Origin of the sequence: Paraburkholderia sp. RL17-380-BIE-A (assembly GCF_046028085.1) — a bacterium.
Taxonomy (GTDB): domain Bacteria; phylum Pseudomonadota; class Gammaproteobacteria; order Burkholderiales; family Burkholderiaceae; genus Paraburkholderia.
In genome coordinates this window covers 115,344-173,014 of sequence record NZ_JARESQ010000017.1, presented here as the reverse complement: position 1 = coordinate 173,014, position 57,671 = coordinate 115,344, and the positions used below count along the sequence as shown (strand labels likewise).

General features: G+C 63.6%; 49 protein-coding genes and 1 tRNA gene (1 of these 50 only partly in view). 17 read left to right on the top strand and 33 right to left on the bottom strand.

Annotated features, from left to right (window positions below; genetic code table 11):
* Positions 1-149: 149 nt before the first annotated feature.
* The 5 genes from P0D68_RS26585 to ubiA all read left to right on the top strand — a co-directional run bounded on the left by P0D68_RS26585 (position 150) and on the right by ubiA (position 3,814).
* Positions 150-287, top strand: a complete 138-nt coding sequence (locus P0D68_RS26585; RefSeq protein ID WP_408301076.1) for a hypothetical protein — start codon at positions 150-152, stop codon at positions 285-287.
* 92 nt (positions 288-379) lie between these two features.
* Positions 380-1,834: a catalase gene (locus P0D68_RS26580; protein WP_408301074.1), complete on the top strand. Its 1,455-nt coding sequence runs from the start codon at positions 380-382 to the stop codon at positions 1,832-1,834.
* Between the two features lie 86 nt (positions 1,835-1,920).
* Positions 1,921-2,082, top strand: coding sequence for a hypothetical protein (locus P0D68_RS26575; RefSeq protein WP_408301072.1), 162 nt, complete (start codon positions 1,921-1,923; stop codon positions 2,080-2,082).
* A 152-nt stretch (positions 2,083-2,234) separates the two neighbouring features.
* Positions 2,235-2,732, top strand: coding sequence for a Dps family protein (locus P0D68_RS26570; protein ID WP_012431774.1), 498 nt, complete (start codon positions 2,235-2,237; stop codon positions 2,730-2,732).
* 218 nt (positions 2,733-2,950) lie between these two features.
* Positions 2,951-3,814: a 4-hydroxybenzoate octaprenyltransferase gene (gene ubiA / locus P0D68_RS26565; protein ID WP_091796688.1), complete on the top strand. Its 864-nt coding sequence runs from the start codon at positions 2,951-2,953 to the stop codon at positions 3,812-3,814.
* Between the two features lie 95 nt (positions 3,815-3,909).
* On the opposite strand, the gene proC is transcribed toward ubiA, so the two are convergent.
* The 6 genes from proC to P0D68_RS26535 form a co-directional block, all read right to left on the bottom strand.
* The gene (proC, locus tag P0D68_RS26560; RefSeq protein WP_408301070.1) at positions 3,910-4,725 is read right to left on the bottom strand and encodes a pyrroline-5-carboxylate reductase; all 816 of its coding nucleotides are present in this window, start codon (positions 4,723-4,725) and stop codon (positions 3,910-3,912) included.
* A 78-nt stretch (positions 4,726-4,803) separates the two neighbouring features.
* A complete protein-coding gene (locus P0D68_RS26555) occupies positions 4,804-5,502 on the bottom strand; it encodes a YggS family pyridoxal phosphate-dependent enzyme (protein ID WP_091796686.1) in 699 nt (232 codons plus the stop codon).
* A gap of 37 nt (positions 5,503-5,539) precedes the next feature.
* Positions 5,540-6,766 carry a glycolate oxidase subunit GlcF gene (gene glcF / locus P0D68_RS26550; protein WP_091796685.1) on the bottom strand — a complete coding sequence of 409 codons (1,227 nt, stop codon included), beginning with the start codon at positions 6,764-6,766 and terminating at the stop codon, positions 5,540-5,542.
* An 8-nt stretch (positions 6,767-6,774) separates the two neighbouring features.
* Positions 6,775-7,863 carry a glycolate oxidase subunit GlcE gene (gene glcE, locus P0D68_RS26545; RefSeq protein WP_091796684.1) on the bottom strand — a complete coding sequence of 363 codons (1,089 nt, stop codon included), beginning with the start codon at positions 7,861-7,863 and terminating at the stop codon, positions 6,775-6,777.
* A 150-nt stretch (positions 7,864-8,013) separates the two neighbouring features.
* Positions 8,014-9,507 carry an FAD-linked oxidase C-terminal domain-containing protein gene (locus P0D68_RS26540; RefSeq protein ID WP_091796683.1) on the bottom strand — a complete coding sequence of 498 codons (1,494 nt, stop codon included), beginning with the start codon at positions 9,505-9,507 and terminating at the stop codon, positions 8,014-8,016.
* Positions 9,508-9,578: 71 nt separating this feature from the next.
* Positions 9,579-10,994, bottom strand: a complete 1,416-nt coding sequence (locus tag P0D68_RS26535) for an FAD-linked oxidase C-terminal domain-containing protein (protein ID WP_408186807.1) — start codon at positions 10,992-10,994, stop codon at positions 9,579-9,581.
* 207 nt (positions 10,995-11,201) lie between these two features.
* On the opposite strand from P0D68_RS26535, the gene P0D68_RS26530 reads away from it, so the two are divergent.
* Entirely contained in the window at positions 11,202-11,756 is a 555-nt protein-coding gene (locus P0D68_RS26530; protein WP_408301108.1) for a cob(I)yrinic acid a,c-diamide adenosyltransferase, read from the top strand.
* Between the two features lie 75 nt (positions 11,757-11,831).
* Here P0D68_RS26530 and P0D68_RS26525 read toward each other — a convergent pair whose 3' ends face one another.
* The 6 genes from P0D68_RS26525 to P0D68_RS26500 all read right to left on the bottom strand — a co-directional run bounded on the left by P0D68_RS26525 (position 11,832) and on the right by P0D68_RS26500 (position 20,931).
* Positions 11,832-12,164, bottom strand: a complete 333-nt coding sequence (locus P0D68_RS26525; RefSeq protein ID WP_408186806.1) for a helix-turn-helix domain-containing protein — start codon at positions 12,162-12,164, stop codon at positions 11,832-11,834.
* A 17-nt stretch (positions 12,165-12,181) separates the two neighbouring features.
* Positions 12,182-12,532, bottom strand: a complete 351-nt coding sequence (locus tag P0D68_RS26520; protein ID WP_408186805.1) for a type II toxin-antitoxin system RelE/ParE family toxin — start codon at positions 12,530-12,532, stop codon at positions 12,182-12,184.
* A gap of 188 nt (positions 12,533-12,720) precedes the next feature.
* On the bottom strand, positions 12,721-13,794 hold the full coding sequence (gene aroG, locus P0D68_RS26515) for a 3-deoxy-7-phosphoheptulonate synthase AroG (protein WP_408186804.1): 1,074 nt from the start codon (positions 13,792-13,794) through the stop codon (positions 12,721-12,723).
* Positions 13,795-14,172: 378 nt separating this feature from the next.
* The gene (gene tldD / locus P0D68_RS26510; protein WP_091796678.1) at positions 14,173-15,639 is read right to left on the bottom strand and encodes a metalloprotease TldD; all 1,467 of its coding nucleotides are present in this window, start codon (positions 15,637-15,639) and stop codon (positions 14,173-14,175) included.
* A gap of 120 nt (positions 15,640-15,759) precedes the next feature.
* A complete protein-coding gene (locus tag P0D68_RS26505; protein ID WP_091800802.1) occupies positions 15,760-16,611 on the bottom strand; it encodes a carbon-nitrogen hydrolase family protein in 852 nt (283 codons plus the stop codon).
* Positions 16,612-16,740: 129 nt separating this feature from the next.
* Positions 16,741-20,931, bottom strand: coding sequence for a YhdP family protein (locus P0D68_RS26500; protein ID WP_408301065.1), 4,191 nt, complete (start codon positions 20,929-20,931; stop codon positions 16,741-16,743).
* Between the two features lie 185 nt (positions 20,932-21,116).
* Between P0D68_RS26500 and glnE the strand changes: the two genes are divergently transcribed.
* Positions 21,117-23,909, top strand: coding sequence for a bifunctional [glutamate--ammonia ligase]-adenylyl-L-tyrosine phosphorylase/[glutamate--ammonia-ligase] adenylyltransferase (glnE, locus tag P0D68_RS26495; protein WP_408301063.1), 2,793 nt, complete (start codon positions 21,117-21,119; stop codon positions 23,907-23,909).
* A 58-nt stretch (positions 23,910-23,967) separates the two neighbouring features.
* Here glnE and recN read toward each other — a convergent pair whose 3' ends face one another.
* On the bottom strand, positions 23,968-25,638 hold the full coding sequence (gene recN, locus P0D68_RS26490; RefSeq protein ID WP_408186801.1) for a DNA repair protein RecN: 1,671 nt from the start codon (positions 25,636-25,638) through the stop codon (positions 23,968-23,970).
* Between the two features lie 72 nt (positions 25,639-25,710).
* Positions 25,711-26,613 carry an NAD kinase gene (locus tag P0D68_RS26485; RefSeq protein ID WP_091796675.1) on the bottom strand — a complete coding sequence of 301 codons (903 nt, stop codon included), beginning with the start codon at positions 26,611-26,613 and terminating at the stop codon, positions 25,711-25,713.
* A gap of 333 nt (positions 26,614-26,946) precedes the next feature.
* Here P0D68_RS26485 and hrcA point away from each other — a divergent pair, with 333 nt between their 5' ends.
* The 8 genes from hrcA to pabB all read left to right on the top strand — a co-directional run bounded on the left by hrcA (position 26,947) and on the right by pabB (position 36,713).
* Positions 26,947-27,966: a heat-inducible transcriptional repressor HrcA gene (hrcA, locus tag P0D68_RS26480; RefSeq protein WP_091796674.1), complete on the top strand. Its 1,020-nt coding sequence runs from the start codon at positions 26,947-26,949 to the stop codon at positions 27,964-27,966.
* 179 nt (positions 27,967-28,145) lie between these two features.
* Positions 28,146-29,216: a ferrochelatase gene (hemH, locus tag P0D68_RS26475; protein WP_408186800.1), complete on the top strand. Its 1,071-nt coding sequence runs from the start codon at positions 28,146-28,148 to the stop codon at positions 29,214-29,216.
* 8 nt (positions 29,217-29,224) lie between these two features.
* Positions 29,225-29,632 carry an RNA-binding S4 domain-containing protein gene (locus tag P0D68_RS26470; RefSeq protein WP_408186799.1) on the top strand — a complete coding sequence of 136 codons (408 nt, stop codon included), beginning with the start codon at positions 29,225-29,227 and terminating at the stop codon, positions 29,630-29,632.
* 521 nt (positions 29,633-30,153) lie between these two features.
* The gene (gene grpE / locus P0D68_RS26465) at positions 30,154-30,738 is read left to right on the top strand and encodes a nucleotide exchange factor GrpE (protein ID WP_091796671.1); all 585 of its coding nucleotides are present in this window, start codon (positions 30,154-30,156) and stop codon (positions 30,736-30,738) included.
* Positions 30,739-30,783: 45 nt separating this feature from the next.
* Complete coding sequence (locus P0D68_RS26460; protein WP_408301059.1) at positions 30,784-31,230, top strand: thioredoxin family protein; 447 nt, start codon at positions 30,784-30,786, stop codon at positions 31,228-31,230.
* A 153-nt stretch (positions 31,231-31,383) separates the two neighbouring features.
* Positions 31,384-33,345, top strand: coding sequence for a molecular chaperone DnaK (dnaK, locus tag P0D68_RS26455; RefSeq protein WP_091796669.1), 1,962 nt, complete (start codon positions 31,384-31,386; stop codon positions 33,343-33,345).
* A gap of 271 nt (positions 33,346-33,616) precedes the next feature.
* A complete protein-coding gene (dnaJ, locus tag P0D68_RS26450) occupies positions 33,617-34,759 on the top strand; it encodes a molecular chaperone DnaJ (protein ID WP_091796668.1) in 1,143 nt (380 codons plus the stop codon).
* A gap of 25 nt (positions 34,760-34,784) precedes the next feature.
* Positions 34,785-36,713 (top strand): aminodeoxychorismate synthase component I, encoded by a 1,929-nt coding sequence (gene pabB / locus P0D68_RS26445; protein ID WP_408301057.1) that lies wholly within the window; start codon positions 34,785-34,787, stop codon positions 36,711-36,713.
* Positions 36,714-36,869: 156 nt separating this feature from the next.
* Here the strand turns inward: pabB and panB are convergent, their stop codons facing one another.
* The 7 genes from panB to P0D68_RS26410 all read right to left on the bottom strand — a co-directional run bounded on the left by panB (position 36,870) and on the right by P0D68_RS26410 (position 43,182).
* Positions 36,870-37,685 (bottom strand): 3-methyl-2-oxobutanoate hydroxymethyltransferase, encoded by an 816-nt coding sequence (panB, locus tag P0D68_RS26440; protein ID WP_408186796.1) that lies wholly within the window; start codon positions 37,683-37,685, stop codon positions 36,870-36,872.
* A 38-nt stretch (positions 37,686-37,723) separates the two neighbouring features.
* Positions 37,724-38,404 carry a deoxynucleoside kinase gene (locus P0D68_RS26435; RefSeq protein WP_408301054.1) on the bottom strand — a complete coding sequence of 227 codons (681 nt, stop codon included), beginning with the start codon at positions 38,402-38,404 and terminating at the stop codon, positions 37,724-37,726.
* Positions 38,401-38,949 (bottom strand): 2-amino-4-hydroxy-6-hydroxymethyldihydropteridine diphosphokinase, encoded by a 549-nt coding sequence (gene folK / locus P0D68_RS26430; protein WP_091796664.1) that lies wholly within the window; start codon positions 38,947-38,949, stop codon positions 38,401-38,403. Before folK ends, P0D68_RS26435 begins: the two co-directional genes overlap by 4 nt.
* A gap of 48 nt (positions 38,950-38,997) precedes the next feature.
* Positions 38,998-40,587, bottom strand: a complete 1,590-nt coding sequence (gene pcnB, locus P0D68_RS26425) for a polynucleotide adenylyltransferase PcnB (protein WP_408301052.1) — start codon at positions 40,585-40,587, stop codon at positions 38,998-39,000.
* Positions 40,584-41,270, bottom strand: coding sequence for a histidinol-phosphatase (locus P0D68_RS26420; protein ID WP_091796662.1), 687 nt, complete (start codon positions 41,268-41,270; stop codon positions 40,584-40,586). The genes pcnB and P0D68_RS26420 overlap by 4 nt, the downstream gene beginning before the upstream one ends.
* On the bottom strand, positions 41,263-42,033 hold the full coding sequence (gene hda / locus P0D68_RS26415) for a DnaA regulatory inactivator Hda (protein WP_408301050.1): 771 nt from the start codon (positions 42,031-42,033) through the stop codon (positions 41,263-41,265). Before hda ends, P0D68_RS26420 begins: the two co-directional genes overlap by 8 nt.
* Positions 42,034-42,105: 72 nt before the next feature.
* Positions 42,106-43,182 (bottom strand): AI-2E family transporter, encoded by a 1,077-nt coding sequence (locus P0D68_RS26410; protein ID WP_408301048.1) that lies wholly within the window; start codon positions 43,180-43,182, stop codon positions 42,106-42,108.
* 101 nt (positions 43,183-43,283) lie between these two features.
* Between P0D68_RS26410 and purM the strand changes: the two genes are divergently transcribed.
* A complete protein-coding gene (purM, locus tag P0D68_RS26405) occupies positions 43,284-44,351 on the top strand; it encodes a phosphoribosylformylglycinamidine cyclo-ligase (RefSeq protein ID WP_408301046.1) in 1,068 nt (355 codons plus the stop codon).
* 175 nt (positions 44,352-44,526) lie between these two features.
* On the opposite strand, the gene miaA is transcribed toward purM, so the two are convergent.
* On the bottom strand, positions 44,527-45,474 hold the full coding sequence (gene miaA, locus P0D68_RS26400) for a tRNA (adenosine(37)-N6)-dimethylallyltransferase MiaA (protein WP_408301044.1): 948 nt from the start codon (positions 45,472-45,474) through the stop codon (positions 44,527-44,529).
* Positions 45,475-45,508: 34 nt separating this feature from the next.
* The gene (gene mutL / locus P0D68_RS26395) at positions 45,509-47,569 is read right to left on the bottom strand and encodes a DNA mismatch repair endonuclease MutL (RefSeq protein WP_408186706.1); all 2,061 of its coding nucleotides are present in this window, start codon (positions 47,567-47,569) and stop codon (positions 45,509-45,511) included.
* 206 nt (positions 47,570-47,775) lie between these two features.
* On the opposite strand from mutL, the gene P0D68_RS26390 reads away from it, so the two are divergent.
* Positions 47,776-48,447, top strand: coding sequence for a DedA family protein (locus P0D68_RS26390; protein ID WP_091796657.1), 672 nt, complete (start codon positions 47,776-47,778; stop codon positions 48,445-48,447).
* Positions 48,448-48,608: 161 nt separating this feature from the next.
* Here the strand turns inward: P0D68_RS26390 and P0D68_RS26385 are convergent, their stop codons facing one another.
* The 10 genes from P0D68_RS26385 to tolA all read right to left on the bottom strand — a co-directional run.
* Entirely contained in the window at positions 48,609-49,421 is an 813-nt protein-coding gene (locus P0D68_RS26385) for a mechanosensitive ion channel family protein (protein ID WP_408301042.1), read from the bottom strand.
* Between the two features lie 234 nt (positions 49,422-49,655).
* Positions 49,656-50,030, bottom strand: a complete 375-nt coding sequence (locus P0D68_RS26380; RefSeq protein WP_408301040.1) for a hypothetical protein — start codon at positions 50,028-50,030, stop codon at positions 49,656-49,658.
* Positions 50,031-50,344: 314 nt separating this feature from the next.
* A complete protein-coding gene (locus P0D68_RS26375; protein ID WP_408468770.1) occupies positions 50,345-52,135 on the bottom strand; it encodes a chloride channel protein in 1,791 nt (596 codons plus the stop codon).
* Between the two features lie 48 nt (positions 52,136-52,183).
* Positions 52,184-52,597, bottom strand: a complete 414-nt coding sequence (locus P0D68_RS26370; protein ID WP_091796653.1) for a MarR family winged helix-turn-helix transcriptional regulator — start codon at positions 52,595-52,597, stop codon at positions 52,184-52,186.
* An 85-nt stretch (positions 52,598-52,682) separates the two neighbouring features.
* Positions 52,683-53,846 (bottom strand): HPP family protein, encoded by a 1,164-nt coding sequence (locus P0D68_RS26365; protein ID WP_408301036.1) that lies wholly within the window; start codon positions 53,844-53,846, stop codon positions 52,683-52,685.
* A 357-nt stretch (positions 53,847-54,203) separates the two neighbouring features.
* Positions 54,204-54,279 (bottom strand) — tRNA-Lys (locus P0D68_RS26360).
* A 164-nt stretch (positions 54,280-54,443) separates the two neighbouring features.
* Complete coding sequence (ybgF, locus tag P0D68_RS26355; RefSeq protein ID WP_408186731.1) at positions 54,444-55,193, bottom strand: tol-pal system protein YbgF; 750 nt, start codon at positions 55,191-55,193, stop codon at positions 54,444-54,446.
* A 19-nt stretch (positions 55,194-55,212) separates the two neighbouring features.
* A complete protein-coding gene (pal, locus tag P0D68_RS26350; protein ID WP_012431817.1) occupies positions 55,213-55,722 on the bottom strand; it encodes a peptidoglycan-associated lipoprotein Pal in 510 nt (169 codons plus the stop codon).
* A gap of 32 nt (positions 55,723-55,754) precedes the next feature.
* Positions 55,755-57,047, bottom strand: a complete 1,293-nt coding sequence (gene tolB, locus P0D68_RS26345) for a Tol-Pal system beta propeller repeat protein TolB (RefSeq protein ID WP_091796650.1) — start codon at positions 57,045-57,047, stop codon at positions 55,755-55,757.
* 139 nt (positions 57,048-57,186) lie between these two features.
* A protein-coding gene (gene tolA, locus P0D68_RS26340; protein WP_408301033.1) for a cell envelope integrity protein TolA crosses the window boundary here: on the bottom strand, positions 57,187-57,671 show its 3' portion. Its footprint extends 550 nt past the window's final position; the window shows 485 of its 1,035 coding nt (coding positions 551-1,035); the start codon falls outside the window, past its right edge; it ends in the stop codon at positions 57,187-57,189.

Below are 57,671 nucleotides of genomic sequence, written 5' to 3'. Positions count from 1 at the left end.
CATCTGCGGCAGCCGGCCCGGCGCCCGTCATGGGTGTCGATAGCTGCAGCGCCTATCGAATAGATAAAATTAATCAAACACGATGATTCGATAGTATTGATATAGTTTCCTCCATGGGTCGCCCGATCCCACAAGACCTGGAGGAAATCATGACGCAACTGAACCCGCAGCCCGCTCAAGCCCTCGCCGCACAACCGGTCGCCGCGTCCGGCGGCTTTGTCGCGTCGATGCTCAGCATGCGCACCGTCGCGTTGTCCCTGCTGGTCGATCGGGCCTTGTCCGCATGACGCATCACGCACAACGCATGAGCCTCTGACATCAGTGCGCCGCGCGCCTCTCCCCCCATTCTGTTTCGATAAAAGCCATTCAGGAGTCACGCATGTCCGAACGTAAGCTCACCAATGCCGCCGGGGCACCCGTCGCCGACAACCAGAATTCGATGACCGCCGGCGCGCGCGGCCCGGTTGTCCTGCAAGACGTCTGGCTGCTGGAAAAACTCGCCCACTTCGATCGCGAAGTGATTCCGGAGCGCCGTGTCCACGCCAAAGGTTCGGGCGCTTTCGGCACACTGAAGGTCACGCACGATATCTCGCGTTTCACGAAGGCGAAGGTGTTCGCGCAGGTCGGCAAGGAAACGCCGCTTTTCATGCGCTTTTCGACGGTTGCGGGCGAGCGTGGCGCGGCCGACGCCGAACGCGACGTGCGCGGTTTCTCGATCAAGTTCTACACGGAAGAAGGCAATTGGGACGTGGTCGGTAACAACACCCCGGTGTTCTTTATCCGCGATCCGTTGAAGTTTCCTGACTTCATCCACACGCAAAAGCGCGACCCTTACACGAACATGCGCAGCAATGTGGCCGCGTGGGATTTCTGGTCGCGTCATCCGGAGTCGCTGCATCAGGTGACGATCCTCATGAGCGATCGCGGCATTCCACAAAACTACCGTCAGATGCACGGCTTCGGCTCGCACACGTACTCGTTCATCAACGCGGCCAACGAGCGTTTCTGGGTGAAGTTCCATTTCAAGTCGATGCAAGGCATCGAGAACTTTACCGACGCCGAGGCCGCACAAGTGGTCGCGCAAGACCGCGAAAGCGCGCAACGCGATCTGCTGACGAACATCGAGCAGGGCAATTTCCCGAAATGGCGCTTCGCCATTCAGGTGATGCCGGAAGCCGAAGCCGCAAAGTACCGCTTCAATCCGTTCGACATCACGAAAGTGTGGTCGCAGAAGGACTATCCGTTGATCGACGTCGGCACGATCGAGTTGAATCGCAACGCGGCCAACTATTTCGCGGACGTAGAGCAGGCGGCGTTCACGCCGGCCAACGTGGTGCCTGGGATCGGCTTCTCGCCGGATCGTCTGTTGCAGGGTCGTCTGTTCTCGTATGGCGACACGCAGCGCTATCGGCTCGGTGTGAACCACCATCAGATTCCGGTGAACGCATCGCGCGTGCCGAGCCCGCATTCGTTCCATCGCGACGGCGCGATGCGCGCGGACGGCAATCTCGGCGGCAATGTGAATTACGAGCCGAACCGGTTCGGCGACTTCGCGCAGGACGCCAACGCGTCCGAACCGCCGCTCGCGGCGGGCGCCGTGGATCGTTACGATCATCGCCTCGACGACGACTACTACACGCAACCCGCCATGCTGTTCGCGCTCTTCGATACGGCTCAGCGCGAGCGTCTGTTCGGCAACATCGCACGCCATATCAACGGTGTGCCGCAGGAGATCGTCGCGCGGCAGATCGAGCATTTCCGCCGCATCGACCCCGCTTACGCACAAGGCGTGATCGCGGCGCTGGCCGACCTCGCGGAAGGCAACAACAAGTAAGCAGCCACGCAGCAGTTCGAGTGATGCAGCAAAGCGGGACGCATCTGCGTCCCGCCGGTATCGATACGAACCGAAGGAGCACAATCATGATGCAGATGATGATGGCCACATTGGGCGGCACGCGAGCCGCGCGCGGCGCGCAACAGCAGTACGCGTTGATGGCGCGTAAGGCCGTGGGTTTTGCGATCGTCACGAGCGGGTTCGCGGTGATCGCCGCGCAGGCGCTGCAACACGCGCTGGGCGGCTGATAGAAGGCGTGCCGTGGTTGCGGCAAGTGGCCACGCGTCATACGGGCGCAGCAGCTTTCTAAGCTAAACTGTCGGGCGTTCGTTATGTCGAGTTTGCTATCCGCAAACCGTCACTTGCCGACCGGTTCGTATCACTCTTTGAAGGAGTCATCATGGCCAAAAAAGAAGCCGCAGCAGCCGTACAGCACGTCAATATCGGGATCAGCGACAAGGATCGCAAGAAGATTGCAGAAGGGCTGTCGCGCCTGCTCGCCGACACCTATACGCTGTATCTGAAGACCCACAACTTCCACTGGAATGTGACGGGTCCGATGTTCAATACGCTGCACCTGATGTTCGAAACGCAATACAACGAGCTGGCGCTGGCGGTCGATTCGATCGCTGAACGGATTCGCGCGCTGGGCGTGCATGCGCCGGGCAGCTACAAGGAATTCGCCAAGCTGTCGTCCATTCCGGAAGCGGATGGCGTACCGGCTGCGGAAGAAATGATCCGCCAACTGGTGGAAGGTCAGGAAGCCGTGGTGCGCACCGCACGCGCGATTTTCCCGTCGACGGAAGCCGCCAACGACGAGCCGACCGCCGACCTGCTGACGCAACGCATGCAAACTCACGAAAAGACCGCGTGGATGCTGCGCTCGATGCTGGCGTAAGCGGTGCGCGTAGCGGGCGTTTCGCCCGGGTTTCAGCGCGGTGCTTCGGTTCGGCGCCGGCGTTGAAACGTGATGCAAAGCAAGGCAAACAAAGCCTCCCCGCGCGGGAGGCTTTGTTTTTTGCGCCGCCGGCTTGTCGGACTTGCTCGCGCGGCGGCGACCCGCCGTCCGCATCCCGTAAAATAGCCGCACTGTCTCGCACTTCACCGATTCCGCCCATGTTCGCCCGACTTCCCCTGTATCTGCGCCTCGTGCGCATGGACAAGCCGATCGGCAGCCTGCTGCTGCTGTGGCCGACGCTCAACGCGCTGTGGATCGCGTCGGACGGTCGTCCGTCGTTGCCGCTGCTGGTGATCTTCACGGTGGGCACGGTGCTGATGCGCTCGGCGGGTTGCGCAATCAACGACTACGCCGACCGCGATTTCGACCGTTACGTGAAGCGCACCGAGAATCGTCCGATCACGTCGGGCAAGATCAAGGCGTGGGAAGCGGTGGCGCTGGCCGCCGCTTTGTCGTTGCTGGCATTTCTGCTGATCCTGCCGCTGAATACGCTGACCAAGGAACTCTCGGTGGCGGCGCTTTTCGTCGCCGGTTCGTATCCGTTCACCAAGCGCTTCTTCGCGATTCCGCAGGCTTATCTGGGCATCGCGTTCGGCTTCGGCATTCCCATGGCGTTCGCCGCGATTCAGAACCACGTGCCGATGCTCGCGTGGGTGATGCTGCTGGCCAATGTATTCTGGTCAGTGGCGTACGACACCGAATACGCGATGGTCGACCGCGACGACGACATCAAGATCGGCATCCGCACGTCGGCGCTGACGTTCGGCCGCTTCGACGTGGCCGCGATCATGCTCTGCTACGCGGTGACGCTGGGGATCTACGTGGGTATCGGCCTGATGCTCGGTTTCGGCGTGCTGTACTGGCTGGGTTGGGCGGCGGCCGCGGGCTGCGCGATCTATCACTACACGCTGATTCGCCATCGCGAACGGATGGCGTGCTTCGCGGCGTTCCGGCATAACAACTGGCTTGGCGGCGCGCTGTTCGCCGGTATCGCCGCGCATTACGCGGCGGCGTGGGTTTGATTTTCCCCAAGCGCTTTGGGTTTCTTCGTCGCTAGCGCCGCGGCGGCTTGAATCGAACCGCTGCGGCGTTCAGTTCCAATGCGCTGCTTACGCGCTTATTCCCGGCCGAGTTCGTCGCCCATTTCTCTCGCGCGGGCGTCGGCGGCGAGTGCGCCGCGCACGATCGCATCCTTGATGCCGCTCGCCTCGAACGACGCCAGCGCCGCCGCCGTGGTCCCGCCTTTGGATGTCACGCGTTCGCGCAGCAGGCTCGGCGGCTCGTCGGAATTCGCCGCCAGTTGCGCCGCGCCGGTGAAGGTCGCCACGGCCAGCGCGCGGCCTTGCGCTTCGTCCATGCCGAGTTGGCGCGCGGCTTCCTGCAACGCCTCGATGAAATAGAACACGTAGGCCGGCCCGCTGCCCGAGATTGCGGTGACGGCGTCGATCTTCGCTTCGTCGTCGAACCAGACTGTTTCGCCGACCGCGCCGAGCACTTGCGACGCGAGCGCGCGGCCCGCTTCGTCCACGCCGGCGGTCGCCACGAGACCCGTCACGCCCATGCCGATCAGCGCCGGCGTATTCGGCATGACGCGCACGATACGGTTGTGACCGTTCAGCCAGCGGGACATGTCGCCCATGCGAATGCCCGCGACGATGCTCACAGCCAGTTGCGACGCGTTCAGATGCGGCGCCAAAGACTCCGCGACGCTCTTCAGGATTTGCGGCTTCACGGCCAGCACGACGGCGTCGTAGGCGGCGAGCGTGGCATCCGCCGCGGCGCCGGTCTTGATGCCGAATTGCTGCTCATTGCGCTTGCGTGCGTCTTCGTTGGGATCGATTGCGTAGAGGTCAGCGGGCGCGACGCCACGCTTGATGAGGCCGCCGATCAACGCGGCAGCCATGTTGCCCCCGCCGATAAAAGCAATTTTCATGATGTTCCGAAGGAAGTGCAGTGAAGAGCCCAGCAGCCGGAAAAGGCTCGTGAGGCTCAGTTAGAGCGCAGTTAGAGCTCAGTTAGAGTAATCTCGCGCGCCGAAGATCGCGGTACCCACGCGCACGATCGTCGCGCCTTCCAGCACGGCGGCCTCGAGATCGCTCGACATGCCCATGGACAGTGTGTCGAGTTCGAGTCCGTCGTCGCGCAGACGCTCGAACAACTCACGCAACTGCCGATGCGGCACGCGTTGCTCGTCGATGCCGCCGGCCGGTTCGGGAATCGCCATCAGGCCGCGCAAATTCAGCTTCGGCAGGGCGGCGATCGCGTGCGCGACTTCCACCGCCTCGGGAATGCTCACGCCGCTCTTCGACGCCTCGCCGCTGATGTTGACCTGCAGACACACGTTCAGCGGCGGCAGGTTGTCCGGGCGTTGCTCGGAGAGCCGCTGCGCGATCTTCAGCCGATCGACCGAGTGTACCCAGTCGAAGTGCTCGGCGACGGGCCGTGTCTTGTTCGATTGCAAGGGTCCGATGAAATGCCATTCGATCGTGGCGCGCAGATCGGCGAGCGCCTCGATCTTGGTGATGGCTTCCTGCACGTAGTTCTCGCCGAACGCGCGTTGGCCGGCTGCGTAGGCGGCGCGCACGTCTTCGGCGGGGAAAGTCTTCGAGACCGCGAGCAGATGGATCGAGCGCGTATCGCGTCCGGCCACGTGCGCGGCCATGGCGATGCGCTGCCGCACCGCTTCGAGGTTGTGAATCAGATCGGGCATGACGGATCCGGAAGTCCAGCGAAAGTCGATTACCCGATTATACGGACAGCATGTGCTCGACCAGTTCGATCCAGTGCGCGACCGGCGTGGAGGTGCCGCTTTGCAGATGCGCAATGCAGCCCACATTCGCCGACACGATCACCTGCGGCTCCTGTGCTTGCAGCCGCTCGAGCTTCTGATCCCGCAACGCATACGAGAGCTTGGGCTGGGTCAGCGAATAGGTGCCGGCCGAGCCGCAGCACAGATGGCTGTCAGCGGGCAGGCGCACTTCGACACCCAGCGCGGTTAGCAGATGCTCGACCTTGCCGCGTATCTGCTGACCATGCTGCAACGTGCAGGGCGGATGAAACGCGACCGTATGAACCGAGCGGCGCCGCGTGACCGAGACCAGCGGTTCTTCGAACTCAGGCAGGATCTCCGCGATGTCGCGCGTCAATTCCACCACGCGGCGCGCTTTTTCCGCATACGCCGGATCGTGGCGCAACAGGTGCGCGTATTCCTTGACCGTCGCGCCGCACCCGGACGCATTCATCACGATCGCCTCCACGCCCTGTTCGACGTACGGCCACCATGCGTCGATGTTCGCGCGCAGGTCGTCGAGCGCGTCGTCGTTGTAGCCCAGATGCAGACGGATCGCGCCGCAGCAGCCGGCGTCCGGCGCGATCAGCGTTTCGACGCCGAGTGCGTCGAGCACGCGCGCGGTGGCGATGTTGACGTTCGGCATCATCGACGGTTGCACGCAGCCCGCCAGCAGCAGCATCTTGCGTGGATGTTTCGCGGTCGGCCATTCGAGCGGACGCTGGCGCGCCGGCACCTTGTCGCGCAGCTTCTTGGGCAGCAGCGCCCGAAAATGCTGACCGATGCGCATGGTCGGCGTGAACAGCGCGCTGTTCGGCACGAAGCTCGCGAGCAGCCGGCGCGTCAGGCGCTGACCGAGCGGCCGCGTGACTTTTTCTTCGGTGAGCTTGCGGCCGATTTCCACCAGCCGGCCATATTTCACGCCGGATGGGCAGGTCGTTTCGCAGTTGCGGCAGGTCAGGCAACGGTCCAGGTGAACCTGGGTGCTGCGCGTGACCGGCGCGCCTTCCACCATTTGCTTGATCAGGTAGATCCGTCCACGTGGACCGTCGAGTTCGTCGCCCAATATCTGATACGTCGGACAGGTGGCCGTGCAGAAACCGCAGTGCACGCAATTGCGCAGAATGCCTTCGGCTTCGTCGCCGTCCGGCGTGTTGCGAATGAAGTCCGCGAGGTTGGTTTGCATCGCGTCGCTCAGAAGTCGGGGTAGAGACGGCCGCGATTGAAGATGCGGGCCGGGTCGAAAGCGGTTTTCAGGCCGCGATGGATTTTCATCATCGGCGCGGGAAGAGGAGTGAATACGCCCGCGCCGCGGTCGTAGCCGTGGCCGGTGCGGAAGATCGTGGCGTGGCCGCCGGCCTGCTTGGCGCTGATGCGCACGGTTTGCGCGTCCGTATCCGTAATCCACCAGCGCTGGGCGCCGCCCCATTCCATGAGCTGCGCGCCGGGCAGTTGCAGCGGCTCCGTAATGGACGGCAACGCGAGGCGCCAGAGCGCGGCTTTCGGCGGAATGGCGGCGAAGAACGAGTCGGTCTGTTCGCGCAGTCCTGCCCAGAAGCGTTCGGCTTCGACCGCGTCGACGACTTCGCCGCCGAGCGATGTGCGCGCCGACTTGACCGCCGCCTCGGCGCCCGCGAGGCGCACGGCCAGCGTGCCATGACGCCAGGCACTCGCGGTAATCGGCAGCGGCCGGCCGCCCCATTCGTTGAGCTTGCGGACCGCGTCGGTGCCGTTCATGTCGAATTTGAGCGTGGCTTCGGCCTGCGGCAACGGCAGCACCTTGATCGACAGTTCGAGGATCAGCCCGAGGGTGCCGAGCGAGCCTGCCATCAGGCGCGAGACGTCGTAGCCGGCGACATTCTTCACCACCTGGCCGCCAAAATGCAGCTTTTGACCCTGGCCGTTCATGATCACGGCGCCGAGCACGAAGTCGCGCGCGGCGCCGGCCGCGGGTCGACGCGGACCCGCGATTCCTGCCGCGATGCAGCCGCCGAAGGTGGCCTGTGACCCGAAGTGCGGCGGTTCGAAAGCGAGCATCTGATGGTGCTCGGCGAGCGTGGCCTCGATCTCCAGCAGGGGCGTGCCCGCGCGCGCGGTAATGACCAGCTCCGCCGGGTCGTACGCGATGATGCCGCGATAAGCGCGCGTGTCGAGGATGTCACCTTCCAGCGTCTGACCGTACCAGTCTTTGGTGCCGCCGCCACGGATGCGCAACGCGTGCCCTTCGGCGCTGGCCGAACGCACACGTTCCGACCACCCGGCGACGATGTCGTCCTCTTCCATGGTGTCCTGCTTCGTTGTGTTTCGGTTGATTGTACCGGGCGGGGGCGCTCTGGCAACCAGGAGCGGACCCGCATCGGGTAATCAGGGTGAAAGCAGGCAAAGCGGCGCGCGCGCGGGCTATGCGCGATGCGTCGGCGGGCGGGGGTAATGCTAGAAACGCGGCAAGTCCGGATGCGGCAGCAAGCCACCGCGCACGTGCATCTTGCCGTACTCAGCGCAGCGCGCTCGGGTGGGAATGCCTTTGTCGGGGTTGAGGAGGCCGGGTGCGTCGAAAGCGCGTTTTACCGCGTGGAACGCGTCGCGCTCCTCGGGCGAGAACTGCACGCACATGGAATTGATCTTCTCGATGCCCACGCCGTGCTCGCCGGTCACCGTGCCGCCCAGTTCCACGCACGCTTCGAGGATGTCGCAACCGAATGCTTCGGCCCGGTGCCACTCGTCCTGATCGTTGCCGTTGAACAGGATCAGCGGATGCATGTTGCCGTCGCCCGCATGGAAGACGTTGATGCAGCGCAGGTTGTAAGTCTTCTCCATGGCCTCGATGCGCGTCAGCAACGGACCGATACTGCGGCGCGGCACGGTGCCGTCCATGCAGTAGTAGTCGGGCGAAATTCGCCCGGCTGCCGGGAACGCGTTTTTGCGCCCCGACCAGAAGCGCAGACGTTCGTTCTCCGAGCGGGAAATCTGAATGCGCGTAGCGCCGTGTTCGCGCAGGACCGCGGTCATGCGCACGATTTCGTCGGCGACTTCTTCGGGTGTGCCGTCCGATTCGCACAGCAGGATCGCCGCCGCGTCGAGATCGTAGCCCGCGTTGACGAATTCCTCGACGGCGCGGGTGGCCGGCTTGTCCATCATTTCCAGACCCGCCGGGATGATGCCCGCCGCGATGATGCCGGCCACCGCGTCGCCGCCTTTCACCACGTCGTCGAAACTCGCCATGATGACCTGTGCGGTTTGCGGCTTCGGGATCAGCTTGACGGTGACTTCTGTGACGATCGCAAACATGCCTTCGCTGCCGATCAGCACGGCCAGCAAATCCAGGCCGGGCGCATCTGGCGCGAGCGAGCCGAATTCGACGATTTCGCCCTCCATGGTGACGGCGCGCACGCGCAGCACGTTGTGCACCGTCAGACCGTATTTGAGGCAGTGAACGCCGCCGGAATTCTCCGAGACGTTGCCACCGATCGTGCAGGCAATCTGCGACGACGGGTCCGGCGCGTAATACAAGCCGTAAGGCGCGGCGGCCTCGGAGATGGACAGATTGCGCACGCCGGGCTGGACCGTGGCGGTTCGCGCGTACGAATCGACTTCCACGATCTTACGGAAGCGCGCGAGTGAGACCACCACGCCGTGACGGATCGGCATGGCGCCGCCGGACAGGCCGGTGCCGGCACCGCGCGGCACGATCGGCACGTCGAGACGGTGGCAGATCTGCACGATGCGCTGCACCTGCGATTCCGTTTCCGGCAACGCGACCGCGAGTGGTAGACGCCTGTAGGCCGCGAGACCGTCGCACTCGTAGGCGACGGTGTCTTCTTCCCGATACAGCAAACAATGGGTCGGCAATACGGCCATCAGCGCCTGCACGACTTCGCGCTGGCGCTGGGCGAGTACTTCGGCCGTCAGTTCAGCGGGTGCGTTCATGTGACTTGTCTCCTCGTGCCTTTCAAGTCCCACGCGGCTGCTTGTCTTATGCAGCCGCGCCTGCAGACGCCTCAAGCTGCCCAGGTGAAGATCTTTCCCGGGTTCATCAGATTGTGCGGATCGAGCGCATGCTTGATGGAGCGCATGGTGTCGACCGCGACTTCACCGTGTTCTTCGAGCAGGAAGCCCATCTTGTGCAAGCCGACGCCATGCTCGCCCGTGCAGGTGCCGTCCATGCGCAGCGCGCGTTGCACGATGCGATGGTTCAGGCGCTCGGCTTCGACCAGTTCTTCCGGCTTGTTCGGATCGATCAGGATCGCGACGTGGAAGTTGCCGTCGCCGACATGGCCGACGATCGGGCAGGGCAGCGGCGAGTCCTTCAGGTCCTGTTCCGTTTCCTCCACGCATTCCGCGAGGCGCGAGATCGGCACGCAGACGTCGGTCGTGACCGCACGGCAACCGGGCTTCAGTTGCAGCATGGCGAAATAGGCGTTGTGGCGCGCGTTCCACAGACGGCTGCGGTCTTCCGGCCGCGTGGCCCATTCGAAACCTTCGCCGGCATTTTGCGCGGCGATGTCCTGGACCAGTTCGGCCTGCTCTTTTACGCCGGCCTCGGTGCCATGGAATTCGAAGAATAATGTGGGCGCTTCACGCAGCGTGAGATTCGAGTGGCGGTTGATCGAGCGGATAGCGAGCGAGTCGACGAATTCGACGCGCGCGATCGGCACGCCGATCTGGATCGTTTCGATGACCGCGCGGACCGCGTCGCCCATTGACGGGAACGCGCACACCGCGGCGGACACCGCTTCCGGTTGCGGATACAGGCGGACTGTAATTTCCGTAATCACGCCGAGCGTGCCTTCCGAGCCGACGAACAGGCGCGTGAGGTCGTAACCCGCGGACGACTTGCGGGCGCGGGTGCCGGTTTTGATCACGCGGCCATCGGCCAGAACCACGGTCAGCCCGAGCACGTTCTCGCGCATGGTGCCGTACCGTACGGCGTTAGTGCCCGAAGCGCGCGTGGCCGACATACCGCCAATGCTCGCGTCCGCGCCCGGGTCGATCGGGAAGAACAGGCCCGTATCGCGCAATGCCTCGTTCAACTGCTTGCGCGAGATGCCGGGCTCGACGGTGACCGTCAGGTCTTCGGCGTTGATTGACAACACCCGGTTCATTTCAGACAGATCGATCGATACGCCGCCCTGTACCGCGAGCAAATGCCCTTCCAGCGAAGAGCCGTTACCGTAAGGGATGATCGGGACGTTGTACTGGCCGCACAGTTTGACGACGTTTTGCACGTCTTCGGTGGTGCGGGCGAACACGACGGCGTCAGGCAGTTGGGGATCGAACGGCGACTCGTCGCGGCCGTGATGCGCGCGCACGGCTTCGGATACGGACACGCGGTCGGCGAACGCGGCTTTGAGCGCGCTCAGCAGCTCGGCGGGAAACGGCCGGCGCAGCGGGGCCGGCGGCACGGGATGATTCACGCATGTCTCCTGATAGGTGGGGCAATGCTGGTTTGCAGCATCTGTTTCATTTTACGCCGATCGCCCACGGGCCGGCGTTGGAGCAGGCGGGCGCTTCTATAATGGCGGCGACTTCACGATGCGCGCAATATGGATAAACGCGGTGCCCGATGAGCCGCGTTGGGATACATGGGGCCGCGCGTCGTCACTGAATGCATGGGAGATATGATGGGCAACCGCTTGAGCAAGATCGCTACCCGAACGGGCGACGACGGCACCACGGGTCTCGGCGACGGCACCCGTGTGCGCAAAGACAGCGCGCGGATCGCCGCGATCGGCGACGTGGACGAACTCAACTCCAACCTCGGCGTACTGCTGTGTGAAACCTTACCGGACAAGGTTCGTGCGGCGCTGGTCGCGATTCAGCATGACCTGTTCGACCTTGGCGGCGAGCTGTGCATTCCCGGCTATACGATGATTACCGACCGGCACCTCGCCCAACTCGACGACTGGCTTGCGGACTACAACGCCGACTTGCCGCCGCTGAAGGAGTTCATTCTGCCCGGCGGCTCGCGCGCGGCTTCGCTCGCGCATGTGTGCCGCACCGTATGCCGGCGTGCCGAGCGCGCGATTGTTGCGTTGGGGGAATACGAGACCATCAACGCCGCGCCGCGCCAATATGTGAACCGGCTGTCGGATCTATTGTTCGTGCTTGCGCGCGTGCTCAACCGTGCGGACGGCGGCACTGACGTGCTGTGGCAACATGAGCGCGGCGCGAGCTAGAGTCGAGCCGCAGCGATACGTGCATGACAGCGCGATGTTGCATGCAACACCATACGCGTTGGCGATCCATACACGTTAGCCGACCGCCAGCGTGACCGGCTTGCCGATCCGGCTCATCATTTCCACCAGCGTATCGATAGTGAACTTGGTGGTCTTCTTGTTGACCACGTCGGACACGCGCGGGCGCGACACCATCAGTATCTCGGCCGCCTCGGCCTGTTTCAGATGATGCTGTTCGATCCACGTGGACAGTTCTGTCATGAGTTGCTCCTTGAGCAGCCGCGTGTCGTTGATCTGTTTCTGCGACGCCGCGTGCAGCCGCTTCGCCTCTTCAGCGGAAAAGCCGAGCTCGAGGAACAGATTGGCGCCGGGCCTGCTTACGTGACGAATTTTGGTGTCGATCGTCATTGTTAGTTTTCCTATTGTTAATGGTGATGTGACCAGAGGTGGTGTGACCTGATTGCGCGATACCGCGTTTCGGCAATCTTCCTGTCGCGCGGACCCAGCTTCTGGCTTTTCTTCTGGAAGCAATGCAGCACGTACAGTGCTTCCACGAACTTGGTCACGTACATGACGCGATAAATGCCGTCTGCTTCCCTGATGCGAATCTCGCGCGTTCCGGGGCCGATCGAGTCAAACGGCTTCCAGTCGTCAGGGTCGAGGCCTGCCTGAATTTTGCCGAGTTGAAACCCCGCTCGACGACGCATTTCCTCGGGAAAAGCGAGTAAATCGCTATAGCTGGAGCCTAGCCAGCGAATTTCTTTTTCCTGCTCCATAGCCGCCTTTCATGTACAAAATCTTATACGCAACCTTCATCCCGGTCAAGTCGCATTCGACCCGGCCATAGGTTGTTAAGGTACAGAGGCGGTTAAGGGAGCACCATTCGTCCGTTCGGCTAACAAAAAACCCGGCTCACCATCGAGCCGGGTTTTTCCGTGCATCCGCTGCTCCAATCAGTTTGGGTTCAGTTGCCGCTGCCACGCGCCACACGACGTTGCTTCACTGCGTCGGCGAGGCCTTCCAGCACGGCGACGCTTTCGTCCCAACCGATGCACGCGTCGGTAATGCTCTGGCCGTACGTCAGCGCGCAGCCTTCCTGCAGATCCTGGCGGCCCGCCACCAGGTGCGATTCCACCATCACGCCGACAATCCGTTCGTCACCCGAAGCAATCTGGCGGCCGATATCCGCGCACACCGGAATCTGGTTCTCGTGTTTCTTCGAGCTGTTCGCGTGGCTCGCGTCGATCATCAGACGCGCGGCGAGACCGGCCTTGCCGATGTCCGCGCACGCGGCGTTCACGCTGTCCGCGTCGTAGTTCGGCGTCTTGCCGCCACGCAGGATGATGTGGCAGTCCTCATTGCCCGCGGTCGAGACGATCGCCGAGTGGCCGCCCTTGGTGACCGACAGGAAATGGTGCGGCTGGGAGGCGGCCTTGATCGCGTCGACGGCGATTTTGACGTTGCCGTCCGTGCCGTTCTTGAAGCCGACCGGGCACGACAAGCCCGATGCCAGTTCGCGGTGCACTTGCGATTCCGTCGTGCGCGCGCCGATCGCACCCCACGAGATCAGGTCGGCGATGTACTGCGGGCTGATCATGTCGAGGTATTCGGTGCCGGCCGGCAGGCCGAGTTCGTTGATGCGCAACAGCAACTCGCGCGCGGTGCGCAGGCCGTCGTTGATCTTGAAGCTGTTGTCCATGTGCGGGTCGTTGATGAGACCCTTCCAGCCCACCGTCGTGCGCGGCTTCTCGAAGTACACGCGCATCACGATTTCAAGTTCCCCGGCAAAGCGCTTGCGCTGCTCGACCAGCCGCCCCGCGTACTCCATCGCGGCCTTCGTATCGTGGATCGAACACGGTCCGATGATGACGATCAGACGATCTTCCATGCCGTGCAGAATGCGATGCATCGCGGTGCGCGAGTTGTAGATCACGTCGGACACCGTTTCGTCGCAGGCGAATTCGCGGATCAGGTGAGCGGGCGGCGTGAGTTCTTTCAACTCGCGGATGCGGACATCGTCGGTATTGTGCGGGGGCATGGTGTTCTCCAATCGGTTCGTAGCGTGTTCGCGCGGGCAGTCAGGATTGCGATGAAGCAGCGATGCCAGAGCGGACAATCGTCAAAAATAAAGTTTCAAAGACATGAGGCGAAAAAAAACCGCCAGGCTGGCTGGCGGTTTTTCGGGAATTCTCGGTGTTCTGCGTGCACTAACACCCCTCTCGATCCGCCAGCGGTCTGAGATGCCAAAAAAAGTAAAAATAAAACTTGGCGGACATGACGAATGAGGTCGCAGGTCAAAAAGGGTGAGTGACTTTATAACCCGGGCAGGCTGCGCTTGCAAGCCGCGGGGCGTAAAAATGCGGGAAATCCGCATACTTCGCGCAATGCATGCACGAAGTATGCGTTTGCTGCGAAATCAGGCAGTACCGCCGACCGTCATCTTCTCGATGCGCAGCGTGGGCTGGCCTACGCCCACCGGAACGCTTTGGCCTTCCTTGCCGCACACGCCGACGCCCGAATCGAGTTTCATGTCGTTGCCGATCATGGTCACGTATTTGAGCGATTCCGGGCCGCTGCCGATCAGCGTCGCGCCCTTCACCGGGTACGTGACCTTGCCGTTTTCGATCATGTACGCCTCGGACGCCGAGAACACGAACTTGCCGTTCGTGATGTCGACCTGGCCGCCGCCGAAGTTCACCGCATACAGCCCGTTCTTCACGGAAGCGAGGATTTCCTGCGGGTCCTTGTCGCCGTTGAGCATGTACGTGTTGGTCATGCGCGGCATGGGCAGCGCCGCGTACGACTCACGGCGCGCGTTGCCCGTAACCGGCATTTTCATCAGACGCGCGTTCAGCGTGTCCTGGATGTAGCCCTTCAGAATGCCGTCTTCGATCAGCGTGGTGCACTGGGTCGGATTGCCTTCGTCGTCGATATTGAGCGAGCCGCGGCGGTTCGGCAGCGTGCCGTCGTCCACCACGGTCACGCCCTTGGCGGCGACCTGTTCGCCGATGCGCCCCGCGAATGCCGACGAACCCTTGCGGTTGAAGTCGCCTTCGAGACCGTGGCCGATCGCTTCGTGCAGCAGCACGCCGGGCCAGCCCGGTCCGAGCACGACAGTCATCGCGCCGGCCGGCGCCGGACGCGCGTCGAGGTTGACCAGCGCCGCATGCACGGCGTCGTCGACGTAGCCCGACAGCACGTCGTCGGTGAAATAGCCGTAGTCGAAGCGGCCACCGCCGCCGCCGCTGCCGATTTCGCGGCGGCCGTTCTGCTCGGCGATCACGGTGACCGACACACGCACGAGCGGCCGGATGTCGGCCGCGAAGCCGCCGTCGCTGCGCGCGACCAGCACCACGTCGTATTCACCGGCGAGGCCGGCCATGACCTGCTGGATGCGCGGATCGCGGCCGCGCGCCATCTTTTCGATGCGCTCGAGCAGCTTGACCTTGGCGGTGGCGTCGAGCGAATGCAGCGGATCGGCCGGCAGATACAGATCGCGCCCGGCAATGCCGGTCAGCGACGAGGCCACCTTGATCTTCTGCTTGCCGCCGCCTGCCTTGGCGATCGAGCGGGTGGCGAGCGCCGCCTGGCGGATCGCTTCGGGCGACAGGTCGTCCGAATAGGCGAAAGCCGTGCGGTCGCCCGACACGGCGCGCACGCCGACGCCCTGGTCGATGCTGAAGCTGCCGGACTTCACGATGCCTTCTTCGAGACTCCACGCTTCGCTGCGCGTGTACTGGAAATACAGGTCGGCGTAGTCGATCTTGTGCGTGAAGATTTCGGCGAGCGTGCGGGTGAGCAGGGCTTCGTCGAGACCGTAGGGCGTCAGGAGAATGTCCTTGGCGGTGGCGAGATTACGGATACCGGGTTCGATGATGTTCATGCGAAGTATGTTCTGCTCGATACGAAGGATTCGGTTAGCGCGTCTGTCACTCACCAGATGAGTCCAGGGCGCCGCACTTTCAATGTCACACGAGTGGGTTGATCAATGTGGTCAGGGGAGTCAACTGAGTACGCGATGACGCCAGGCGGGCAGACTCTGTCGCACTTCGTCGATGCGCGCACGCTCGAGATTGCCGGCGACCACGCCTGCGCCTTCGTCGCGCACCGCGACGATTTCGCCCCACGGGTCGATCAGCATGCTGTGGCCCCAGGTACGGCGGCCATTTTCATGCTTGCCGCCTTGCGCCGCGGCCAGCACATAACACTGGTTTTCGACCGCCCGGGCGCGCAGCAGCATTTCCCAATGCGCGCGGCCGGTCGTGTATGTGAACGCCGACGGCACCACGATCAGCGCGCAGTCGCCCATGCGCCGGTACAGCTCCGGAAAGCGCAAATCGTAGCAGACCGACAGGCCGACACGGCCGAACGGCGCTTCGAAGCTGCGGACTTCGCCGCCGGGGCAGATGGTGCGCGCTTCGTCGAACGATTCCTCGCCCTTTTCGAAGTTGAACAGGTGGATCTTGTCGTAGCGCGCGGCCTCGTTGCCTTGTGGGTCGAACACCAGCGTGGTGTTCAGCACGCGCGACGCTTCTGGCGACATCAACGGCAGCGTGCCGCCGATCACCCAGACCTGGTGGCGGCGCGCGGCGTCGGCGAGAAAGCGCTGGATCGGGCCGTCCTGATAGGGTTCGCGCACGGCGAGCTTGTCCGTGTCCTTGAAGCCCATGAAGCAGAAGTACTCAGGCAGCAGGACGAGTTGCGCGCCGCCGGCGGCGGCCTCGGCGATCAGGCGCCCGGCTTCGGCGAGATTACGATCGCGATCCGGGGTGCTCACCATTTGCAGCGCGGCGACCCGGAAGACGCTTTCCAGGGAACCGCTGGAGACGGTTGAAGAGACGTGTGTTTCGCTCATGAGCGTTTCGGAAAACTCCCGGCAAGGCGGCGGCGCGAACCGCTTGCGCCGCATACGTCGTTCAAGGCTGGCTGGGACCGATCGTGCCGTACGGCGCCTGTCTGACCGGGCAAAGGGTCGGAGACAGGCTCAGTGCGCTTCCACGGTCGAAGCCGGAGCGTCCATCTTACCGCGATCGCTCTTCACCCGCTCGACGTGCGGTTTCGACCACGAACCGGTGATCGCATACTCGCGGGCGAAGGCGTGCGAGACCGACTGGGTGAACGCCAGATCGGCCACCAGCGCGCCCAGCCCGAGCAGCGGATTGATGACCGTCGCGGCGATCACGGCGGCGCCGGCGCTGACCGTCGGCACGACCTGAACGTGCAGATCCTGGGTCTCCTGGGCGAGATCGACCGAACCCTTCATCTCGACGCGCGCCGGGGCGGTGACCATCTCGAAGTTCTCGGTACGGCCAATGCCGTTGTGAATCTGCGCCGTGCCGGTGACGTGCTCGAACGGCAGGCCTTCGCCGATCACGTCGCGAAAGTTCAGGGTGGCGAAGCGCGCGAGACTTTGCAGGCTGAGCACGCCCAGCAGCTTGGCGACGCCCGGATCGACCTTGAGGATCTGGCCGTGGCGCAGATCGACGGCCAGATTGCCGTTGAAGGTCGGATAGTCGATCCTGGTCGGACCGCCTTGCCACATCATCTTGCCCGAGAGCGAGCCGCTGCCCGCCTTGAGCGTGCGCGGCTGGCCGAAGCGTTCCAGCAGCGCGCCGGCGTCCTTGATGTCCAGCTTGAAATCGAACACGGTGCGGCGCGGCGTGGCTTCGTCGGCGCTGCTGCCGAGCTCGGTCGAGGTCCGCCAGTTGGCGGTGGCGGTCAGCGTGGCGGCGGGGTTGGTGATGTCGAGCTTGTCCAGTTGCCAGACCGGCACGCCGTCTTCGTCGAAGTTGTGCGCGTCGACTTCGAGACGGCCAATGTTGTGGTCGCGCACGATCAATTCGTTGACCACCAGGTCGATGGACGGCATGTTCTGCGCGGGCGCCGAGATTGCCTGGCCGAGCAGATCCTTGTCGGTGGCCGACGGAATCACCACGCGGGCAAAGCGCGCCTGCAGCGTGCCGGGCGAGTCTTTGGTCGGACCAGGCAGCCAGGACACGTGGCCGGACACCTGATTCGAGGCGATGTTCGCCTGCCATGTGCGATCCGCATGCGACGCGCCCACGATCACGCTGTCCCAGTGACGCTTGAGCAGCGTCAGCGTGTCGATGTGCACCGCAAAGCGGCTCGGCAGGAATTGCGCGACAACCGGATTCGGCGCGGGCGGTGTCGCGGTGGCGGGCGCGGGCGCATCTTTACTGCGTAATTGCGTGACCAGCGCGCGCCACGCGTCCGCGTCGAATGCGTCCAGGTCGACGGCGGCGATCACGCCTTCGGACGGCAGGTCGGCGGGTCTGTTCACGCCGACCGCGCCGCGCACGACCGTGGGCGGCGTTTTCGGCTGATAGCGCAGCAGATAGGCGGCGGCGATCGGGCCGAAGGTGAGATCGGCGCGCTCCAGTCCCGTTTCGCCCGACGTAGTGGACGGGCCGACGGCGAAGCGCAGCGGCATCGGCGTGCCGACGGGCTTGTTGAACGGCGCGGGGAAGTCGAGCGCGAGGCCGGTCAGATCGGAGTTCGCCGTCACTTCGGGCAAACGTCCCTTGGCGCCGCGCACGTTGAGCGCGTACGGCGCGCTGCCGCTCATGCGCGTCAGTACCTGCGCGGTCGGGCCATGCAGGTTGAGTCCGCGTGCCGCGTCGACGGCGATATGGCCGCCGAGGTCGAGCGCATACGTGCCGTCCTGCTTCAGACCGCCATTGGCATGCATATCGCCGCCGAGGAATTGCCCGGAGAGCCGGTCCACTTGCGCCGTGTGCTCGGTGAAATGCACCTTGCCCTTCAGTTGCGACAGCGGCGGCACGTTCTCGACGCTCAGGCGGTTGTTCTGGAAACCGACGGCGCCTTCCACGGCGATATGCGGCTTGGGCGTGCGCGGCACCGTCAGTTTGAGCGCGAGCGACGCGGGCCCTTCGGCGCGCACCTTCTCGGTCTCGTGCTTCGCCATGATGCCGAGCGAACTGGCGTTTACATAGTCGAGCATGTCGGCGAGCGGACCATGGCCATCGCCTTTGATGACGAGGCTCGACGCCTTGGTGCCGAGGTCGTCGATCCGGCCGTTGACGCCGGTGAGCGCGACCTGCTTGTAATGCGCCCGGTCGATGTCGAAGCGCATCACGTTCTGCTTGAGCTCGAACACGCCATCGATGCCGTCGAGCGCCGGCCACACGTTCGGCGTGCCGTTCTTCATCTTGCGCGGCGGGTAGGGCGTCGGATCGAACTTGCCGCCCTTGAACGGCGCCACGATATGGAACTGCCCGGCGCTCGGGTCGCGCGAATAGGGGAACTTGGTCAGATCGCCGTGCACCTCGATCGTCGCGCCGTGCGACATGCCGGCCTGCAAACCGTGGCCCAGATAGATGCGCAGCTTTTCGCTGATGCTGGTCGGCAGATAGCGGGTGATGCGCGTCACCTTCGCGCGCTGGAAGTCGGCTTTCAGATCGAGCGAGCCTCGCCCGTGGCCCGGGTTGCTGTAGTCGGCGCTGGCGGTGGCTGCGACGTCGGCGTTCGAGACGCCGAAATCGGCCAGCTTCACGGTGAACGCAGGGCGGTTCTCGCCCGGCGCTTTCGGCGTAATCGTCCAGTCGGCGCGGCCGTGCAGGCGGTCGAGCTTCAGGCGCGGGTCGTCGAACACGCCCGGCAGCGTAATGGCGACGTTGGAGGTGTCGAGCAGGGCGGTGCCGTGGTTTTCGTCGGCATCCACGCTGCCCCACAGATTCTCGATACCGGGGATCCCCGCGCGCGGGTGATTCAGCGGCGTGAGCCCCGGCGGCGGTTCCTGCGCGGCGACGCTGATGCCTTGCAGATCGCCCTTGAAGCGATAACGCTCGATCGGCTCGGCGCCGCTCGGGCGATGATCGCTGCCCGCTTCGCCGGACTCTGGCTTGCCGCGCTCGACTTCGATCAGATAGTTGGCCACCAGACCGCGTGGGTTGTAGCGCACCAGATTGTTCAGGAGGCGCCCCGGCAGCGGCAACGCACGGCTGAATTCGGCGAGGACGCCTAGGTCGACGCGATCGCCGCTCACGCTGACGAGTTGTCCATGCTGCTGCGAGGCAGTCCGGAAGCGTCCGTTCAGCGTGTCGAACGCGAGCATGCGCGTGAGCGGCGTGCCGTCGTCGAGCGGCGGCTGGCCGAGTTCGGCGTGCAGCTGGCTCAGTTGCAGCCTGTAGTCGCCCTGTTCGGCCTCGAGGCGCCACGAAAAGTTGGCCACCGGCACTAGCAGCTTCGGTTGGGTCGGACGTACCCGCATGGCGACGTCGGCGCCGGCGAGCTGTCCGCCGGCCGACTTCATGCGACCCTCGGCGAAGTCGATCCAGATCGCGTTGTCGATCCGGCCGGCATACATCTCGAACGGGGAATTGACGTAACGCGCGAGCGTCGGCAGATCGACCGGGCCGGTCGAGACGTACACCTGGCCCGTCCAGTTGATCGGCTTGCCGATTGCCGAGAGCGGCGCGTGTCTGAAATGGGTGCGGAAATCAAGCGGACCGTGCAGGACATGCCCTTCGGCGGGCGCCTGTAGCGCCAGCCGGTGATCGTAGCCGTCGTTGAGAATCGCGATCCGGATATCGCGCAAGGCAAGCTCGGGTGCGTCACGCTGCGCATCGCGCCAGCGCAGCACGCCGCCGCGCACCACGATCGCCTGTTGACGCAACAGCCAGGTGGACAGGACATCGTTGCCGCTGTGGCGCGTCGGCACCGGCACGCCCGCCACCGAGAGCACGCCGTCGCTGCTGCGCGACACCAGCACGTCCGGCTGATCGACGATCAGGCTGGAGAGCGCCGGATGAAACTGCCAGAGCGATTTCCACGAAAGCGTGGCGGTGGCGTGCGGAATCGTCAGCGCGGTTTTGCCTTCGTGATCGCGGATCACGAGGTTGCTGACGTCGAGGCCTGGCTGGAAGCCGCTCCAATATGGCGCGAGCTTGCCGATGGTGAACTGTGCATGGAGCTTCTCTGAAACGATCGCCTCGATGCGCGGGCGGAACGAGTCGGCGCGCGGCAGCACCACATAGCGCAATGCGAGAAACAGACCCGTGGCAACGAAGTACAGGACGAGCGCGATCGCGAGGACCACGTGAAAGGTCCGACGCAGCACGATGTGGTCGCTTCCGCTCACAGGCCGGACCTGCCCGGTTTCGTGAGGGTCGGCGGATTCGTTTCGCTCGGACATGCTGCGGCGGGTGGGCGTATGGTAGTTTTGCGAATTAACGACGAAATGTAACACACGGAATAGCGTGGGCGGACTTCCTGCAAACCCTGTCTGCGCGCCGTCTCGCGACCTGCGCGAGGCTGTCGCGCCGTGTGCTGCTGCGAATTGAACCAAGCTGATCAAGCAACGAGCGAGCCAGACCCTTGATGACAGACGCCACTCTCCTGAGTTCCAGCTATTCACACTACGCGGCGCGCGCCGCGGCGGCCCGCCCGCAACTCGTCGCGCAGGTGGCGGCGCTCGCTTCCTTGCCGCTGACCCGAGACCGTATCGATGCCCGTTTCGACGCGTTGTGCGCCGAGGCGGCCGGCGCGACCGGTGCGCCATTGAGTGAGGATGCACTCAAACGGGCGCTGCGCCAGTTGCGCACCGAGGTGTTTTGCGCCGTGATGGAGCGTGATCTCGCCGGCGCGGCGGATGTCGCCGAAGTCACGGGCACGATGACCGATCTGGCCGAGACGACGATCCAGCGCGCTCTCGCCGTCCTGTCCGCCGAACTCGAAGCGCTGTACGGCGAGCCACGCGGACCGCATGGCGAGCGGCTCTCGCTCGGCGTGGTAGGCATGGGCAAGCTCGGTGGCCGCGAACTGAACGTATCGTCGGATATCGACTTGATCTTCATTTATGAAGAGGACGGCGAGACCGCGGGCGGGCAGCGTTCTCCGATCGCCACCCAGGACTTTTTCACACGCCTCGGCAAACGCCTGATCGGCGCCCTCGCCGAAGTCACCGCCGACGGCTACGTGTTCCGGGTCGATATGCGGCTGCGGCCGAACGGCGATTCGGGGCCGCTTGTATGCAGCCTCGGCATGCTCGAAGAGTATTTCTACGTGCAGGGCCGCGAGTGGGAGCGCTACGCGTGGATCAAGGGCCGTCTCGTGTCCGAAGGCACGAGCGACGCGGCGCAGCGGCTACAGAAACAGCTCGACGCGATCGTCACGCCGTTTGTCTACCGCCGCTATCTCGATTTCGGCGTGATCAGCGCGATTCGCGCGTTGCATCTGCAGATTCGCCAGGAGGCGCAGCGTCGCGCGTCCATGCGGCCCGACAAGGCCGACGACATCAAGCTCGGGCGCGGCGGCATCCGCGAAATCGAATTCAGCGCGCAGGTATTCCAGTTGATCCGTGGCGGTCAGGACGCGGGATTTCGCGTGCGGCCGACCCTCGCCGTGCTGCGTCATGCGGCGACGCACGGGCTGATCGATACGTCGGTCTGCGTGAAGCTCTCGCAGGCTTATCGTTTCCTCCGCGAACTTGAACACCGTCTGCAATACCGCAACGACGCGCAAACCCATGCCATGCCGGTCGCGCCAGAGGAACGCGCGGCGCTCGCCCGCGCCATGGGCTGCGACGATTACGCCGCGCTGATGGCGAAGCTCGATGAGCATCGCGAGTTCGTCGAACAGCAGTTCGATCAGATTTTCGCCGACAAGGTGAACGGTCGCGACGGCTGCGGTGCACCCGAAGACGGCGCTGCCGCATGGGTCTGGAGCAGCGCACTCGCCGACGACAGCGCCGACGAAGTCCTGCAGGCGCGCCTGATCGAACTCGGCGTGGCCGAGCCGGGCGAACTGCTCGCGCGGCTGCGCGCGGTATGGCAGTCGTCGCGTTACGCGGGGCTGGCCGAGCGCAGCCGGCAACGCTTCGACATCGTCGCGCAACGCGCGCTCGAAGCCGCGCGCACGCTGGAGCCTGCCGCGCGGCGCGGCGATACGGTGGCGCGCTTCTTCGACCTGCTGGAAGCGGTCAGCCGGCGCGGCGCGTATCTGGCGCTGCTGACCGAATATCCGCAGGCACTGCACCGCGTGCTGTCGGTGCTCGGCGGATCGCGTTGGGCGGCCGGTTATCTGATCCGCCATCCGCAATTGCTCGACGAGTTGCTCGACGACGAAGCGATGGATAGTCCGTTCGACTGGCCCGAATTCAAGCGCACCTTGCGCCTGCGTCTGGCCGCCGCCGACGGCGTGGAACAGCAGATGGATCTGCTGCGCCACGCGCACCAGGCCGAGGTGTTCCGCATTCTGCTGATCGATCTGGCCGGCAAGCTGAGTGTCGAGCATGTAAGCGACCGGCTGTCCGAACTCGCCGACACCGTGCTCGACGTCACGCTCGAAGCGGTCTGGAAGCAGTTGCCGAAGCGCCATCGCGAAGTGCCGCGTTTCGCGGTGATCGCGTACGGCAAGCTGGGCGGCAAGGAGCTGGGCTACGCATCCGACCTGGACGTGATCTTTCTCTACGACGACACCGACGACGCCGCAGCCGAGGTCTACTCCACCTACACCCGGCGCCTCATCACCTGGCTCACGACCGCGACCGGCGCGGGTACGCTGTTCGACGTCGACTTGCGGTTGCGGCCGAACGGCGAGTCGGGCCTGCTCGTCACCGATCTGGATGCGTTCCGCCGCTACCAGTTGCGCGAGGGCGACGCGGCCAATACGGCGTGGGTATGGGAACACCAGGCATTGAGCCGCGCCCGTTACTGCGCGGGCGACGCCGAGATCGGCGCGAAATTCGAGGCCATCCGCGAACAGGTGCTGACCACGCCGCGCGAAGCGGCACCGCTCGCGAAGGAGATCGTCGAGATGCGCGAGCGCGTCGGGGCGGGGCATCCGAACCATACGGCGCTGTTCGATCTGAAGCACGATCGCGGCGGGATGGTGGATATCGAATTCACCGTGCAGTACTGGGTGTTGCTGCACGCGGCGAGCGACCCCGAGCTGATCCGCAATACCGGCAACATTGCGCTGCTGCGGGAAGTGTCGCGCTTCGGCCTGATGAGCGAGGCGGAAGCCGAGACGGTCGGCGCGGCCTATCGCACTTACCGCAAATTGCAACATAAGCTGCGGCTGGACGGCATGGAAAAGGCGCGCGTCGAGCCCGCGCTGGTGGCCAACGCGCGGGAAGCCGTGCTTGGGTTGTGGAAGCGCGTGTTCGGGTGAGGGCGCGCGGATTGATCGGCTCGCGGCGACGGGGGGATGCCCCCCGGCTGATCAGCAATTAGGCTGCCAGCATTTCCTTCGCGTGCTTGCGGGTGGTCGGGGTGATCTCCAGGCCGCCGAGCATCCGTGCCACTTCTTCGATGCGGTTCGCCTTGTCGAGCGAAGTCACGCTGCTGACCGTGCCGCCTTTGCCATTGCCCGCTTTGGCCACCTGGAAATGGTGGTCGCCGCGCGCGGCGACTTGCGGCAAATGCGTGACGCACAGCACCTGGCGCTGCTGGCCGAGCTGATGCAGAAGCCGCCCGACTACTTCGGCGACGCCGCCGCCGATGCCGGTATCCACTTCGTCGAAAATGAGCGTGGGCGTCGGGCTGGCGGCGCTGGCGATTACCGCTAACGCGAGGCTGATACGCGCCAGCTCGCCGCCCGAGGCGACCTTCGCGAGCGGCCGCAGCGGCACGCCCGCATGACCGGCGACCCGGAACTCGACCTGTTCGAGCCCATGCGCGCCACCTTCGGGCAGCGGCACCAGCGCGACTTCGAAGCTGCCGCCTTTCATCGACAGTTCCTGCATGCCCGTGGTGACCGCCGCGCCCAGCGCCTTGCCGGCCTTGGCACGCGCCTTCGACAGTTTCTTTGCCTCGGTCAGGAAGGCTTCTTTGGCTTTGGCCTCGGCGGCGTGCAGGCTGTCGAGGTCCGCGGCGGCGTCGAGCGCGGCCAATTGCGCGCGACGCGCCTCGTGTTCTTCAGGCAGCGTTTCCGGCTGCAGACGGAATTTTCGCGCGGCCGAATGCAATGCATCCAGACGCTTTTCGACCTGCGCGAGCCGGTCCGGGTCGAGTTCGAGCTTTTGCGCGTAATGGCTCAGCGAATACGCCGCTTCCTGCAACTGGATTTCGGCCGGCTCCAGCGCGGCCAGCACGTCGTTCAAAGCCGGATCGATCTCCGCCAGATCGCGCACCTTCGACACGATTGAGGACAGATGCGTGATCATGGCCTCGTCCGATTCGGAAAGCGCGCCGAGCGCGCCTTGCACGCCGTCGATCAGATTGGCCGAATGCGACAGCCGCCGATGCTCGGCATTGACCTCTTCCCACTCGCCCGGCTGCGGCGCGAGCTTGTCCAGTTCGGTGAGTTGCCAGGCGAGGCGCTCGCGTTCCAGTTGCAGTTCACGGTCACGTGTTTGCGCATGCTCGACCGCCTGAACCTTCTCGCGCCATGTGCGCCATGCCCGCGTGACGATGGCCGCCGTGTCGGACAGGCCGGCGTGGGTGTCGAACAGTTCGCGTTGCGCGTCGGGGCGCATCAGCAACTGGTGCGCGTGCTGGCCATGAATATCCACCAGCATTTCGCCGACCTCGCGCAACTGCGCGAGCGTCGCCGCCGTGCCGTTGATGAAGGCGCGCGAGCGGCCGTTGGCATCCACCACGCGCCGCAGCATGACGGTGCTGCCGTGATGGCCGTCGGCGCCGATTGTGCCGAGCGCCTGCTCGTCGAGCCAGTGCTCGACCTGCGCATGCGTTTCGAACTCCGCGGTGATGTCCGCGCGGCTTTCGCCCGTGCGCACGACGTTCGCATCGGCACGGGCGCCGAGCGCGAGCGCCAGCGCGTCGATCAGGATCGACTTGCCGGCGCCGGTTTCGCCGGAGAAAACAGTGAAGCCGCTGTCGAATTCGAGATCGAGCGCGGCGACGATGACGAAGTCGCGTATCGAGAGGTGGCGAAGCATGGAGGTCGTCTGGTGAGCTGGGTAGTCAGGGTTCGGCAGCGGCGGCGTTCGCGTTCCGGGTGTCCTTGCCGCTCAGGGCTTGGGGTCTTCTTCGTGCGACGGGTATTCGTTCCAGTGCAGCTTCTTGCGCAGCGTGGCGAAGTAGCTGTAGCCGACCGGATGCAGCATCGGCACCGTATGACGCGAGCGGCGCACTTCGATCGTGTCGCTCAGTTCGAGCGAGGTGAACGACTGCATGTCGAAATTGACGTTCACTTCGCGGCCCGAGACGATCTGGATGCTCACCTTGGAATCGTCCGGCAGCACGATCGGACGGTTCGACAGCGCGTGCGGCGCGATCGGCACCAGCACGATGCCCTGCAACTGCGGATGCAGAATCGGCCCTTGCGACGACAGCGCGTAAGCGGTCGAGCCGGTGGGCGTGGCCACGATCAGGCCGTCCGAGCGCTGGTTGTACATGAAGCGGCCGTCCACCGAGACATGCAGTTCCGCCATGCCCGAGAAGCCGCTGCGGTTGACCACTACGTCGTTGAAGGCCAGTGCGTGATAGATCGGGTTGCCGTCGCGCATGATGCGCGCTTCGAGCAGCACCCGTTCTTCGCGCTCGAAATTGCCGGACAGCATTTGCGGCACGATCTCGCGCATGTCGGAGATCGGAATGTCGGTAATGAAGCCGAGCCGCCCATGGTTGATGCCGATCAAGGGCGTGCGATACGGCGCGAGCTGTCGGCCGATACCGAGCATCGTGCCGTCGCCGCCCAGCACCACGGCCACGTCGGCGCGCGCGCCGATCTCGGCGGGACGCAGCGCCGGGTAGTCGGTGACGCCGATCTCGGCGGCGGTGTCGGCTTCGAACACGACCTCGAAGCCGCGCTTCGCGATGCACAAGGCGAGCGCGGTCAACGGCTCGGCGATACCCGGCGTATTGTTGCGCCCGACGAGCGCGACGGTCTTGAACTGGCTGGTCACTTGCATGCCGGCATTACACCATAGGTAGGGCCTGAAAAGAACCGTAGACAGACCCGGTGACGGGCCGGCGCGCGCGGGCCGCCAGCGCCTCTCGCGATTATCGTTAGAATGGTGAAGCCTTGATGACATGCGCGCCGGCTAAAGTGCGGCGGGGTGCCGCCAGCCGGGCCGCCCGGAAGGCGGCCCGCAAGGTGCTCCGCAACGCGCCGGACTGAACGCCGGCCAATGATGTGCCGGACCGAAGGCAACGTGCCGCAGCGGCAAGCGGTGGCGCGTTCGTCAGGGATGGGCGCCCCTAGCGCTCGCGGTAGTCGTGCCATTGAGCTAAAATTTTCCGTCATGCTAGATCCTCGCGCACAAACCCTCCTCAAAACGCTGATCGAGCGCTACATCGCCGAAGGTCAGCCGGTCGGCTCGCGCACGTTGTCGCGCTATTCGGGCCTCGAACTGAGCCCCGCCACCATCCGCAACGTCATGTCCGACCTCGAGGACTTGGGGCTCGTGATCAGCCCGCACACTTCCGCGGGCCGCATTCCCACGCCGCGCGGCTACCGCCTGTTCGTGGACACCATGTTGACGGTGGAGTCCGCCGCGGACGAAGAAGCCGTGATGCGTACCGTCAAGACCACGCTGAAGGCAGGCGAGCCGCAGAAAGTCGTTGCTGCCGCGGCGAGTGTGCTGTCCAACCTGTCGCAGTTCGCCGGCGTGGTGCTCACGCCGCGGCGCAGCCACGTGTTCAAGCAGATCGAGTTCATGCGTTTGTCCGACAAACGCATTCTGCTGATCATCGTCACGCCGGAAGGCGATGTGCAGAACCGCATCATGGCGACCCAGCGCGATTTCTCGCCGTCGCAACTGGTCGAAGCCTCCAACTACATCAACGCGCACTTCGCGGGCCTCTCGTTCGACGACGTGCGCCGCCGCCTGCGCGAAGAAATCGACGAACTGCGCGGCGACATGACCACGCTGATGCACGCCGCCGTCACGGCCAGCACCGACGAAGCCGACACGGGCGAGACCGTGCTGATTTCCGGCGAGCGTAACCTGCTCGAAGTGGCCGACCTCTCGTCGGATATGGCGCGCTTGCGCAAGCTGTTCGATGTGTTCGACCAAAAGACCAGTCTCCTTCAATTGCTCGACGTGTCGAGTCACGCGGCGGGCGTGCAGATTTTCATTGGCGGCGAGTCGAATCTCGTGCCGATCGAGGAAATGAGCGTGGTCACCGCGCCTTACGAGGTGAACGGCAAGATTGTCGGCACCTTGGGCGTGATCGGACCGACCCGCATGGCCTACAACCGCGTGATTCCGATTGTGGACATTACCGCGCGCCTGCTTTCCCTCACGCTCAGCCAACAGTAAATAGCTTTCTTTTCGACTCCTCGCCGCGCCGGTTCCTGCCGCAAATAATGCGTCACGGCGCGCGGCTTGCCAATTGGCCGAATGGCCAGGGGTGTCCGGCGGACCGGTGCATGAAGCTCGCCGCTATAATGGTTCCCACTTGAACCGCCACTCCGCCTAACCGGTTACTTCTGCTGCCTATGCGCTTCGACCTCGAGCGGCCTTCACAGAACGCCACATCACACCGCGTCGCCGTGCTCCTGATCAATCTCGGCACGCCCGACGCGCCGACGCCGCGTGCGGTTCGCCGCTATCTCGCGCAGTTTCTTTCCGATCCGCGGGTGGTCGAAATTCCGGCGCTGCTCTGGCAGATCATCTTGCGCCTGTTGATTTTGCCGTTCCGCGGCCGCGCCTCCGCCAAGAAATACGCCACAGTGTGGATGCCCGAAGGCTCGCCGCTGCGCGTGTACACCGAGAAGCAGACGGAAGCCTTGCGTCATCTGCTGCAACTGAACGACTACACGGTGCTCGTCGACTACGCGATGCGTTACGGCACGCCGGGCATTCCGGCCATGCTGAACCAGCTCAAGCTGGCGGGCGCCGAACGCGTGCTGCTGATGCCCATGTATCCGCAGTATTCGTCGTCCACCACGGCCACCGCGTTCGACGACGCCTTTTCGGCGCTCAAGCGCATGCGCAATCAGCCGGAAATCCGCACGGTGCGCCAGTACGCCGATCATCCGGCCTACATTGCGGCGCTCGCCGCGCAGGTACATCACTATTGGCATCAGCACGGCCGGCCGGATTTCGCCTCTGGTGACAAGCTGGTGCTGAGCTTTCACGGCGTGCCCAAGCGCACGCTGGATCTCGGCGACCCATACCACGAGCAATGCCAGCAAACCGGCGCGCTGCTGATGCAGGCACTCGAACTGACGCCGGTGGAATGCCGCATCACGTTCCAGTCGCGCTTCGGCAAGGCCGAGTGGCTGCAGCCGTACACCGCACCCACGCTCAAGGAGCTGGGCTCGGCGGGCGTGCGGCGTGCTGATCTGTTCTGTCCGGGCTTTACGGCCGACTGCCTTGAAACCATCGAGGAAATCGGCATGGAGGTGCGCGACGAATTCCTGCACGCGGGCGGCCAGGATTTCCATCGGATTCCCTGCCTGAACGCCTCGCAGGCGTGGATTGCCGCGTTGGGCGAAATCGTTGCGCAGAATTTGCAGGGCTGGCCGGTGCAGGCGCTACCGGTGCCGCACACGACAGGAGCTTGAGCAGGCTCATGAATTACAGGATTTCAACCGAAGCCGGCGCCAAGTTGCGCATCGACAAATGGCTGTGGGCGGCGCGCTTCTTCAAGACGCGTTCGCTCGCGGCGGCGGCCGTCGAAAAAGGACATGTGCGCATTGACGGCGCCAGCGTCAAGCCGGCCAAAGACGTGCGGGTCGGTGACCTGGTCGAGATCGAGATCGAACGGATCGTGTGGCAAGTGGAGGTGCTGGGCGTGTGCGACGTGCGCGGCCCGGCGAGTGTCGCGCAAACGCTTTATGCGGAAACCGAAGAGAGTAAGTTGAAGCGGCAGGTCGAACAGGAGCGGCGCAAGACGTATCGCGAGCCGGCGGCCGCATTACACGGCCGACCGACCAAGCGCGACCGGCGCACTATCGACAAACTTTCAGGTGGGGATTGAACAGTTGTTCCATGGTCGCGTGCACGCCACCATATTCGGTAGTGTGATCGTTGACAGCCCCGGACATGCAGATGGTCGTGGTGCCCGCAATCAGAACCAATGCGACCACCGAGATTGCAAAGGTCAGTTTCACGGTACTCCCCTCGGGAAGGTTCAGGATAAAGACGGGCGAATCGGGTGAAATTGCAAGATATCGGAAAGGATTACGTCAGATTAGGGTTAACGCGTCTTTTCCGATGCTTTGTTGGAGCATAGGCCACTTGCCGCCCGCACTCAATCTCAATCTGATTGCGTCGCATTAATGGTTGTAACCAGGCATTTCCGCTGCCCGGCCGTGGTGCGAAAAGATCCGGGAGAACCGCTTGAAATGGTTCTTTCCGGCCTCATCTGCCGTGTTGATTTGCGGTGACTCGCGAAGTTGTCTGTCGCGATTTTGCAACGCACAAACCGCACCAGGCTTAATGCGCTGCCGCCGCCCTCGGCTTTTACCTCGCTTTCACTTTTTAACGACTTTCAGCGACATGGAAAACACGCAAGAGAACCCGACGAGCCAGAATTCCAAGCCCGCCGACGAAACCGCGCGCCAGGCCGCCGAGGCCGCGGCACCTCAGCAGGAAGCCGCTGCGAACGCGGCGACCGACTCGCCGGCAAGCGCCGAGCAAGCGGCACTGGCCGAGGCTCAGGCAAAGATCGCCGAGTTGCAGGAAAGCTTCCTGCGGGCCAAGGCTGAGACTGAAAACGTGCGCCGCCGCGCTCAGGAAGACGTCGCCAAGGCTCACAAGTTTGCGATCGAGACTTTTGCCGAGCATCTGCTGCCGGTGATCGACAGCCTCGAAGCAGCTGTCGCCCATTCGACCGACGATCTTCCGAAAGTGCGCGAAGGCGTCGAACTCACGCTGCGCCAGCTCACTGGCGCGCTGGAAAAGGGACGCGTCGTCGCCCTGAATCCGGTTGGCGAGAAGTTCGACCCGCATCGCCATCAGGCCATTTCCATGGTTCCGGCCGACCAGGAGCCGAACACCGTGGTGGCCGTGCTGCAAAAGGGCTTCGTAATCGCCGATCGCGTGCTGCGACCGGCACTCGTGACCGTCGCGGCCCCGAAGTAAGCGCGACGAGGCGTTCAGAAGCCGTTTAGTCTGGCAGGCGTCGCCATGGCCAATATTCCCGTCGACGCCACCGCGTTCGCGGCCTTCGAGATGCAGGCGCTCAGCGCGGAGTCATTCGACGCCGGGCTCGCCGGAGCGGGCGATGAACTGGCCGTGGTGTTTTTCTGGGGTCTCGACTGCTTTAACTGCGAGATTGCCAAGAAGGCCATGCTGGCGCAGCCGGACGCGATTCGCGCTCTCGGTCTCAAATGGTTTCACAGCAACGTTTACGAGCATCGCGAACTGGGGCGGCGCTTCACGCTGCACGGCGTGCCCACATGGTTCTTTTTTTACCGCGGCAAGCGGCTCGGCCGGGCAACCGGCTGGCATGGCCTCGGGCAGTTCCGGGCCGCGGTTGCGGCCGCACGGGAAAAAATCCGGGTGGCTGATGCTGCAAAAACCGCCGGCCCGCAAGCCGATGGAACAATTTCGGGCGAAAGTTCGCCCGATTGAAAAAAATTAAAGACCGCATCGTAAAAGAGGTCTTGAAAACGATGCGGACGCACTTATGTTGAGTGCAGGTAGGAATTGAGAGCGGATCGCCTTACCGCCAGCAGGGCAAACAAGGCGCTTCCCGCAGCGATCAAAGTCAGGAGATTAGTAAAAATGGGCAAAATCATCGGCATCGACCTCGGCACGACCAACTCGTGCGTGGCGATCATGGAAGGCAATTCGGTCAAGGTGATCGAGAATTCGGAAGGCGCGCGCACCACGCCGTCGATCATCGCTTACATGGAAGACGGCGAGATTCTCGTCGGCGCGCCTGCGAAGCGTCAGTCGGTCACGAACCCGAAGAACACGCTGTACGCGGTCAAGCGCCTGATCGGCCGCCGCTTCGAAGAAAAAGAAGTGCAGAAAGACATCGGCCTGATGCCGTACAAGATCATGAAAGCCGACAACGGCGACGCATGGGTCGAAGTGCGCGATCAGAAGCTCGCTCCGCCGCAAATTTCGGCTGAAGTGCTGCGCAAGATGAAGAAGACCGCTGAAGACTACCTCGGCGAGCCGGTCACGGAAGCCGTGATCACGGTTCCCGCGTACTTCAACGACAGCCAGCGTCAGGCCACCAAAGACGCAGGCCGCATCGCCGGTCTGGAAGTGAAGCGGATCATCAACGAACCGACCGCAGCCGCTCTGGCATTCGGTCTGGACAAGGCCGAAAAGGGCGACCGCAAGATCGCGGTGTATGACCTGGGCGGCGGCACGTTCGACGTGTCGATCATCGAAATCGCCGACGTTGACGGTGAAATGCAGTTCGAAGTGCTGTCCACGAACGGCGATACGTTCCTGGGCGGTGAAGACTTCGACCAACGCATCATCGACTACATCATCGGCGAGTTCAAGAAGGAACAGGGCGTCGATCTGTCGAAAGACGTGCTCGCGCTGCAGCGCCTGAAGGAATCGGCTGAAAAGGCCAAGATCGAGCTGTCGTCGAGCCAGCAAACCGAAATCAACCTGCCGTACATCACAGCCGACGCATCGGGTCCGAAGCATTTGAACCTGAAAATTACGCGTGCGAAGCTGGAAGCGCTGGTTGAAGAGCTGATCGAACGCACCATTGAACCGTGCCGCGTGGCCATCAAGGACGCAGGCGTGAAGGTCGGCGAAATCGACGACGTGATTCTGGTCGGCGGTATGACCCGTATGCCGAAGGTGCAGGAAAAGGTTAAGGAATTCTTCGGCAAGGACCCGCGCCGTGACGTGAACCCGGACGAAGCCGTGGCCGTTGGCGCCGCGATTCAAGGCCAGGTTCTGTCGGGTGACCGCAAGGACGTTCTGCTGCTCGACGTGACCCCGCTGTCGCTCGGCATCGAAACGCTCGGCGGCGTGATGACAAAGATGATCAACAAGAACACCACGATCCCGACCAAGCACGCACAGGTCTACTCGACGGCTGATGACAATCAGGGCGCCGTGACGATCAAGGTGTATCAGGGCGAACGCGAAATGGCAGCCGGCAACAAGCTGCTGGGCGAGTTCAACCTCGAAGGCATTCCGCCGGCACCGCGCGGCACGCCGCAGATCGAAGTGAGCTTCGACATCGACGCGAACGGCATTCTGCACGTCGGCGCGAAAGACAAGGCGACCGGCAAGGAAAACCGCATCACGATCAAGGCGAACTCGGGTCTGTCCGAAGCCGAAATCGAGAAGATGGTGAAGGACGCCGAAGCGAACGCGGAAGAAGATCACAAGCTGCGTGAGCTGGCCGACGCCCGCAACCAGGGCGACGCGCTGGTCCACAGCACGAAGAAGGCGCTCACCGAATACGGCGACAAGCTCGAAGCTTCCGAGAAGGAAAAGATCGAAGCCGCGCTCAAGGACCTCGAAGAAACGCTGAAGAGCGGTTCGAGCGACAAGGCCGCGATCGAAGCCAAGATCGAAGTGGTGGCCACCGCCTCGCAGAAAATGGGCGAGAAGATGTACGCCGACATGCAGGCTGCGCAAGGCGCGGAAGCCGCGGCAGCAGGCGCGGCGGGTGCGGGCGGCGCAGGTGCATCGGCGGGTGGCGCGAGCCAGCAGCAGGACGACGTGGTCGACGCCGAGTTCAAGGAAGTCAAGAAAGACTAAAGCCAGGTCGCATTTCGACCGTAAAGCCGCACACAGCAATGTGTGCGGCCCGGCTGCACAAGGGATTGCGTCCAACCGGGCGACATGAACGTGCGAAAGCGGTTATCGCGCCTGGCGAGCCTTTTGGGGCTCTCCGGGCACATTTGTTTTATGGAGGGCGTTGTTTTCAGGCCATGTTGAAAGGGCGTGAAACAGCGGCCGGACGAGTCGTTAGACTCCAGCATTCAAGAGGAGCCACCGCGTCGCATTGCGCGAGTGGCGTTGAACCGATATGGCGAAACGGGATTACTACGAGGTTCTGGGCGTCGCAAAGAACGCGAGCGACGACGAAATCAAGAAGGCTTATCGCAAGCTCGCGATGAAGCACCACCCCGACCGCAATCCGGGCAACAAGGATGCGGAAGGGCATTTCAAAGAGGTGAAGGAAGCCTATGAAATGCTGTCGGACTCGCAAAAGCGTGCCGCGTACGACCAGTACGGCCACGCGGGCGTCGATCCGAACATGGGCGGTGCCGGAGCGCAAGGCTTTGGCGGTTTTGCCGACGCATTCGGCGATATTTTCGGCGACATCTTCGGCCAGGCAGCCGGTGGCGCCGCGCGTGGCGGTGGCGGCCGCGCGGGCCCGCAGGTGTACCGCGGTGCCGATCTGCGCTACAGCATGGAAATCACGCTCGAACAGGCCGCACACGGCTACGACACGCAGATCCGCGTGCCGAGCTGGGTCTCGTGCGAAATCTGTCACGGTTCGGGTGCCAAGCCCGGCACCAAGCCGGAAACCTGCCCGACCTGTAGTGGTTCGGGTTCGGTGCGGATGTCGCAGGGCTTCTTCAGTATTCAGCAAACCTGCCCGAAGTGCCACGGCACCGGCACCTACATTCCCGACCCGTGCGGCCACTGCCACGGCGCGGGTAAGGTGAAGGAAACCAAGACGCTGGAAGTGAAGATCCCGGCAGGTATCGACGACGGCATGCGTATCCGTTCCGCCGGCAATGGCGAGCCGGGCATCAACGGTGGCCCGTCGGGCGATCTGTACGTCGAAATTCATATCAAGCAGCACTCGGTGTTCGAGCGCGACGGCGACGATCTGCATTGCCAGATGCCGATTCCGTTCACCACTGCGGCGCTCGGCGGCGAGATCGAAGTGCCGACCCTTGCGGGCCGCGCCAGCTTCACGGTGCCGGAAGGCACGCAATCGGGCAAGACGTTCCGTCTGCGTGGCAAGGGCATCAAGGGGCTGCGTTCGAGCATTGCCGGCGATCTGTACGTGCACGTGCAAGTCGAAACGCCGGTCAAGCTGACCGAGCCGCAGCGCGATTTGCTCAAGCAGTTCGAAAAGGCGCTGGTCGAGGGCGGTTCGCGGCATAGCCCGCAAAGCAAGAGCTGGTTCGACCGGGTGAAGAGCTTCTTCGATTAATGACAGTTTGATTTTGGCGGTAAGCATGACGGCAGATGAGCACGGCGCGGTTTTCGCATTGCTCGACGATTGCGACGCGTTGCCGGCGCGCCCTTCGAGTCGTCTGTACACGGGGTTTGTGCAGGAATGGGTGTGTGCGGATGCCGCGCAACTCGAAGCCGTTTGCGAGCGCGTGGCTGCGGAAACCCTGCGTGGTTTGCATGCCGTCGTGCTCGCCGACTATGAGTTCGGCCGGGATCTCCTCGGCGCCGAGGCGCATTGGTCTCTGAAAACGCAGCGTGGCGATGCCACGCTGCGTTTTTTATTGTTCGAACGTTGCGAGAAACGTTCGCGTGAAGAGGTCGACGCGTGGCTCATGGCGCGCGACCAGGGCGCGGCCGAGCCATCGGTGGCGGGCACGGCCAACGTGCGCGCGAGCGTCGATCCGCGGCAGTTCAACGCGGCGATCGACGGGGTCCACGCAGCCCTGCGCGCGGGCGATTCCTATCAGGTCAACTACACGTACCGGCTCGGCTTCGATGTGTTCGGCTCGCCCGTCGCTTTGTATCGGCGGCTGAGAGCGCGCCAGCCGGTTCGCTACGGTGCGCTGATCGCGTTGCCGGACGGCGATTGGGTGTTGTCGTGCTCGCCGGAGCTCTTCGTCGAAAAGCAGGGCGAGACGTTGCATGCGCGGCCGATGAAAGGCACCGCGCCGCGATCCGACGACCCGGCGGCGGACCGGCGCGCTGCCGAATTCCTCGGCAACGATCCTAAAAACCGCGCCGAAAACGTGATGATCGTCGACCTGTTGCGCAACGATCTGTCGAGGGTGGCGCAGACGGGCTCGGTCAAGGTGCCGGCGCTCTTTTCGGTCGAGCCGTATGCGACGGTCTGGCAGATGACGTCCACTGTGCATGCGGCGTTGCGGCCCGGCACGTCGTTCGCCGGGATACTGCGCGCGCTGTTTCCCTGTGGCTCGATCACGGGCGCGCCGAAGCATCGCACGATGCAATTGATCGATGAACTCGAGAGCACGCCGCGTGGGCTCTATACCGGCGCCATCGGCTGGCTGGATGTGCCCTCGGCGGTTGCGCACACCACGAGTGCCGGCACATCCACACCGGCTGCGAACGAAACCTCCTGCGGTGACTTCTGCCTGTCCGTCGCGATCCGCACGTTGACGCTGAGCCGGTCGGCGCAAACGGGGCAACTGGAAGGCAAGATGGGCATCGGCGCGGGGATCGTGCTCGACAGCGTCGCCGCCGACGAATACGCGGAGTGTCAATTGAAGGCCCGCTTTCTGACCCATGCCGAGCCGGGTTTCGAACTCTTCGAAACAATGTATGCGACGCGCGAAGAGGGCGTGCGGCATTGTTCGCGCCATCTTGCGCGGCTCTCGTCGAGCGCGGCGGTACTCGGCTTCAAACTCGACCATACGATCGCCAACGCCCTTCGCGCGGAGATCGCGGCGAAGTGCGCGGCGCTGCCCGCACAAACTCCGCATCGCATGCGGCTCGCGTTGAGCAAGGACGGTACGGCGAACATCACCGTGGCCGTGCTGACGCCGCTAGCCGACTCCACTGTCGGCGTGTTGCTCGGACCCGATCACGCCTTCCCGGCAACCGACGCCTACGACTTGCTGCTGCGTCACAAAACCACTCGCCGCGCTGAATACGATCGCGGCTGGCGCGAAGCCGAAGCGAAGGGCGCGTTCGACACGCTGTTCTTCAACGGGCAGGGCGAATTGACCGAAGGTGGCCGGTCGAATGTCTTCGTGAAGTTGGCTGGGCGCTGGTGGACGCCGCCGCTTGCGTCGGGCGTGCTGCCAGGCGTGATGCGCAGCGTTTTGCTCGAGGAGGCGTCGGGTCTGCAGGCGGCCGAACGTGTGTTCACCCGGACCGATCTGCAAAACGCCGAAGCGCTGATGGTGTGCAATGCACTGCGAGGCGCGCTGCCGGCACGGATCGTGGACTGAGAGAGGCGCGCCGCCACGGGCTGGGACAGGTCGACCAGTCGCCAGAGAAAGACAACCGGCCTTGTATGCGTTTGAACGCGATATCGGATACGCGCCAAAGCGAACGACAACGGGCACGAAACGGCCCGTTCCGCTCGATCCTCTAACGCTCGAAACTCAGAACGTGTGCTCCGGCCCAGGGAACGAGCCGTCCTTCACGGCAGCGACATAAGCTTCCACGGCCGCGAGAATACTCGGCTGCCCCTGCATGAAATCCTTCACGAAGCGCGGTCGCTTGCCGGGGAAAATGCCCAGCATGTCGTGCAGCACCAGCACCTGACCCGAACAGTCCAGTCCCGCGCCGATACCAATCGTCGGAATGCGCAGTTGCTTCGTGACGTCGCTTGCGAGCAGCGTCGGGATCGCTTCCATCACGATCAATTGCGCGCCGGCCGCCTGCACGGCGAGCGAGTCGCGCAGCAATTGCGTCGCGCCCGCTTCGGTCTTGCCTTGCACCTTGAAGCCGCCGAACGCATGCACCGATTGCGGCGTCAGGCCGACGTGAGCGCACACGGGAATCGAGCGCTCCACGAGGAAGCGCACCGTGTCCGCGAGCCATTCGCCGCCCTCGAGCTTCACCATCTGCGCGCCGGCGCGCATCAATTCAACCGAGCTTCTGAATGCCTCTTCCGGCGTGCCGTAAGTGCCGAACGGCAAGTCGGCCACGATCAGCGCCGCGGGCCGCGCGCGCGCCACGCTAGCCGTGTGATACGCGATGTCGGCGAGCGACACGGGCAGGGTGGTCGTCTGGCCTTGCAGCACGTTGCCGAGCGAGTCGCCGATCAGCAGCACGTCGACGCCCGCGCGGTCCAGCAGCGCGGCGAAGCTCGCGTCGTAACAGGTGAGCATGGCGATTCTTTCGCCGGCGTCGCGCATTGCCTGCAGTTTCGGCACGGTGATAGCGTTCCGGCTCGCTTCCTGCAAATAGGTCATGGGTCAATCCGTTGAGAAAAAAGAGGTGGCCACGCCGCTCAGAGCGACGTGCCTTTGACAAAGAATTCCTTGCGGCCGCGCATGGTTTCAATGCGTTCTGCGAGCAGCGCAAGGTCCGCGTCGGAGTCGAGCGGATTCAGGTGTTCGGCGTTGACCGTCAGCACGGGCGTGCGGTCGTAGTGATAGAAAAACTCGTTGTACGCATCGCACAGGGCGTGCAGATAGGCGTCGGAAATCTGCAGCTCCATCGGCACGGCGCGCTTCTGGATACGCGCGAACAGCACCTCAGGGCTCGCCTGCAGATAGACGACGAAGTCCGGCGCCGGCGCGCTGGCTTCGATACGCGCGGCAAGCGCGCGATACAACTGCCACTCGTCTTCCTGCAGCGTCAGACGCGCGAAGATGTCGTTCTTCTGCGTCATGAAATCGGCGATCAGCGGCGTGCCCGACAGGTGCGCCGCGCTTACGTCCTGAGCCTGCTGCGCGCGTTGCAACGCGAAGTGCAGTTGTGTGGGTAACGCGTAACGCGCGGTGTCGCGGTAAAAACGTTCGAGAAAAGGATTGTCCTGCGGCCGTTCGAACAATTCCTGCATCGACCAGCGCTGCGCAAGGCGCCGTGCGAGCGACGTCTTGCCGACGCCGATCGGCCCTTCGATCGCGAGATAGCCGAACGGCGGCCGCAGTTGCGGTGCCGTGACGGTGAGCGGCGATGAATTCATTCGCAGGGGCCCTTGCCGGCAGTGCCTTCACCGGCGGTCAATGCATTGAGCATAGGACACTGGCAAGGCCCTTTCACCTTCTCGATGCGCTGATCGCTCACGCCGCTGAGCAGCGCCTCGGCGCGGCCATGTTGCGGAATGACCAGTGCGGCGTCGATCTCGACGAGCGGCACCAGCGCGAAGGCGCGTTCAGTCAGGCGAGGATGCGGCACGATCAGATCGGCTTCGTCGATCGATTGATCGCCGAACAGCAGAATGTCCAGATCGAGCGTGCGCGGTGCGTTGCGAAACGGCCGCTCACGGCCGAACTGATGCTCGATCTTGTGGCATAGCGCAAGCAGATGCCGCACGGGGAGCGTCGTATCGACCTTCACGACGCAGTTGAAATAGTCGTCACCGCCCGCGTCGATCGGGGCAGTGCGATACAGGCTCGACTTGGCGAGCACGGTGATGGTGTGCTGTTGTGCGAGGCACACCACCGCGTCTTTCAGGGTCTGGCGCGCGTCCCCGAGATTCGCGCCGAGGCCGAGATAAGCAACCGTCATGGCATAACTTCCTGCAACTATCGTTCGACGGCAACAGCCAACGCTGTGTCAGTCTTCGTGCGAGCCGTTATGGCCTGCTTCGTCGGCTGTGCGTTCGGCTGGCGTGCCGCCCTCCAATCCGTCGCCCGGCTTGCGGCTTCTCGCGCCACTGCTGCGCCGCCGTCGTTTTCTGGGGCTTCGGTCCTTCCCGCCTTGCGTGAGCAATGTCTCACGTGCGGCGATGTCTCCGTCTATGAACTCCGTCCACCACGCACCGACCGACTCATCGAGTTCGCCCGATTCGCAGCGCAACAGGAGGAAATCATACCCCGCTCTAAATCTTTGGTGTTCCAGCAGCTTCAGCGCGCTTCTTCCCGAGCGTTTCTCGAGGCGTAACTGCAGACCCCAGATCTCGCGCATATCCGATGAAAAGCGCTTGTGGATCGCGAGTTTCTCGGTTTGCATGTCGAGCACCTCGTCCATTGCGCGATGCAGTGCGGGGACCGGATATTCGCCGTTCGCTTCGAATTTTTGCCAACGCTGCTGCACGTCGTGCCACAACAACGTGGCGAACAGGAAGCCCGGCGACACCGGTTTGCCGGCGCGCACGCGGGCATCCGTGTTGTTCAACGCAAGCGTGATGAATTTCTCGCCGATGGGTTGTTCGAGCACCACGTCGAGCAAGGGCAGCAGGCCATGATGCAGGCCTTCCTGCCGGAGGCGTTTCAAACACGCGAGCGCATGGCCGGAGAGCATCAGCTTGAGCATCTCGTCGAACAGGCGCGCGGCGGGCACGTTGTTGATCAGATCAGCCATGTTGGCGATCGGCTCGCGGGTGCTGTCCTCGATCTCGAAGTCGAGCTTTGCCGCGAAACGCACCACGCGCAGCATGCGCACCGGATCTTCGCGATAACGCGTGGCCGGGTCGCCGATCATGCGCAACAGACGCGCGCGCATGTCGGCCATGCCGTTGTGATAATCCAGCACGGTTTGCGTGGCCGGATCGTAGTACATCGCGTTGATCGTGAAGTCGCGGCGCGTGGCGTCTTCGTGCTGCTCGCCCCACACGTTGTCGCGCAGCACGCGGCCGCTTGCATCAACTGCATGGGTGCGGCGATCGAGTTCGTCGCGCTTCAGGCGGCGCGGCGGCGCCGCGTCTGCCGCGGGTGGATCGACCAGTGCGCGGAACGTGGAGGTTTCGATGATTTCCTGGCCGAACTGCACATGCACGATCTGAAACCGCCGACCGATAATGCGCGCGCGGCGGAACAGCTTCTGCACCTGTTCAGGCGTGGCGTCGGTCGCGACGTCGAAGTCTTTCGGTTTGATGCCGAGCAGCAGATCGCGCACCGCACCGCCGACGATGAACGCGCGGTGCCCGGCCTGTTGCAGACCCTCGGTCACGCGAATCGCGTTCCGCGAGATGAGCGACTGGTCGATGCCGTGCACGTCGTGCGGAATGATGACCGGCACGTCCGGGTCGCGTACGGTTTTCGCGGGCACGCTGGCGCGGGTGGGCTTGCGGCGCGCTTTGCTCGCGCCTGACGGAGTGCGCGCCGGCGCGTTGCCGGTTTCGTCTGCTTCGGCTTCGGCGGGCAGGGTGTCGTCAGCGGGTGCCGCGTCCTGGCCGAATAGCTTGCGGATAAATTTTTTGATCACGAGGGTTGGAAGAGTTCGAGAATGCGCCAGCCTTTGGCCTGCGCATGGGCGCGCAATGTGTCGTCGGGATTGGTCGCGATCGGGTCTGTGACTTTTTCGAGCAGCGGGATGTCGTTGTGCGAATCGCTATAGAAATAGCTGTGCTCGAAGTCGCTCCACGTCTTGCCGAGCGAGGCGAGCCACGCTTCGGTGCGCACGATCTTGCCTTCCTTGTAGCTCGGCGTGCCGGTGGGGCGCCCGGTGTACGGCGAATGCGGCTCGCCGTCGACGGTTTCCGCTTCGCAGGCGATCAGCGTGTCGACGCCGAATGCCTGCGCGATCGGGCGGGTGATGAATTCGTTGGTGGCGGTGACCACGCAGCACAGGTCGCCGGCTTCCTGGTGCTGCTTCACCAACTCCTGCGCCACGGGGAAGATCGCCGGCTTGATGACTTCGTGCATGTACTGCGCGTGAAAGTCGGCGAGCTGCGCGCGCGTGTACTTCGACAGCGGCGTGAGCATGGCGATCAGATAGGCGTGAATGTCGAGCCGGCCGGCTTTGTAGTCGGCGAAAAAGCGGTCGTTTTCACGGGCGAAATTTTCGGCGTCGACCATGCCGTGTTTCACCATGAAGCGGCCCCATTCGTGGTCGCTGTCGGTGGGGATGAGCGTGTGGTCGAGGTCGAAGAGTGCGAGGTTAGCCATGGGGGCCTATTTTACTTGAAGCGGCGGATGAAGCGGATGAGCTCGCCGAGTTGGGCGCGGCACGCCGTTCTTCGGCGTCCGGCGAGGCCAGCATGGTGCGCAACAGCGGCAGCGTGACCGCGCGTTTCTGTTCGAGCGAAAAGCGGTCGAGCGCGTCGAGCAGCGCCATCAGGCTCGGCATGTCGCGGCGAAAATGCGTGAGCAGGTAGGCCGGCACGTCGTCGGCGAGCATGATGCCGCGCTCGCGTGCCGCGTGTTTGAGGACTGCGGCCTTGCCTTCGTCGGGCAGCGGCGCGAGATGGAACACGAGGCCCCAGCCGAGGCGCGTGCGCAAATCCTCGCGCACCGTCATACCGATGGGCGGCGCGTTGCCCGCGGCGACGAGTGCGCTGGTGGGATGCGCGCGCACTTCGTTGAACAGGTTGAAGACGGCGATTTGCTGCGCGGCGGAGAGTGCGTCGCAATCGTCGATCGCATACAGGGCGACGCGCGGGTCGAAACTGAAGGCGGCGAGGCTGCTCTGCGGGCCGGCGAAGCGCGCGTGCCCCGGCGACGCTTCGTGCACGAGCGCCTGCAGCAAATGCGTGCGGCCGCTGCCGGACTCGCCCCAGATGTAGAAGGTGCGATCGGCGACCGGCCCGGCTGCGAGCGCGTTTTCGAGCTCGCGCAGGCGCGTGACCAGCTCGGCGTTGGCGCCGGCGAAGAAATTGTCGAATGTCGATGGCGGCGGGGTGCCGAGATCGAGCGTCAGTTGACGAAGCACAGTAGGTTAATGCCGAAAATGAGGCCAAGCCGCAAATGGCCCGTCACGCGGGCCGGAATAGTCAACAAGCAGTCAGTTCTTATAAAGCGTGCTCGCCAGATAGCTTTGGCGCAACTCGCGCATGGCGACCGACAGGATCGCGCTGACCGGCAACGCCAGCAACACGCCGAAAAAGCCGAAGAGCTGCCCGAAAGCGAGCAATGCGAAAATCACCGCGAGCGGGTGCAGGCCGATCCGTTCGCCCACCAGACGCGGCGTGAGAAAGAAGCTCTCCAGGATCTGGCCGACACCGTAAATCAGCGCGACCGCGCCGAAGCCGTACCAGTCGCCGAATTGCAGCAGCGCCGCGAGCAGCGCCAGCGCGAGACCGGTGGCAAACCCGATGTACGGGATGAACACCGCGAGCCCCGTGAAGATCCCGACCGGCAACGCGATCTCGAAGCGCGCGAGGCTCAGCGCAATCGCATAGTATGCGGCGAGCACGCCCATGACGAGCAACTGGCCGCGCAGATATTGCGACAACATCTGGTCCATGTCGCGCGCGAGTTGCAGCGTCTTGTCGAGCCAGCGGCGCGGCACCACGACCTGTATGCGGGCGAGCATGCGGTTCCAGTCGTACAGCAGGTAGAACAGCACAAGCGGCACCATCACCACGTTGCCGACCACCGTCATCATGACATTGCCGCTCGTGCGGATGGAGGTCCACGCATACATCGCCACCGTCTGCGCGCTGCCTTCGAGCTGCCCCATCACGAGATCGCGGATACTGGCGAAGTCGAGCGAATCGGCGAGGCCCAGCATGGCCAGCTTGGGTTGCAGCCAGGCGTTCACGTGCGCGAACAGCACGGGCACCTGCTGCCGCAACTGCGGCCCTTCTTTCTGGATGACGGCGAGCACCAGCAGCACGAGCAAGGTCATCAGCAGCGTGAAGAACAGCATCATGAGCAACGCCGCAAGACCGCGCGGCACGCGCCGGCGCACCATCCACGCGACGCCCGGCTGCAGAATGTACGCGAGAATCGCACCGAGCAGAAACGGCGTGAGAACCGGACTCAGCAGCCAGAGCAGTATGCCGATGCCTAGCGCAATGGCAAGCCAGGTGAAGGCGCGGCGCTGGACAGGCGTCGGAATCGAGGAGTTCTCTTGCAAGGTTGTTTCCCAGGTGTCGTTCGGGACCGGATGATTCAAATTCCAGCCAGTCGGCCGGCATCGGGTAAAATCGCATTTTACCGACCTTCGAGCTCGTCCCCATGAATCAACCGAAATCCGCCCCGAATTCAACTGGTTCGGCCCAAGGGTTGTCGTATCGCGACGCCGGCGTGGACATCGACGCGGGCGACGCCCTTGTCGACGCGATCAAGCCCTTTGCCAAAAAGACGATGCGCGACGGCGTGCTGGGCGGCATCGGCGGATTCGGCGCGCTGTTCGAAGTGCCGAAGAAGTATAAAGAGCCGGTGCTCGTGTCCGGCACCGACGGCGTCGGCACCAAGCTGCGCCTCGCCTTTCAACTGAACAAACACGACACCGTCGGCCAGGATCTGGTGGCGATGAGCGTGAACGACATTCTCGTGCAAGGCGCCGAGCCGCTGTTTTTCCTCGACTATTTCGCTTGCGGCAAGCTGGACGTCGGCACGGCGGCAACGGTCGTGAAGGGTATCGCGCACGGCTGCGAACTGTCCGGTTGCGCGCTGATCGGCGGTGAGACGGCGGAAATGCCGGGCATGTACCCCGACGGCGAATACGATCTGGCCGGTTTCGCGGTCGGCGCGGTGGAAAAGAGCAAGATTATCGACGGCAGCACGATTGCCCCGGGCGACGTGGTGCTCGGTCTGGCTTCGAGCGGCATCCATTCGAACGGGTTTTCGCTGGTGCGCAAGATCATCGAGCGCGCGCAGCCTGATCTGAACGCTGATTTCGACGGCCGCTCGCTCGCCGACGCGCTGATGGCGCCCACGCATATCTACGTGAAGCCGCTGCTGGCGCTGATGCAGCAAGTCGCCGTCAAGGGTATGGCGCACATCACGGGTGGCGGGCTGGTCGAGAATATTCCGCGCGTGCTGCGTGAAGGTTTGACGGCTGAGCTGGACCATCGCGCCTGGCCGCTGCCGCCGCTGTTCTCGTGGCTGCAAAAGCACGGCGGCGTGGCGGATGCGGAAATGCACCGTGTGTTCAACTGCGGTATCGGCATGGCCGTGGTCGTGTCGGATGCGGATGCTGACGCTGCAATCGGTTTGCTGTCCGCCGCCGGCGAGCAGGTCTGGAAGATCGGCGTGATTCGCGAAAGCGCGGCCGGTGAGGCTCAGACCGTGGTGGTCTAAAGGCTTCGGAGTCTGCGCGGCGCGCTTTCAGAGTGCGCCGCGCGGGTCCGACGCTGCAAGGCTCAATGCCTCAGATGCAACGCTTCACAGCCACGCTTTACAACTCCGCTTCAAGGCCCCGCTTCACAGCCCAGCTTCACAGCCCCGTCTTACAGCTCCGCTTCACAGCCATCCTTCACATCAACGCTTCAATCGCCTCAAGCACCCGCGCCGTCGCGTGCGGATCGCAGCAATCCACCACCACTCGTTCCGTCATGCTTCGCAGCCATGTGAGCTGCCGTTTGCATAATTGCCGCGTGGCGAAGACGCCCTTGTCGCGCATGGTCGAATAATCGACCGCGCCATCCAGATATTCCCAGACCTGCCGATAGCCCACGCAACGCATGGACGGCATCTCGGGCAATAAGTCGCCGCGCTCGCGCAACTTTACGACTTCATCGACGAAACCGCTGGCCAGCATCGCATCGAAGCGCTTCTCGATCCGCGCATGCAGCACACCACGATCCGACGGCTCCAGCGCGATCGGCGCGAAGCGCCATGCGGCGGCGGCGTCATCCACTCGGGCCGGCGCGGCCAGCAAGGCGGACATGGCCTGCCCGGTCAGCATGTAAACTTCCAGCGCCCGCTGAATGCGCTGTGAATCGTTCGGTGCGAGGCGCGCGGCCGTCACGGGATCGATCGCGGCAAGCCGGGCGTGCATGGCCGGCCAACCCTCGCGTGCGGCGTCGGCATCGAGCGTGGCACGCAGGTCGGCGTCGGCGGCAGGCAGATCGTTGAGCCCCTGGGTGAGCGCCTTGTAGTACAGCATGGTTCCGCCGACCAGCACCGGCAAACGCCCGCGAGCGTGGATCTCACTGGTCAGCCGCAAGGTGTCGGCGCGAAATTGCGCGGCGGAGTAGGCGTCGGTCGGATCGACGATATCGATCAGATGATGCGGCGCCACCGCGCGCTCTTCAGCGGTTGGCTTGGCGGTGCCGATATCCATCTCGCGATAGACCAGCGCCGAATCGACACTGATGATTTCCACCGGACGCCGCGCGGCCAGCGCCAGCGCGGCGGCGGTCTTGCCGGACGCGGTCGGCCCGAGCAGGCACGGGACGGTCGTGGGTGTGCGTGAAGTCATAGGCCAGGCGGTCGCGTGTCGCGGCAGCGTCACGTCACTGACCACGCATGAACAGCCGATCGAGATCGGACAGCGTCAACTGATACCACGTAGGACGTCCGTGATTGCATTGATCGGCACGCTCGGTCGCCTCCATCTGACGCAGCAGCGCGTTCATTTCATCGAGCGTGAGGCGCCGGTTCGCACGCACCGCGTGATGGCACGCGAGCGTGCCGAGCAGTTCGTGCTGACGTTCGGTCAACACGCGCGAGCCGCCAAATGCATGCAGGTCGGAGAGGACCGCGCGCGCCAGCGCCTGCAAATCCGCGTCTTTTAGCAACGCCGGCACGGCGCGGATCGCGAGCGTGGTCGGTGACAGCACGGCGAGGTCGAAACCGAGTGCGTCGAGCGTGTCGCGCTCTTCTTCCACGGTGCCGATTTCGATCGGGTCGGCCTGCATCGACAGCGGGATCAGTAGCGGTTGCACGGCAATCGTGCGGTCCGCCAACGCGTTTTTGAACTGCTCGTACAGAATGCGCTCGTGCGCGGCGTGCATGTCGACGATCACCAGACCGTGCGCGTTCTGCGCCAGCACGTAGATGCCGTGGATCTGGCCGAGCGCGAAGCCGAGCGGTTGCTCGTCGGCGGCGTGGAAAGCGGGCGTGGAGTAGGGCGCAGACGCGTTGTACGGCGACGGCGTATCGCCGGCCGAATCGCGGACCTCGAAAAGCGTGGCGCCTTCCGCTGTGCCGGCATGCGTGTCTTTGCGGCCGAAGAGCGCGTCGTAGAACGCGAGCGGTTGGGCAACTGGCAGCGTGCCTTGCGTCATGCGGGCCTGGCGCATCCAGGTATTGCCGGACTGTGGCGACGATCCGAAGCCGCCTGATGTACCGCTTGATCCACCACCGAAACCGCTACCGAAGCCGCCTGCACCCGCACCGGGGCTGCCTCCGCCGATGCCCGCACCGCCGAGCGGCGTCGCGCCGAACGAAGCCGGCCCGCCAGCGGATGGCGCCAGATGCGCCGCATGCCCGCCCGCTGTCGTTTCCGGCGACGCGCCCGCATGCCGCGCCAATGCGCGCTGCACGGCGTGAAACACGAACTGGTGAATCGAGCGCGAATCGCGAAACCGTACTTCGATTTTCGACGGATGCACGTTCACATCGACCGCTTCAGGCGGCAGATCGAGAAACAGCACATAGGACGGATAGCGCTCGCCGTGCAGCACGTCTTCATAGGCGGCGCGTACGGCGTGCGTGAGCAGCTTGTCGCGCACAAAACGGCCATTGACGAAGAAGTACTGCTGATCGGCGCGCCCGCGGCTCGCGGTCGGCAGGCCCGCACAACCGTAGACCGCAAGCGGGCCGGCGGATTCGTCGAGCGGCAGATGCGCCGTGGCAAACGTGTCGCCGAGAATCTTCGCGACCCGCACGGGCGGCTCGCTGGCGTTCCAGTGTTCGACGGCCTTGCCGTTATGCAGCACCGAAATCGCGACATCCGGCCGTGCCAGCGCCGCGCGGCGGATCTGTTCGAGGCAGTGGCCGAGTTCGGTCTGCTCGCTCTTCAGAAATTTGCGGCGCGCCGGCGTGTTGAAGTACAACTCGCGGACTTCGATCGTGGTGCCTTGTGTGCCCGCTGCGGGGCTCAGCACGCCGGTTTGCGCATCCACGCGCACCGCGTGCGACGCGTCGGCCGTGCGGCTCGTGATGGTCATCTGCGCGACAGATGCGATCGAGGCCAGCGCCTCGCCGCGGAACCCCAGCGTCGCGACGGCTTCCAGTTCGGCAAGCGAGCGGATTTTGCTGGTCGCGTGGCGCATCAACGCAAGAGCGAGTTCGTTCTCGGGGATGCCGCAGCCGTCGTCGGTGATCGAGATGCGCTTCACGCCGCCTTCGTCGAGCAGAATGCGCAGCGACTGCGCGCCCGCGTCGAGCGCGTTTTCCAGCAGTTCCTTGACGACCGACGCCGGTCGCTCGACCACTTCGCCGGCGGCAATCTGACTGATCAGTTGATCGGGAAGGGGCTGGATCGCGCGCAACGGGCGTGGTGCGGGCGCGGCGGCGGAAACCGCGGTCGCGGCGTCGAGGCCGGCAGGCGTTTCGGAGAATTCGGACATGGCGAAATTATAGCGATTCGGCGCGGCAGGCTCGCGGTGCGCTCGAGCGCACCGAAGCGCGGGAGATTTTTAATCGCCGCCGGGCACTTTCTGTATCATGACGCGGTCAATTTGCCGCGGCGAGTGAGCGTTTGCCGCCATCGCCAGCTGGTCTGCTCATACGGCCATTTCCGCCACCGTCACATTCGCTTAATAAAGGATTCTCTTTGGACACGTTGCTACATTTCGTCAACCTTGTCTTGCACATCGACAAGTTCCTCGGAGACTTTATTCACGTGTACGGCGCCTGGGTCTACGCGGTGCTGTTTCTGATCGTGTTCTGCGAAACCGGGCTCGTGATTCTGCCGTTTCTGCCGGGCGATTCGCTGCTGTTCATCGGCGGGGCTTTCTGTGCGACGGGAGAAATGAACATTGGCTTGCTGATCGTGTTGCTGCTCGTAGCGGCCATCAGCGGCAATACCGTCAACTACATGATCGGGCGGGCCATTGGGCCGCGAGTGTTCAATTCGCACATTCCTTTTCTCGAGCGTTTTCTCGATCGCAGCGCGCTGCAGAAGACGCACAACTTCTACGAGAAGCATGGCGGCAAGACTATCGTGCTGGCGCGTTTCATTCCGGTGGTGCGCACCTTCGCGCCGTTCGTTGCGGGTGCATCCGAAATGACGGTGAGCCGGTTTCAGTTGTTCAATTTTGCCGGCGCTTTTTTCTGGGTATTGCTGTTGACGTTGCTCGGTTATTTTTTCGGCAACATTCCGTTTATCCGTCAGTATCTGAATGTGATCGTACTGGTGGGTATCGGTGCTGCGGTTGTACCGGTCGTGCTCGGCGCGTTGTGGAAGATGATGCGCAAGAACGCATCGAATGCGGGAAGCCGCTGAGGTTTTGCCGCAGGGCTAGTCCGATAAAAAACGGCGTCGCGAATCTCGCGACGCCGTTTTTGTTTGGTCTTTCTGAATCGCACTGAATTGACAATTAACAATTGGCAATGCGATTAATTGCGCCGTGTCAGCCGGTGGCGATTCTCGTCGCGCGGCAACACTCAGCTCACTGCACGCGGCGCCAGTGGCGTTTCCGGCGTCGGGTAGCCGGCTTCCTTGAACGTCTGGATGATCGCGCGGTTGGTGTCGAAGTAGACCTGCCAATAGCTCTCATTGTGCGTGTAGGGCCGCACGCAGAGCAGGGGGCCTTCCGGCGTGAAGCCCAGCACTTCGATGTCCGGCGCGGGACTCTCGGCCACGTTCGGAATTTGCGTGACAGCCGCCTTCAGCCGGTTCATCGCATCCGTCGGATCGACGCCATTGGCGATCTTCGCTGTCAGCTCGACGCGGCGCACGGGCAAGAGGCTGTAGTTCGAGATCGTGTCGGAAAATATCTTGTTATTGCCGACGATAGTCGTCACATTGTCCGGCGTCACGATGGTGGTGCCGAACAGACCCAACTCCGAGACCGTGCCGGTCACGCCGCCCGCGGTGACGAAATCGCCGACCTTGAACGGCCGCAGCACCTGCATGAATACGCCCGCGGCGAAGTGGGCAAGCAGGCCGCCCCAAGCGGTGCCAATCGCAAGGCCGAGGCCGGCGAGCAGCGCGGCGAACGAAGTGGTCTGTACACCGAATACCTGAAGGATCGCGAGGATCAGCAGCAGATTCAGCAGTGCGCCGAGAATCGAGCCGAGATAATGCGCCAGCGTGGGATCGACCCTTCCGTTGCGCGCCAGCACCTTGCGCAGCAGGCCAATGATCATGCCGATGAGCCAACGGCCGACGATCCACAGGACGATCGCCCCGACGACCTTGGTGCCGAGGTCGATGCCCCGGGTCATGATGAAGACGCGAACGGTTTCGAGATCCAAGATGTTCCTCGTTGGGTAAGTTGCCTTCGACTGATTGAACAGCGGTGGTGCAATACAGCGGCAAATGCCCGGCGACGGGCGCAAACGGTAACACTCGGTGTTCGGAAGTTATAGGCGACGGCGCGCGCATCCGCAAGGACCGTTCCAGTTCCCTGATGGCTTGATAAGGCTTGTCTGGCGGGAAGAGTCGGCCGCTTTGGCGGACGCGTTCGCAGCGATTGTGATTGGTGCGCGCTACATCGGCAGATGCGATTTCGAATACGGCGACGTTTGAATGACAAGGGTTGCGCCGGTACTGACTTTCGCGAAGTGCGAGCGGCGTGCCACATGGCGCCAGGCGAGCGCGACGATGATCGCGAGCCAGTATGCGCAGGCGCGCTCGAAGAACGCTATCGATGTGCTGAGGTGGCCATAGCGGCTCTGCGAGTCGGCGAACACCAGGAAGGTCAGCGCGGCATCGAGCAGGAACGCGACACACGCCAACGCGCCGAAAATGTGCGAACCATCGAGCGACGCGCCAGGTATGCGGCGGTTGCACAGATGACAGGCGGCCAGCACGAAAGCCAGCAGAGCCAGGTTCGAGAGGAGATCGAACAGAAAATTGGTCATATGGGTGGAATGAAAGCGCGGGGCTGCGGTGTTTTGCCAAAGCGTCTGCTTACGCAGAGTCACAGCGTGCCTTGCTGGACCGGCGGCGATCATTGCACGTCTTTATGTCTCAATAAATGTTCAGGTTCGGAGTCCGTTGTTTCCTGGCTGAGTCGTGAAATTGGCTACGGAAAATGCCGGTGGAGTCGCGCGAAATGGCGGCAAAGGCTGTCGGAAATATCCTTTGATCACGTGTTCCCGCGTAGTTAGACATTGCCTCGCCTCATTGCAGTCTCTCTCGATCGACACGCGCTTCGCAAGCCACGCTAACCGGCTCAGCGAAGCGGCGAAAGGCGTCGCTTCGCGGCACGCGTACCCAGACGCCGGAAGCGCTCCTTCTTATGCTCTTCTTCGAAGTGGGCAAGCGACGGTTTCACCAGATCGCTTCGCGATACGATGCCGATGAGTCGCCGCGTGTTGACGTCGTCCACGACGGGCATGCGCTCCAGACCGTGAACGGCGAGCCGTGTTGCGACGAGGCGGCAGGTTTCGCCCGGCAATGCGACCACGGGTGTGTGCGTTCCCATCAGTTCAAGCAGCGTTGCCGCGGCGTGCTTGATGTCGCGAGCGGCACTCATGCGCTCAAGGGTCGCGCGGTCGATAACCCCAGTAACCGCGCCGTCCCGAATCACCGGATAGGCTCGATGCTTTTGCGCCGGGCCGAAGTGTCGTGCAAGCGTTTCGTCGATAGTCGCGTGTGCGTCGATCGTTTCGACGTCACGCGTCATGACCTCGTCGACGTAGTGGCGCTCCAACGGATCGACACCATATTCGCGGTAGATGTGATATCCACGACGCGCGATTTTTTCCGTCATGATCGAGCGGCGCATCACGACTGTGGCAAAGCCGTGCGCGACCAGCGTGGCGGCGAGTAGCGGCAATAGCGCGTTGCTGTCATGGGTCAGGCCGAACGCGAACACGATTGCGGTGAGCGGAGCGCCCAAGGTCGCGCCGAGCGTGGCTGCCATGCACACGAGCGGCCACAGCGCCGGATCGTTGCCCGGCATCAGATGGCTCAACACCACGCCGAGACCGGCGCCCAGCATCAGCAGGGGCGCAAGCACGCCGCCCGAGGTGCCCGAGCCGAGCGCGACGACCCACATGACGGCCTTCACGAGCAGTAGCGCGAGCGCAACCTGAAGCGCCAGATGCAGATGCAGCAGGTCGCCGATGACGTCGTAGCCGACACCCAGCGCGCGCGGCTCGATAAAGCCGCCAATTCCGACGACGAGTCCGCCGAGCGCGGGCCACCACATCCAATGGATACTGAGTTTGCCGAACAGATCTTCGGTCTTGTAGAGCGCGGCGGAGAGGCCCGTTGCCAGCGCGCCTGACAGTAAGCCGGCGATCACGCAGGTGAACAGCGACAACGCGCCGGGCGGCGCCGTTTCGAGCGGAAACAGCGGCCCCGCGCCGAACAGTGCGCCGCGCGCGAAGCCTGCCACCGCGCAGGCGAGCGCGACCGGCAAGAAACTGCGTGGCCGCCATTCGAACAACAGCAACTCGACCGCGAGCAGCACTGCCGCGACCGGCGTGCCGAACACCGCGGTCATGCCGGCTGCGGCGCCGGCGACCAGCAGCGTTTTACGCTCCGCCGCGCTCACGCGCACGCACTGCGCCATCAATGAACCCAAAGCGCCGCCCGTCATGATGATGGGACCTTCCGCGCCGAACGGCCCGCCGCTGCCGATCACGATGCCGGATGACAGCGGCTTGAGGATCGCCACCTTCGGCGACATACGGCTCTTGCCGAACAGGATCGCTTCGATGGCTTCCGGAATGCCGTGGCCGCGAATCTTCTCCGAGCCGTAGCGCGCCATCAGGCCGACGATCAGGCCGCCCGCCACCGGCACCAGCACGACCCAGATGCCTAACGTGTTGTGCGCCGGCGATCGATCCGCGAAGGAAAGCGTGCCGAAGAAAAACAGGTTCGTGAACAGGTGGATCAGATTCAGCAGTACGAAAGCCGCCGCCGTACTGATCACGCCGATGCACGCCGCCAGCAAGGCGATGCCGGGCAGGCGGCGGTTTTCGGCGAAGTCGCGCTTGTGGGTGTCGGCTGTCATGATCGGGACGAGATTGAGGTGAGTGGGCAGTGAGCGGCGTGCCGCGGACTAAAGATCGATTTGCGGCACGTTGAACGCGCCTTCGAGCGACTTCAATTCGGCACGGTGCAGCGCGGCCAGTTTGGCCAGGGTCTTTTCGCCGGGCTTTTGCAGGTGTACTTCCACCTGGCGGCGATCGGTCTCGCTGACCTTGCGTTTGACGAGGCCGAGCGCTTCGCATCGCGATACCAGTGCCACGACACCGTGATGCTGGGCTTGCAGCCGTTCGGCCAATTCGCCGATGGTCGCCCAGTCCCGCTGCGGATAGCCTTTGATGTGTAGAAGCAGCAGATATTGCAAAGGCGTGATGCCTTCGGTTTGGGCGGCCTGTTCGGAGAAGCGTTCGAATCTGCGCATTTGATAGCGGAACTCGGACAACTGCTCGAAATCGGACTTTTCCAGTTCGCGGCGTGGGGTTTTCATTGAAGCGTGGCTTTATCGGGAAATGCTATTTATATCACAACGTGATGTATTGGGGCGTGACGATGGCGCAAGTCGAGACGGGCTGTCAGGCCGCGCGCTGCGACGCTTGCTGTGGCATGCGAGGCTGGCGGTATAAACCGGAGATCAGATTTGCCTGAGTCACCATCCCCGCGAGCTCTCTTGTCTGGCTGTCCAGCACTGGAACGTGGTGGTGTCCAAAGTCAGCGAATAGTGGCACCAGGTTCGCGATCGGCGTGGTGGTGTCGACCGTGCGGACGGGAGTTGTCATCAGCGTGCCGACGGCCGGTTCTTTCGCGCGGCGCCGGCCGAACAACCGGTGTCGAAGCCGTGTGAACGCGCCCGCTTGCCGCGCGCCGCCAAGGTCGGCCCGCGTGACGATGCCAATCACGTGCCGCTCTTCGTTCGTGACCGGAAGCGCCTTGATGCCGTGACGTTGCAGAATGCTCCACGCGGTCGTTGCGCGCGTCTGCGCCGAGACGGTGATCACGTTGCGCGACATGATGTTCGCGCAGGTGATCTCGTCGAAGCTGCGCGCGTAGGTTTGCAACTGCAAGGCGCGCAGCAGGGATTCCAGATCGTCAGGTGCGATGTCGAGCAGTTCGCTTTGCCGCTTGAGCACGGCGTCGAGATCCGCACGCGTGAAGCCGGACCGCGGCTGAGCGTCCGGATCTGATTTGCTAGCGCCTGGCCGTGCCGAATGGGGATAACGGTGGCCAGTGATCGCGTGATACACGATTGCGGCGCCGAGGAGCGCCGCGGACTGAAGCGCGATCGGCTCGAGCACGAAGCGGTAGCCGAGCGCATGCACGGCCGGTCCGCCCAGCACGGCCGTGAGCGCGACCGCTCCGGATGGCGGATGCACGCAGCGCAGCACGAACATGGCGCAGATCGCGGCGGCGACGGCGACGGGAGCCGCGTGCAGCGGATCGCCGATCCAGCTTGCGCAAGCAACGCCGACCGTCGCCGAAACAAGGTTACCGCCGATGATGGACCACGGTTGCGCAAGCGGACTCGCCGGCACCGCGAACAGCAGCACGGCCGAAGCGCCCATGGGCGCCACCAGCAACGGGATATTCCCGCCCGAACCCAGCAGCAGATGCGTGATGGCGGCAGTGAACGCAATGCCTATCAATGCACCGACGCACGAACGCAAACGCTCCTTCCACGCGAGAGCGACGGGCGGCGGTGCGAGGCGGGCGAGCCAGCGGTTGAGGGTAGGGCGGGGCAAGGTCGGTTGCGTTGGGTGAGGTTTGTGGGCTGGCGCGAGGGTTTCAGTGGATGGGCAGCGGGGCTGCGGTGGGTGAGATTATATGTGATTGTGATATAAATTGGCGCGAGGGTAGTTGTGTGGATTGACGGGCAGTGTAAGTGACTGGTCATCACAGGCCGGGGCGCGGCGGGTTTCGCGTCATGGGGCTGAGACCGGAAGTGATGGTCGGAAAGACGGGGGAGGGGCAGAAGGGGGGGGCGGTGCGGAAACCCTAAATGCCGACCGCGGCGCAACGCGGGGACGCATAGCGTAAAGAAACCGTGCCGCAAAAAGAAAAGGGCTCGCACGCTGACGCGTGCAAGCCCTTGAATCTTTTGGTAGGCCGTACGGGATTCGAACCTGTGACCAACGGATTAAAAGTCCGCTGCTCTACCAGCTGAGCTAACGACCCAAAAGAGAGCGAAATTATAGCGATAGCCCCGGTGAGCTGTCAACCCATCGAGCCTACGTAAGCAATCACCACTTCAGATAGTGAAAAGCCCAGGTATCACTACCCGGGCTTTTCAGCGAGAGGCGCGCGTGGCTATGACTTCGGACACTGCGCGTTACTGCCAGCTACTTGATCTGCGAGAGCTTGCTCTGGGCCGATTGCGCGACGTCCGAGCCGCCGTACTGCGCGACGATCTGCTCCAGCGTCTTCTTGGCCGCGGCCTTCTGACCCTGCTCGAGCTGATTGTTCGCAATCGCCAACAATGCTTCAGGCGCACGCGGATGCTGCGGATATTTCTGCACCACACCTTGCCAGGTCGCCGTCGAGCCCTTGTAGTCGCGCAACGCATACAACGCGTTGCCCAGCCAGTACTGCGCGGTCGGCTGGTAAGGGCTGTTCGGAAACTTGGAGATGAAGGTGCGGAACGACGCCGCCGCATTCTTGAAGTCGCCGTTGCGGAATTGCTGCGAAGCCGCGTTGAACGACTCGGTCTCACCCGGCTGCACCTCGCCCTGGACGCCGTCCACCGTTTGCTGCTGCGGCTCGAATTTCTTCAGGCGCGTATCCAGATCGGTGTAGTAGTCCTTTTGCTGCTTTTGCAGCGTGACGAGCTGATTGCCCATGTCCTCGTTCTGTCCACGCAACGTCGCGACCTGCTGATTGAGCTGGTCGAGACGATTGGACTGATCGAGGATCGTGCGTTGCGCGGCCGACAACTGACTCGACAGGCTATCGGTCTTCGAGCGCAGATCGAGAATGGCCTGACGGGCCTGATCGTCGTCGAAGATGCCCGCATGCGCGGGCACAGCCGTGAAGGCCGTGCCTGCGACGCAGGCCGCTGCGGCAAACCGCAGCCAGGAGAAACGATGCGTCATTCGGCTCATCACCCGTTACTTACTGTTGGTATACGAGGTCGGCGCGGCGGTTTTGTGCCCACGACGATTCGTCATGACCCGTAGCTTGCGGCTTTTCCTTGCCGAGGCTCACGGCTTCCATTTGCGAGTCCGTCACGCCCATCAACGACAGCGAACGGCGCACAGCTTCAGCACGCTTCTGGCCGAGTGCCAGGTTGTACTCGCTGGTGCCGCGTTCGTCGGTGTTGCCCTGGATCAGGACGTGGCGTTGCGGATGGCTCTTCAGGTATTGCGCGTGTTGTTGCAGCAGCGATTGGTAGTCGTCCTTCACCGAGTAGCTGTCGAAGTCGAAGTAGATGCTGCGCTTGGCGAGCGGGCTATTCGGATCGTTCAGCGGGTCGACGTTGACCGTCGCGACATCGTTCGGGTTCGGCTGTGCCGAGACCGTGCCACCCTTGTTAGCGTTCTCGTCGAGCTTGACGCCCGAGTGACATGCGGCCAGTGCACCGACCATCAATACAGCAAAAGCGAAGCGAAGTTTTGACATCATTTGGTTACTCTCCTTGTGTTATTGCATAAACGTTATTGCATAAACGGGCCCCAGGACGGCTCGCGTACGCTGCCACCCTGAACGGACAGGACCTGCCGAGTGCGACCGTCGGTCGATACTGCGGCCAACACGCCACGGCCGTTCACCTGTGTGGCGTAAAGAATGTACTGACCGTTCGCCGCGAAGCTCGGCGATTCGTCATGTGTCGTGTCCGTCAGGCCTGTGGCGGTGTTGCCTTGCAGGTCCTGGATATAAAGCTTGAAGCCGCCGCCGACGCGCGAGATATAAGCGAGCTGTTTGCCGTCCGGGCTCACGCGCGGGCTGGTGTTGTAGCTGCCCGTGAACGTGACGCGCTGTGCGGCGCCGGCGTTTTCGCCTTGGGCCGACATCTTGTAGATCTGCGGCTGGCCGCCACGGTCGCTGGTGAAATAGATCGACTGGCCGTCAGGCGAGAAGCACGGTTCGGTGTCGATCGAGCTGCCTTGCGTGAGACGGCGCAGGCCGCTGCCGTCTGCATTGACGGCGAAAATCTGCGTGTTGCCGGTGCGCGAAAGCGCGACCGCCAGCGTGCGTCCGTCCGGCGACCACGCCGGCGCACTGTTATTGCCCTTCTGGTCCGACACCACGATGCGGCGGCCCGTGGGCAGATCGTGAATGTAGACGATCGGCTTTTTCTTTTCGAACGAAACGTAAGCGACCTTGGTGCCGTCAGGCGACCATGCCGGCGAGATGATCGGCTCGGGGCTCGACAGCGCGATGTGCGCGTCCTGGCCGTCCGAATCGGAGATCTGCAACTGATAACGGCCGCCCGTCTTGATGACGTACGACAGGCGCGTGGCAAACACGCCGCGGCCGCCCATGAGCTTCGCGTAGATGTAGTCCGCAACCTTGTGCGCGCTCATGCGCAAGCCGCTTTCCGGGCTCACCAGCACGAGGCCGCCGAGGCTTTCGCCCTTGACGGTGTCGTACAGCTTGAAGCGCACTTCATATTGACCGTTCGGCAGGCGGTTCACGCTGCCCGACACGAACGCGTTGGCGCCCTTGGCCTTCCAGCTGCCGAGGTCGACGGAATCCGTTTCGGCGACCGGGGTGGAGCCCGCGTCGATGTTAGTGAATTTGCCGCTGCGCTGCAGATCCTGACGCACGATCGTGCTGACCTGCTGCGGCGAGTTCGCTTCATTGGCGAAATTCGCCGTTGCGATCGGAAACTGGGTGGACCCGACGCCCGTGACGAGGACGTTGAGTTGTGCGTTGGCGGCGCCACCGACGGCGATCAGGCACGACGCTACAAGTGTCCGCAGGCCTAGCTTGGTCATCAAACTCATGCTGTATGGATTCCCCAAAAACGGTTTTACTAACGCTTCAAGACAGCAGACAGACCCGAAAAGAACTAATTCGTTCCCGAGCGCGCCCCGATGGGCGGGGCGCTGCGTCTGCTGTCGACTGACTGTCGAACTGCTGCAATCAACCGGCCGGGCGCAACGTAATCAGGAAGCTGGTCGGTGTCTTGCCATTGATGTCCTGGGGCATCGGATCAGTACGCTGGACGGCCCGCAGCGCCGCGTCGTCCCACGCTGCGTTGCCGCTGCTGCGTGAAATCGTTGCGCCAAGCAAGGTGCCCGTCGGCGAGCAGCGCACGGAGACGACCGTCTCCAGGCCGCTGGTCTCACCGCCCCACGTGATGTTCGGGCGTACTGCACGACGCACCTTGTCCGAGTAGCCCGGCGAGGTCGCCGTGCCACCCGAGCCGCTGCCCGTGCCGTTCTTTCCGAGGCCATCGCTGGTGGTCGAGCCGGTGCCGCCGGTCGCGAGGCCTTGCATCTGCGCGAGGCGTGCGCGACGTTCCGCATCCAGTTTCTTCGCTTGCGCCGCCGCGTCGGCTTGCGCTTTGGCCTTCGCGGCTTTCTGCGCGTCGGCCTTCTTCTGCGCTTCAGCCTCGGCTTGCTTTT

Bases quoted from the DNA above. Each gene is read 5' to 3' on its own strand.
- P0D68_RS26375 (WP_408468770.1), bottom strand. From the start codon at position 52,135: ATGACAGCCGACACCCACAAGCGCGACTTCGCCGAAAACCGCCGCCTG.
- miaA (WP_408301044.1), bottom strand. From the start codon at position 45,474: ATGACTTCACGCACACCCACGACCGTCCCGTGCCTGCTCGGGCCGACC.
- hemH (WP_408186800.1), top strand. From the start codon at position 28,146: ATGCGCTTCGACCTCGAGCGGCCTTCACAGAACGCCACATCACACCGC.
- P0D68_RS26575 (WP_408301072.1), top strand. From the start codon at position 1,921: ATGATGCAGATGATGATGGCCACATTGGGCGGCACGCGAGCCGCGCGC.
- P0D68_RS26370 (WP_091796653.1), bottom strand. From the start codon at position 52,597: ATGAAAACCCCACGCCGCGAACTGGAAAAGTCCGATTTCGAGCAGTTG.
- panB (WP_408186796.1), bottom strand. From the start codon at position 37,685: ATGACCTATTTGCAGGAAGCGAGCCGGAACGCTATCACCGTGCCGAAA.
- ybgF (WP_408186731.1), bottom strand. From the start codon at position 55,193: ATGACGCATCGTTTCTCCTGGCTGCGGTTTGCCGCAGCGGCCTGCGTC.
- P0D68_RS26520 (WP_408186805.1), bottom strand. From the start codon at position 12,532: ATGGAGCAGGAAAAAGAAATTCGCTGGCTAGGCTCCAGCTATAGCGAT.
- purM (WP_408301046.1), top strand. From the start codon at position 43,284: ATGAATCAACCGAAATCCGCCCCGAATTCAACTGGTTCGGCCCAAGGG.
- P0D68_RS26570 (WP_012431774.1), top strand. From the start codon at position 2,235: ATGGCCAAAAAAGAAGCCGCAGCAGCCGTACAGCACGTCAATATCGGG.
- mutL (WP_408186706.1), bottom strand. From the start codon at position 47,569: ATGTCCGAATTCTCCGAAACGCCTGCCGGCCTCGACGCCGCGACCGCG.
- dnaJ (WP_091796668.1), top strand. From the start codon at position 33,617: ATGGCGAAACGGGATTACTACGAGGTTCTGGGCGTCGCAAAGAACGCG.
- aroG (WP_408186804.1), bottom strand. From the start codon at position 13,794: ATGCCCCCGCACAATACCGACGATGTCCGCATCCGCGAGTTGAAAGAA.
- P0D68_RS26420 (WP_091796662.1), bottom strand. From the start codon at position 41,270: ATGGCTAACCTCGCACTCTTCGACCTCGACCACACGCTCATCCCCACC.
- proC (WP_408301070.1), bottom strand. From the start codon at position 4,725: ATGAAAATTGCTTTTATCGGCGGGGGCAACATGGCTGCCGCGTTGATC.
- P0D68_RS26525 (WP_408186806.1), bottom strand. From the start codon at position 12,164: ATGACGATCGACACCAAAATTCGTCACGTAAGCAGGCCCGGCGCCAAT.
- P0D68_RS26380 (WP_408301040.1), bottom strand. From the start codon at position 50,030: ATGACCAATTTTCTGTTCGATCTCCTCTCGAACCTGGCTCTGCTGGCT.
- P0D68_RS26505 (WP_091800802.1), bottom strand. From the start codon at position 16,611: ATGAGCGAAACACACGTCTCTTCAACCGTCTCCAGCGGTTCCCTGGAA.
- glcE (WP_091796684.1), bottom strand. From the start codon at position 7,863: ATGGAAGAGGACGACATCGTCGCCGGGTGGTCGGAACGTGTGCGTTCG.
- ubiA (WP_091796688.1), top strand. From the start codon at position 2,951: ATGTTCGCCCGACTTCCCCTGTATCTGCGCCTCGTGCGCATGGACAAG.
- tolB (WP_091796650.1), bottom strand. From the start codon at position 57,047: ATGAGTTTGATGACCAAGCTAGGCCTGCGGACACTTGTAGCGTCGTGC.
- P0D68_RS26435 (WP_408301054.1), bottom strand. From the start codon at position 38,404: ATGAATTCATCGCCGCTCACCGTCACGGCACCGCAACTGCGGCCGCCG.
- P0D68_RS26485 (WP_091796675.1), bottom strand. From the start codon at position 26,613: ATGCAAGTGACCAGCCAGTTCAAGACCGTCGCGCTCGTCGGGCGCAAC.
- pal (WP_012431817.1), bottom strand. From the start codon at position 55,722: ATGATGTCAAAACTTCGCTTCGCTTTTGCTGTATTGATGGTCGGTGCA.
- pabB (WP_408301057.1), top strand. From the start codon at position 34,785: ATGACGGCAGATGAGCACGGCGCGGTTTTCGCATTGCTCGACGATTGC.
- P0D68_RS26500 (WP_408301065.1), bottom strand. From the start codon at position 20,931: ATGTCCGAGCGAAACGAATCCGCCGACCCTCACGAAACCGGGCAGGTC.
- P0D68_RS26585 (WP_408301076.1), top strand. From the start codon at position 150: ATGACGCAACTGAACCCGCAGCCCGCTCAAGCCCTCGCCGCACAACCG.
- P0D68_RS26530 (WP_408301108.1), top strand. From the start codon at position 11,202: ATGGGCAACCGCTTGAGCAAGATCGCTACCCGAACGGGCGACGACGGC.
- folK (WP_091796664.1), bottom strand. From the start codon at position 38,949: ATGACGGTTGCTTATCTCGGCCTCGGCGCGAATCTCGGGGACGCGCGC.
- tldD (WP_091796678.1), bottom strand. From the start codon at position 15,639: ATGAACATCATCGAACCCGGTATCCGTAATCTCGCCACCGCCAAGGAC.
- hrcA (WP_091796674.1), top strand. From the start codon at position 26,947: ATGCTAGATCCTCGCGCACAAACCCTCCTCAAAACGCTGATCGAGCGC.
- P0D68_RS26540 (WP_091796683.1), bottom strand. From the start codon at position 9,507: ATGAACGCACCCGCTGAACTGACGGCCGAAGTACTCGCCCAGCGCCAG.
- grpE (WP_091796671.1), top strand. From the start codon at position 30,154: ATGGAAAACACGCAAGAGAACCCGACGAGCCAGAATTCCAAGCCCGCC.
- glnE (WP_408301063.1), top strand. From the start codon at position 21,117: ATGACAGACGCCACTCTCCTGAGTTCCAGCTATTCACACTACGCGGCG.
- P0D68_RS26460 (WP_408301059.1), top strand. From the start codon at position 30,784: ATGGCCAATATTCCCGTCGACGCCACCGCGTTCGCGGCCTTCGAGATG.
- dnaK (WP_091796669.1), top strand. From the start codon at position 31,384: ATGGGCAAAATCATCGGCATCGACCTCGGCACGACCAACTCGTGCGTG.
- P0D68_RS26580 (WP_408301074.1), top strand. From the start codon at position 380: ATGTCCGAACGTAAGCTCACCAATGCCGCCGGGGCACCCGTCGCCGAC.
- P0D68_RS26555 (WP_091796686.1), bottom strand. From the start codon at position 5,502: ATGCCCGATCTGATTCACAACCTCGAAGCGGTGCGGCAGCGCATCGCC.
- glcF (WP_091796685.1), bottom strand. From the start codon at position 6,766: ATGCAAACCAACCTCGCGGACTTCATTCGCAACACGCCGGACGGCGAC.
- P0D68_RS26470 (WP_408186799.1), top strand. From the start codon at position 29,225: ATGAATTACAGGATTTCAACCGAAGCCGGCGCCAAGTTGCGCATCGAC.
- recN (WP_408186801.1), bottom strand. From the start codon at position 25,638: ATGCTTCGCCACCTCTCGATACGCGACTTCGTCATCGTCGCCGCGCTC.